The organism is Actinoplanes utahensis (assembly GCF_016862455.1).
Taxonomy (GTDB): Bacteria; Actinomycetota; Actinomycetes; order Mycobacteriales; family Micromonosporaceae; genus Actinoplanes; species Actinoplanes utahensis.
This window is the reverse complement of record NZ_BOMZ01000116.1, coordinates 1-55,839: the sequence shown is the minus strand read 5'-3', so window position 1 is coordinate 55,839 and position 55,839 is coordinate 1. Positions and strand designations below refer to the sequence as shown.

The following is a 55,839-nucleotide window of genomic DNA, read 5'->3' as shown; positions in this document are numbered from 1 at the left end:
CATCCGTGAGCGTTACCCGCTGGGTTACGAGGAGCCGACCGACGGCACCCTCGCCCCGCAGTACGTGATCGAGCGGCTCGGCGAGATCGTCGGCCCGGACGCGATCTACTGCGCGGGCGTCGGCCAGCACCAGATGTGGGCGTCCCAGTTCATCAAGTACGAGAAGCCGGGCACCTGGCTCAACTCGGGTGGCGCCGGCACCATGGGCTATGCGGTCCCGGCCGCGATGGGCGCCAAGGTCGCCGCGCCGGACACCACGGTGTGGGCGATCGACGGCGACGGTTGCTTCCAGATGACCAACCAGGAGCTGGCCACCTGTGCCCTGGAGGGCATCCCGGTCAAGGTCGCCGTGATCAACAACGGCAACCTGGGCATGGTCCGCCAGTGGCAGACCCTGTTCTACGACGGCCGCTACTCCAACACCGAGCTCGGCACGCACAAGCACCGGATCCCGGACTTCGTGAAGCTGGCCGAGGCGCTCGGCTGCGTCGGTCTGCGCTGCGAGTCGAAGGACGACGTCGACAAGGTCATCAAGCAGGCCATGGAGATCAACGACGCCCCGGTGGTCATCGACTTCACGGTGGGCAAGGACGCCATGGTGTGGCCGATGGTCGCTGCCGGCACCAGCAACGACGAGATCATGTTCGCCCGGGACGTGCGCCCGACGTTCGAAGAGGACGACCTGTGACCACCAAACACACGCTGAGCGTGCTAGTCGAGAACAAGCCCGGTGTGCTGGCCCGGGTCAGTGGGCTGTTCTCCCGGCGCAGCTTCAACATCGACTCCCTGGCGGTCGGCGAGACGGAGAACCCGGACGTCAGCCGCATCACGATCGTGGTCGACGCCGAGTCGTCCCCGCTGGAGCAGGTCACCAAACAGCTCAACAAGCTGGTGAACGTCCTGAAGATCGTGGAGCTGGACCCGGCCCAGTCGGTCCAGCGCGAGCTCCTGCTGGTCAAGGTGCGTGCCGATCGGGCGCAGCGCAGCCAGGTGCTCGAGACCGTCGAGCTGTTCCGGGCGCGAGTGATCGACGTCGCTCCGGACACCCTGACGATCGAGGCCACCGGTAATCCCGACAAACTGGATGCGTTGCTGCGCGACCTCGAGCCGTACGGCATCAAGGAGATGGTCCAGTCGGGACTCGTGGCCATCGGCCGTGGTTCCCGCTCCATCACCACGGGCCCCGCGCTCCGCGCCGCCTGAATCCCCATCCCCGTCCGACCGCCCCACCCGCCGCCCTTAAAGCGGACTGAAGGCTCTGCCAGCTAGAGAAGAAGGAAGTCATGACCGCGGAAGTGTTCTACGACGGCGACGCCGACCTGTCGATCATCCAGGGCAAGAAGGTCGCCGTCATCGGCTACGGCAGCCAGGGCCACGCCCACTCGCTGTCGCTGCGCGACTCGGGCGTCGAGGTCGTGGTCGGTCTGCAGGAGGGCTCGAAGAGCCGCCCGAAGGCCGAGGAGCAGGGCCTGACCGTGAAGACCCCGGCCGAGGCCGCCGCCTGGGCCGACGTGATCATGGTGCTGGCGCCGGACACCGCGCAGCGCAAGATCTACACCGAGTCGATCGAGGCGAACCTCACCGCGGGCAAGGCGCTGTTCTTCGGCCACGGCCTGAACATCCGCTTCGACCTGATCAAGCCCCCGGCCGACGTGACCGTCGCGATGGTCGCCCCGAAGGGCCCGGGTCACCTGGTCCGCCGTCAGTACGTGGACGGCAAGGGCGTCCCGGCGCTGGTCGCCGTCGAGCAGGACCCTACCGGCGAGGGTCTGGCGCTGGCGCTCTCCTACGCGAAGGCGATCGGCGGCACCCGGGCCGGCGTCATCAAGACCACCTTCACCGAGGAGACCGAGACCGACCTGTTCGGTGAGCAGGCCGTCCTCTGCGGTGGCGCGTCCGCGCTCGTGCAGACCGGCTTCGAGGTTCTGATCGAGGCGGGCTACGCGCCCGAGATCGCCTACTTCGAGTGCCTGCACGAGCTCAAGCTGATCGTCGACCTGATGTACGAGGGTGGCATCGCCCGCCAGCGCTACAGCGTCTCGGACACCGCCGAGTTCGGTGACTACGTCTCCGGCCCGCGCGTGATCAACGCGTCGGTCAAGGAGGAGATGAAGAAGATCCTCGCCGACATCCAGTCCGGCGAGTTCACCCGCCGCCTGATCGCGGACGACGAGGCCGGCGCGCCGGAGCTCAAGAAGTTCCGCGAGGAGGCTGCCAAGCACCCGATCGAGATCACCGGTGCGAAGCTGCGCGGCATGATGAGCTGGGTCGACCGGCCGATCACCGAGACCGCCTGACATCTCCTGAAATGCCCGAGAAGCCCGGCCGGACAGGCCGGGCTTCTCGTTTCGGCTAGCATCGACGTTCATGAGTCCCGTGGTGCTCGTCGCCGAGGAACTGGCCGTGACCGCGCTCGACCTCCTCGCCGAGGACTACGAGGTCAGACATGTCGACGGCGCTGATCGGGCGGCGCTGTTCGCGGCGCTCCCGGCCGCCGACGCGGTGATCGTCCGGAGCGCGACGACGATCGACGCGGAGGCCCTGGAGTGCGGCGCCCGGCTCAGGGTCGTCGCCCGGGCCGGGGTCGGCCTGGACAACGTCGACGTCCCCGCCGCCACCGCCCGCGGCGTCCTGGTGGTGAACGCGCCCACCAGCAACATCGTCTCCGCCGCCGAGCACGCCGTCGCCCTGCTGCTCACCGTCGCGCGGCACACCGCGGCGGCCAGCACGGCACTCAAGGCGGGCGCCTGGCGGCGCTCGGCGTACACCGGGGTCGAAGTGCACGGCAAGACCGTCGGGGTGGTCGGGCTGGGGCGGATCGGCGTCCTGTTCGCACAGCGCATGGCCGCTTTCGGCGTACGGCTCCTCGCGTACGACCCGTACGTCCAGCCGGCCCGCGCGGCCCAGCTCGGGGTCCACCTGGTGAGCCTGGAGGACCTGCTCCGGGAGAGTGACTTCATCTCGGTGCACCTGCCCCGTACCCCGGAGACCCTGGGCCTGATCGGGGAGAAGGAGCTGAACCTGGTCCGGCCGGGGGTGCGGATCGTCAACGCCGCCCGCGGTGGCCTGGTCGACGAACGCGCGCTCGCCGAGGCCCTCGCCGACGGCCGGGTGGCGGGCGCCGGGCTGGACGTCTTCGAGACCGAGCCGCTCACCGCGTCCCCGCTGTTCACCCTGGACAACGTGGTGGTGACCCCGCACCTCGGCGCGTCGACGGTGGAGGCGCAGGACAAGGCGGGCCTGGCCGTGGCCCGCAGCGTGCGGCTGGCGCTGCGCGGCGAGTTCGTCCCGGACGCGGTGAACGTGCGGGCCGGCGGGCCGGTCGACGAGGACGTGCGCCCGCTGCTGCCGCTGGCCGAGAAACTGGGCCGGGTGCTCACCGCGGTCGCCGGTCATCTCGCCGAACGGGTGACCGTCGAGGTCCACGGCGCGGCCGCCGGTCACGACGTCTCGGTGCTGGAACTGGCCGTGCTGAAAGGCATGTTCGCCGCGGTGGTGAGCGAGCCGGTGACCTACGTGAACGCGCACCGGCTGGCGTCCGAACGGGGGATCACGGTGTCGACGACGTCGGTCGAGGCGCCGGCCGACCTGATCCGGGTGCTCGGCGCCCTGCCGGACGGCCGGCCGATCAGCGTCGCCGCTCTGCTCGGGGCCGGTTCCCGTCTCGTCGAGGTGGACGGTTTCGACCTCGATCTGCCGCCGGACGGGGTGCTCGTCTTCGTCACCTACACCGACCGGCCGGGCGTGGTCGGCGCGATCGGGACGGCGTTCGGCGAGGCCGCGATCAACATCGCCGCGATGCAGGTGGCCCGGCGGGCGGCCGGAGGCGAGGCCCTGATGGCGCTGACCGTCGACTCGGCGGTCGCCCCGGAGCTGCTGACCAGGGTCGGCGAGCTGATCGGCGCCTCCCGTACCGCCACCGCCGACCTGCGCAACGACTAGGCCGGCACACGCGCCGGCCGGTTCTCAGAACGCGCGGTAGACCGAACCGTCCTGCAGGTCGAGAAGGTCCAGCCGGAAGTGGGCGGCGTACTTCTCGATCGTCTCCAGCACCGTGTCGGCGCAGTTCTCGTCGAGTCTCATCTGGATGTGGTCGGCCTCGGCGTGCAGCGGGACGGCCGCCCACGGCGAACCGGCGGCCACCGCACCCGGGCCGCGATCCGGATAACTGCTGGTCAGCGCGTCATAGAAGGCGACGACGCGGGGATCAGCGGGGCGCTGCGGATGCTCCCCGCGGATGCAGCGCGCGTTGGCGGCCCGGACCGAATCCGGCTCGGCGGACTGGTCCATGGCCCACACCACTAGGTCGAAACTCACCGGCGCATGGTGCCACTGCCGTCGCCTCGTACGGGGAACCGGAAGCCCGACACGCGGGGGTGCGCCTTGCGCGTCATAAGTCCGTCTCGCTAGCGTTGTCCCAGCCGCACGTTCCGAACGGGCCCGTCTTCGGGTGACGTCGCCCGTCTCCGGGCGAGCGGTGCGCATCCCGGCGGGACTTCTCGTCGACGCAGCCCCCGGGTCGTTTGCCGCGACCCGGGGGCTGTTCGCATGTCAGACCCCGGGCTGGTCGCCGGCGCCGCCGAGACGGCACCGACAACCAGCCGGCCTTTATCGAGCGTTCAATTGCTGGGACCGCTGTTCCGATGATCGGGATCGGCGGGTAGCCTGGCCAGGGTTCGACATAGGCGTTGTGGGGAGTTGACGTGAGCGTGGCGCGGATCGCGGTTGTCGGCGGCGACGGCATCGGCACTGAGGTGACCGCGCAGGCCCGCAAGGTCGTCGACGCCGTCCTCCCCGGAGTCGACTACAACGAGTACGACCTGGGCGCCCGCCTCTACCACCGCACCGGCGAGGTCCTGCCGCAGTCCGTGCAGGACGAGCTGGCCGGCCACGACGCGATCCTGCTGGGCGCCATCGGCGACCCGAGCGTCCCGCCGGGCGTCCTGGAGCGCGGCCTGCTGCTGAGGCTCCGCTTCGACTTCGACCAGTATGTGAACCTGCGCCCCTCCAAGCTGTGGCCCGGCACGTCCAGCCCGCTGGCCGGCGTCAAGCCCGGCGAGATCGACATGGTCGTGGTCCGCGAGGGCACCGAGGGGCTCTACGTCGGCGCCGGCGGTGTCCTGCACAAGAACACGCCCGCCGAGATCGCCACCGAGGAGAGCCTCAACACCCGGCACGGCGTCGAGCGGGTCGTCCGCGACGCGTTCGCCCGCGCCCAGCGCCGCGACCGCCGCCACGTCACCCTGGTGCACAAGACCAATGTGCTGACCCACGCCGGCAACCTGTGGTCGCGCGCCTTCGCCGCCGTCGCCGCGGAGTTCCCCGAGGTCACCACGGAATATCAGCACATCGACGCCGCCAGCATGTTCATGGTGAGCAACCCGCAGCGTTTCGACGTCGTGGTGACCGACAACCTCTTCGGTGACATCCTCACCGACATCGCGGCCGCCGTGACCGGTGGCATCGGCATGGCCGCCAGCGGTTCCGTCAACCCGGAGCGGCTCTACCCGTCGACGTTCGAGCCCGTGCACGGCTCCGCGCCGGACATCGCCGGCAAGGGCATCGCCGACCCGGCCGCGGCCATCCTCTCCGCGGCCCTGCTGCTGGAGCACCTGGGCAAGCTCGACGAGGCCCGGCGAGTAACCGAGGCGGTCGCGGCCGAGGTCGCGTCCCGGGCTCCGGGCGCGCCGCTGCGTACCGCCGAGGTCGGCGATCGGGTCGCCTCCGCCCTCTGAGCGGATCCCACCCGTCACCTGAGCCCTGCAGGGCTTCGTCACCGTGCGGTCATTGTTTTAACGACCGTTCGGGGTAAATTCATGGGGCACTACGGGTGCCCCCGCATGCTTACATTCTTCTGTAGAAAGCAGGTCAAATCGCCATGAGTGGTGGTGACAACCTCGATTTCGAGATCCGTCCGAACCCGGCACCCGTCAGCGACGCGGACCGCGCCGTCCTGCTGGCCAACCCCGGCTTCGGCCGCATCTTCACCGACCACATGGTCACTGTGCGGTACGCCGACGGTAAGGGGTGGTACGAGCCCCGCGTCGAGGCGCGCGCGCCGATCCCGATGGACCCGGCCAGCGCCGTCCTGCATTACGCCCAGGAGATCTTCGAGGGTCTGAAGGCGTACACGCTGCCCGATGGCGGCGTCGCGATGTTCCGCCCGGACGCGAACGCGGCCCGCTTCAACCTCTCCGCCCAGCGGATGGCCATGCCGTCGCTGCCGGTCGAGACGTTCGTCCAGTCGCTCCACGAGATCATCAAGATCGACCGGAGCTGGATTCCCGAGGACCCCGAGGGCAGCCTCTACCTGCGCCCGTTCGCCTACGCCAGCGAGGTCTTCCTCGGTGTCCGCCCCGCCACCGAGTACCTCTACCTGGTCATCGCGTCGCCGGTCGGGCCGTACTTCTCCGGTGGCGTCAAGCCGGTCAGCATCTGGGTGTCGTCCGACTTCACCCGCGCGGCCCCCGGCGGCACCGGCGCGGCCAAGTGCGGCGGCAACTACGCCGCCGGCCTGTCGGCGCAGGCCGAGGCCGCCGAACACGGCTGCGACCAGGTGGTCTACCTCGACGCGGTGCAGCGGAAGTACATCGACGAGCTCGGCGGCATGAACGTCTTCCTCGTCCTCGACGACGGCACCCTGGTCACCCCGCCGCTGACCGGCACCATCCTCCCCGGCATCACCCGCGACTCGGTGATCAAGCTGGCCCAGCGGGCCGGCCGCACGGTGGAGGAACGCCCGATCAGCCTGGAGGAGTGGCGCGACGGCGCCGCTTCCGGCCGGGTCCGCGAGGCCTTCGCCTGCGGCACCGCCGCCGTGATCACCCCGATCGGCGTGATCAAGAGCGAGGCCGGCGACTTCACCATGGGCGACGGTGGCCCCGGCGACACCACCATGTCGATCCGCAAGAACCTGGTCGACATCCAGCGCGGCCGCGCCGAGGACCCCTTCGGCTGGGTCCACCGCGTCCTTTAAACCATTCACCGGTACGGGTGGGAGCGCCACGAACGCGCCCACCCGTTCCGTGTCTTCTCGCGAGCGCTGCGACCCCCGCTGTCCTCAGCGCCCTTCGTTCACCGGTCGCCGTGCCGACCGGTGACATCGATCCCGCCGTCACACGGCGAGTGGGCCGCCCAGGTCTTCCACCCGCTCGACGGTCGCCACCTGGCGCATCCACCTGTCGAGCTGATCCAGGTCGCTGCACTCGACGATCGTCGTGCGCGCTTCGTCGGAGACCGTCAGGCCGCGACTCTCCAGCACGGTCAGAAGGTCTTGCCCTTTGGCCTCCGCCAAGCCCTTCGCCAGACCTTCCATCTTTCCTTGGGCGAAGTGGTGTTTGGCGAAATCGCTTCGGGGTGTGTAATTCGTGGCGGTCATCAGGTCCTCCAGCATTTTGCGGGTCTGGTTCGGGAGCGCCATGAGTACGAGGTCATGGTATAGAGCTGCGCGATCGACTTCGACGGCTCGGTAGGCCATGAGCAGCGCTTCGAGGAGTGGCGCCGGGTCCGGGTGGGTGGCGTGGGCGATGGCGGACATCACCGTCAGCTCGGGCAGTCGCCGGGCGATCTCGGGATCGGTGATCACCGGAAGTTGGTCCGGTCCGACGGCAACCGGCGAGATGTGCCCCGCGGGAAAGCCGAAGACGATCGGCTTCGCCGCCCAGCCGACGACACTCCGCTGCGGGCAATACACCAGCAGGGTGACGGGACAGTTCAACCGGGCGTAGAGGGTGGCGACGTAAGCGGGCCAGCTGAGCAGCTTCCGCGTGTCGATGCGGCGCTGGACCTCCACCACGACCGCGAGGACGGTGCTGCCCTCGTGGGTCAGGGTGACGACGACGTCGGCACGGTATTCCGTAGGGACGACGTCGGCCAGGTCGGCCGAGGCGAGGTGGACCTCGTCGTAGTCGGGGAGATGGTCATGTAACGGCCCGTCGAGCAGCTCCGCGGCCAGGGAAGGGCGACCGCGGAACATGTCGACGAACACCTCGTGTTCCTGAGAGGGCATGCACTGAGCGTACGGCTAGATGCTCCGTGCACGCTAGTCGCCTATCAAGTTCGTGCGGGTAAAGGCGTACCCCTCAGGCGGTCTTGTCGGTGAGCAGGTGGGACCGCAAACTGGCCAGCTCGCCGTCGGTGAGGCCGATGTCCTTGACGTACGCCTCGATCGAGCCGTGCAGGGCACGCAGATCGTTCAGGAACAGCTGCATGGCCTCGGCGGGGGAGTCGAACATGTGCTCGTTGCCGTTGATCGCCTCGGGCGCGGTGCGCAGGAGGTACTCGGTGAGCGGGCGCATCGCCTCGGTGGTCAGGGCGTAATCGGCGGCGATGTCGTCGTCGGAGACGCCGAGCAGGGAGAGGGTCAGGGCGCAGACCGTGCCGGTGCGGTCCTTGCCGGCCATGCAGTGCACGACGACCGGGGCGGCCTCGGGGCTGGCGATCAGGCGCAGCGACTCGGCGATGCCCTCGTGACCGTCCTCGGCGAAGTTGAGATAGCGGTCGGCCAGCCAGCGCTCGTGCAGCGTGTCCTCGGGGTGCTCGACCTGTTCCCAGTCGACGTGCTTGACGACCAGATTGTGGTACTCGACGCCGTGGTCCTCGGAGACCCGGCCGAACTTCTCCACCTCGTGCGGGCGGCGCAGGTCGATCACCGTGCGGACCCCGAGCGCCGCGAAGGCCTCGGCGTCCTCGGCGTTGAGCCGGTGCAGCGAGTCGGCCCGGAAAAGCCGCCGCCAGCGCACCAGCCGCCCGTCGAGGCCGGTGTAGCCGCCGACGTCACGGAAGTTGTACGCCTTGGCGAAGGGGACATTGCGTGAAAAGGATTCGGCCACCACGCCTCCAACCTAGCCGCTGGACTCATCGGCGAAGCCGGTCGAATTCGTCACTCTTGCCGGTGGATCGTGTCTCAGCTGGTGGATTTCCGGCTTCCCGGGCGGTAACGCGTGGCATGCTTCGGACGTGACCCACTCCGTGCTGATTATTCGCACCGAGCGCGCCGGCTGACGCTGACTCATACAAGCGCAGCGCCGACGCGCAGACCTCCCGCATCCGCGGGGGGTCTTTTTGTTGTCGCTTGTGGGTGACCGACCGAAAGGACCTCCCCGATGGACTACCAGGTGTTCGACACGACGCTGCGCGACGGCGGGCAGCGCGAGGGAATCAGCTACACGGTCGCCGACAAGCTCGCGGTCGCGCGCCTGCTGGACGAATTCGGAGTGGGTTTCATCGAGGGCGGCTGGCCGGGCGCCATGCCCAAGGACACCGAGTTCTTCGAACGGGCGAAGACCGAGCTGGACCTGACGAACGCGGTCCTGGTGGCGTTCGGCGCGACCCGCAAGGCCGGTGTGGACGTCACCGAGGATGCGCAGGTCAAGGCTCTGATCGACGCGGAGACCCCGGTGGTCTGCGTGGTCGCGAAGTCCGACATCCGGCATGTGGAGCGGGCGCTGCGCACCTCCGGCGAGGAGAACCTGGCGATGGTACGGGACACCGTCCGTCACCTGATCGCCAACGGCCGCCGCGCGTTCGTCGACTGCGAGCACTTCTTCGACGGTTTCCGCTACGACCCCGCGTACACGGCGAGTGTCGTCACGACGGCGATCGAGGCGGGCGCCGAACGGGTCGTCATGTGCGACACCAACGGCGGCATGCTCCCGTCGATGGTCACCAGGGCGATCCAGGAGGTCGTGGAACTGACCGGGGTGCCCGCGGACCGCCTCGGCATCCACTGCCAGAACGACACCGCCTGCGCCGTCGCGAACACGGTCGCCGCGGTCGAGGCCGGGGTGAAGCACTTCCAGTGCACCGCCAACGGGTACGGCGAGCGCCCCGGCAACGCCGACCTGTTCGCCACCGTCAGCAACCTGCAACTCAAGCTCGGGCTGAAGGTCCTACCGGACGGATGCCTGGAGAAGGCGACGCGGGTCTCCGCCGCGCTCGCCGAGATCGCCAACATCGCCCCCGACACCCACCAGGCCTACGTCGGGGCTGCCGCATTCGCTCACAAGGCGGGGCTGCACGCGAGCGCGATCAAAGTGGATCCGCTGCTGTACAACCACATCGACCCCTCGGTTGTCGGCAACGACATGCGGATCCTGGTGACCGAGATGGCCGGCCGGGCCAGCATCGAGCTCAAGAGCCGTGAGCTCGGACTGGACCTGGCCGGCCATCCGGACACCCTGACGGCGGTGACCCGGAAGGTCAAGGACCTGGAGGCCACCGGTTACTCGTTCGAGGCCGCGGATGCCTCTTTCGAGTTGCTGGTCCGCAGCGAGCTGCCCGGCGCGGACCTGGCGAAGCCGTTCACCCTGGAGTCGTACCGGGTGCTGGTCGAACACCGGGAGGACGGCACGGTGATCAGCGAGGGCACCGTGAAGGTGCGGGTGCGCGGCGAGCGGGTGATCGCCACGGCCGAGGGGAACGGCCCGGTCAACGCCCTGGACGAGGCGCTGCGCAGCGCCCTCCAGAACCACTACCCGCAGCTGAAGACGTTCGAGCTGTCCGACTTCAAGGTGCGGATCCTGGAGGGCAGCCACGGCACCAACGCGATCACCCGGGTGCTGCTGGGAACCAGCGACCACAACCGCGAGTGGACCACCGTCGGCGTGCACGAGAACATCGTCGAGGCCAGCTGGACGGCCCTGGTCGACGCCCTCACCTTCGGCCTGGCCCGGACCTCCGCTCCCGCCTGATCAGTCCCGGTCCCGGGCGGCGGCGCTGATCAGGTCGATCGCCGCCGCCCGGGGCATCGGGTCCAGCTGTCGGCCGTCCCGGAGCCGGAGCGCGACCAGGTCCGTGGCGGCCTCCCGGGGACCGATCACCGCGACGTACGGGATCTTCCGGCTCTTCCTGATCCGGTTGCCGACCGAACCGTCGTGCAGCACCTCCACCCGCAGATCGGCGGCCTCGGCGGCGAACTCCCGGGCGGCGGCGTCCTGATCCGCGCCGACCGGCAGCACCGCCAGCTGGACCGGCGCGTACCAGAGCGGGAACGCGCCCTCGTGCACCTCGATCAGGTGCCCGAACAGCCGTTCCATCGAGCCGGCCAGGCTGCGGTGCACCATCACCGGCCGTCTCCGGCCGCCGTCGGAGGCCACGTACTCCAGCTCGAACCGGGACGGCTGGTGGTAGTCGATCTGCACGGTGGCGAGGGTCCACTCCCGGCCGGACGGGTCCGCGACCTGTATGTCGATCTTCGGCCCGTAGAACGCCGCCTCTCCGGCGACCGCCGTGAACGGGACCACCGCGTCGGCCAGCGCGCCTCGCAGCAGAGCCTCGGCCCGGGCCCACATCGCGTCGTCCCCGCCGTACTTCCGCCCCGGCCCGCGCAGCGACAGCTGATAGGAGACCGGCCCCATGCCGAGCGCGGCATGCACCTCGCGCATCAGCCGCAGCACCCCGGCCACCTCGGCGGCGGCCTGGTCCTCGGCGCAGAAGATGTGCGCGTCGTTGAGCAGCATCGACCGCACCCGGGAGAGGCCGCCGAGCACCCCGGAACGTTCCGCGCGGTACATCGGCCCCAGCTCGGCGATCCGCAACGGCAGATCGCGGTACGACCGGCCGCGCGACCGGAAGATCAGCGCGTGATGCGGGCAGAGGCTGGGCCGCAGCACCAGATCGTCCTCCCCGACCCGCATCGCCGGGAACATGTCGTCGGCGAAGTTGTCCCAGTGGCCGGACAGCTCGTACATCCGCCGTCTGCCGAGCGCCGGCGAGTTCACATGGCGGTAGCCGTGCCGCCGTTCCCGGTCGTACAGGTACGACTCGACCTCGCGCCGGGCGGCCGCGCCACCGGGCAGCCAGAACGGCAGGCCCGCGCCGATCAACGGGTCGGAGTCGAAGAGGTCCAGCTCGCGGCCGAGCCTGCGGTGATCTACGGACATCGTGGGTCTCCCTGAAAGGTCGGGGACCCCGGACGACACAGCCCCGGGCATGTCGCCCGGGGCCGTCAGCTCAGTGTCGACGGACGCCGGGTGCTCCCGGCGTGGTCGTGATCGAGCTGAGCATCATCATGCCCACGATGCTAGGAAGCGGCGCCGCGCGCGGTCGACCGGTTTTCACGCCGCGGGCACCGTCAACCAGGCGATCACCGCGCGGTGGTCGGAGTCCTTGATGTCGTGAACCGCTACGTCCCGGACGCCGATCCGCTTGTCGGCCAGCACGTGGTCGATGGTGACCGGCGGGATCGGATCCCCGTCGTACGGCCCCCAGGTGCCGATCCCGCCCTTGCCGACCACGTCGGCGGCGTCCCGGTAGCCGGTGGCGATCAGGTCACGCAGCGGCCGGTGATCGAGCGTCGCGTTGAAGTCACCCAGCAGGATTCGGGGGATCCCGCCGTCGGCGGGCGACTGGTCCCGCAGATCGGCCGACCAGCCGGAGACCATGTTCGGATGCGCCGGCGCCAGCGGATGCACCGACTCGACGAACACCGTCGCCGCGCCCGGCACCCGCACCGTCGCGTGCGCCTGCTGGAAACCGCCGTCGTTGCGCCGGGCGGCCTGATCGGCGAACGGATGCCGCGAGTAGAGGCCGGAACCGCTGGCCCCGAACTCCGGGGCGAGCTGCCGGTAGGGCAGCAGCTTCTCCAGGCCCGCGTCCCGCAGCGCCGTCTCGCCGCGCGGCGTGAACTCCTGAACGGCCAGCACGTCCACGTCGTTCTCCCGGACCAGGCGCACGATCTCGCTCGGCTCGGCCCCGCTGAACAGCAGGTTCGCCGTCATCACCTGGAGCTCGACACCGGCGGACGGGCCCCGGTCGGCGTCCGCGGTCAGGCGCGGCGCCACGGCCATCGCGAAACCGAAGGCGATCAGCGCGGCCACCGCGGCGGCCGCCCACCGGCGGGCGAACAGCGACACGATGAGCGGAATCAAGGTCCAGACCGCGACGTACGGCGTGAAAGCGAGGAACTGGACCCAGAGCCCCGCCTCCCACCCGAACGTCCGGCCCAGGAACCAGACTGCCGCCGGCATCAGCGACAACCAGAGCAGCACGGTCCACACGACGCGGCGGCGGCCGGCCGGCCGCGCCTCCGGGGACGCCTCGGTGATCGTCATGGCGCGACGTTATCCGGCTCCCGCCACCCGCCACCGGCCAACGCGTCCCAGCTCACATGCCCACCGGCCGTCTCCCGCGGGGGTGCGCGGCCGCACACCCCCACGGGCCGGCGTGCCTCAGAGGGCCGCTTCGGTGAGCTCGCCGAACTCGGCCAGCTCGTCCCGGATCACCGCGCCGTCACCCTCGACGACCACGGTCAGCTTCTCCACGGCCAGGTGCTCGGCGGCGGCCCGGGACACGTCCTCGACGGTCGCCTCCAGGTAGTCCCGGCGCAGCGTCTCGTAGTAGTCGTCCGGAAGGCCGTGCACCACCAGGGTGGACAGCGCGCCGGCGATCGCGCCCGGCGTCTGCATCTCCACCGACAGCTGCCCGGCCCGCCACGACCGCGCCACCTCCAGCTCCGCCTCGGTGACCCCCTCGGCCTGGGTCCGGGCGATCTCGCCGAGCGTGTCCCGGATCGCCGGGGCGGTCACCGCGGTCTGCACCCCGGCGGCCACCTCGAACCGGCCCGAACGGCGGGTCATCGCGTAGGAGCCGCGGATCCCGTACGTGTACCCCTTGACCTCCCGGATCAGGTGGTTCAGCCGGGACGTGAACGCCCCGCCCAGCACCGTCGCCGCCAGCGTCATCGGCACGTAGTCCGGGGTCGCCCGCTCCGGGGCCCGGTGCCCCAGCCGCAGCGTCGACTGCACCGAGTCCGGCCGGTCCACCAGGATCGTCCGGCGCGCCGGCGGCAGCGTCACCCCGAGCGGCCCGGCCGGCTCCAGCGGCTCCCCGGCGGTGCCCTCGAACGCCGCCTCGGCCAGCGCGCCGAGATCCAGCGCGTCCAGGTCACCGGCGACCAGCAGCACACCCGGGCGCCGCAGCCACGCCTCGTGGAAGGCGAGCACGTCCGCCACGGTCACCGCCGCCACCGAGGTGGGGTCGCCGTGCAGGGGACGGTTGTATCGTCCGTCGGCGCCGAACAGGTCGGCACGCAGCGCGGCGTCGGCGCGGGGACCGGGCTGCGCCCAGTCCATCCGCAGGGCGGTCACCTCGTCGTCGCGGACCCGGGCGACATCCGCCGGGTCCAGCTTCGGCGTGCGGGTAGCCTCCGCGGCCAGGCGGACGGCGTCGATCAGCAGCGGTACCGGCGCCGACACCCCCACCCGGAAGTTGTCCCAGTCGACCGACGGGACCAGCTCGGCGCCGAGTCCCTCCAGCGCCAGCGCGTACGCCGCCGAGTCCCGCTTGCGGGTGCCCTCCTCCAGCGACTTGGCCAGCACCGTGGCGGTGCCCTCCCGGCCGTCGGTCTCCCGGGCCGCGCCCGCGTCCAGCAGGAGCACCGCATTGGCGAGAAGCTGGCCGGGCAGGTGCGCGGCGACCACCGTGCCGCCGTGGGCGCTGACCCGGCGGATCGCCGGGAACGCGTAGGGCCGGGCCGCTCCGGTGCCCGGCCGGGTGGTGACGAGGCTCATGAGGGCTCCCCGGGAACGTAGGTGAGGGTGACACGGGACTCGGGGCGCAGCACATGCTTCGCGGCCTCGGTGACGTCGTCCGCGGTGACGGCCAGCCACTTCGGCAGGCGGTCGGCGGCGGTGGCCGGGTCACCGAACTGGGTGGCGTACCGCCCCAGCAGGTCGGCGCGGCCGCCGACCGTGGAGACGCCCCGCCACCACGCGGTGGTCAGCAGCGCCTTCGCCCGGTTCAGCTCCTCGTCGGTGACCGGCTCGTCGATCAGGCTCTGCACCACCTCGGCCAGCCCGGCCTCCAGGGCCTCCACCGGGACGCCGTCCTTCGCGGTGGCGGTGATGATCAGCGGGGCGGGGGCGTGCGCGAGATCCACCCCGTACGACCCGATGTAGTCCGGCTGGGCGATCCGGGAACCGTCGGCGAGCCGCTGGTAGAGGCGGCTGCCCCGGCCGTTGCCCAGGATCGTGGCCAGCACGGTGACCGCGTCGTACCCCGCCGTGCCGAACGGGTAGGTGCGGTGCGACAGGTAGATGCGGGCGGCCGGGACCTTGGCGGTGACCGTCTCCCGCACCGCCTCGCCGCGCGGGCCGGGCAGCGTGCCGTCCGGAGCCGGCGGGATGTCCGGGACCGTGGCGATCGCCCCGAAGTACTTCTCCGCGAGCTGGAACACCTCGGCCGGCGTGGTGTCCCCGACGACCGTGAGAACCGCGTTGTTCGGCGCGTAATACTGCCGGTGGAAAGCCTGGAACGTCTCCAGGGCGGCCGCGTTCAGATCCTCCATCGACCCGATCGTGGCGTGATGGTACGGGTGGCCCTCCGGATAGAGCAGCGGCAGCAGGCGCAGCCAGGCGTCGCCGTAGGGCACGTTCTCGTACCGCTGGCGCCGCTCGTTCTTCACCACCTCACGCTGGTTGTCCAGCGTCTCCTGGGTGAGCGCGGGAACCAGCCCGCCCATCCGGTCGGCCTCCAGCCAGAGCGCCAGCTCCAGATGCTCCGACGGCATCGTCTCGAAATAGTTCGTCCGGTCCGGGTTGGTCGTCGCGTTCAGCGAACCGCCGTTGCCCTGCACCAGCTTCATGTGCTCGGTCTTCTTCACATGCTGCGACCCCTCGAACATCAGATGCTCGAAGAGATGCGCGAACCCGGTCTGACCCGGCGGCTCGTGCCGGGAACCGACGTCGTACCAGAGGTTGACGCAGACGACCGGAGCCGTCCGATCCTCACTGACGACGACGCGCAGACCGTTCGGAAGCTGCGTGGTTTCGATGGGCCACGGATACCCGGTCGCGGCGACCGGTGCGGTTGGTGACGTCACCCGTGCAATCATGCCCTGTCGAGCGGGATTCCCGCTTTACTCCGTGGCGCATGATCACGGTGGGTGCCATCCTGGGGCACATGCTTGAGGACGTACGGGTGAACGACCGCCTGACCATCCCGGCGGCCGAACTCTCGTGGCGTTTCTCCCGCGCGAGCGGCCCCGGCGGCCAGGGCGTCAACACCACCGATTCGAGGGTCGAGCTCTCCTGGGACCTGCTCGGCTCCGACCTGCTGCCCGCTGCACTGAAGGAACGGGCGGTCGAACGGCTCGGCGCCCGCCTGATCGACGGTGTGTTGACCGTCACCGCCTCCGAACACCGCTCCCAACTGCGCAACCGGGAAGCCGCCGCCGCCCGCCTCGCCATGCGGGTCGGCGAGGCGATCGCCACCCCGCCCCGCCAGCGGCGCCCCACCAAACCGTCCCGCGGCTCCGTCGAACGCCGCATCGGCGAGAAGAAACGCCGCGCCCAGATCAAACGCAACCGCCGCAGCAACGATGACTGAGATCCCGCGACGGGCCTGACCCTGCCGAGGCGGTCGACCACGCGGGCGCGCTGATCGGTTCCGGTCTGCGGCTCTCCCTCTTCGACCACTTTTCCGGTACGGGCCACGCCGGTTCCGTGACTCCCCGCGGCCGCGGCAGGCGTTCCCCCACGACCGTCCCCCGGTGCCACTCATGCATGCCCGCCACGGTCACCCCTCGGCCGGCCGGGCGCGCTGCGGCCAGCCGCGGCTCGGATCGGACCGTAAGTGTCCACGCGGTGTAGCCGCGTCAGGGCTGGCGGAGTTGGCGGGGTGACGCTCACGGCGTACCACGCAAGGGTGTGGAGCGACCGGCGGAGACCGTGGGGCGCGGGATGAGCGGAGGGGGCCGCTGACGGTCAGCGCTGGTTGTAGGGGGCGACCGCCTCGCGGTTCTGGGCGGCGGCGTCCGGGCCGAGCAGGGCCTCGCAGACACGGATCAGGCGGCTGCGCAGGCCGGCGGCGCGGCGGGCCAGCTCGCGCTGGCGGGCCACGTACTCCGCTTTGCCCTCCGGGGTTTCGATCTTGACCGGGGGATGGCCGTAGGAGGTCAGGTCGTAAGGGCTGGCCTGCATGTCCAGCAGGCGGATCTCGCCGGCCAGGGCGAAACAGTCCAGCGCCAGCGCGCCGGGAACGGCGGGACCGAGTTTCTGCGCCCACTTGTGCACGTCCATCGCGGCGTGCAGGCAGCCCGGCTGATCCAGGTCGACCTGGGTGGCGCGGGTGGGCTGCAGGCGGTTGAGCCCGACGGCCTCGGGGGTGAAGAACCGGAACGCGTCGAAGTGGGTGCACCGGATGCTGTGCTGCTCGACCACCTCGTCGGTGCCGGCCTGGCCGAGGCGCAGCGGCAGCTCGTGGCGGTGCTCGGTGTCCCGGTAGACCATCGCCCACTCGTGCAGGCCGAAGCAGCCGGAGAAGACCGGGCGGGACGCGGTCGCGGTGAGCAGACCGTGGATGTAACGCACGCTCTCGGCGCGGGCGTGCATGAACGCGTCCTGGTCGAGGGTGACGACACCGTCGGGAGAGGACATGTAGAACTTCCACCCGGCGTGCTCGGCCAGCCCGTCGGGGGCCGGTGACAGGCCGGTGCCGACGCCGGGGTGCCAGCGGCGCAGCAGCGCGGGGCGGGTGCCGTAGTAGTCGTACAGAAAATCCTCGATGGCGTGTTTCTCGCCCGCCGCGCGGCGGGCACGGTGGCCCGCGGTCATCTGGTCGGCGCGCTCCGAGTGCGCCCGGGCGAGGGGAATCCAGCTGACCGAGGGCAAGGTGGTGGTGAGCGCCCTCACCTGCTTGATCCCCATCGCACCAATGTATCTAGCCGGAGCGATCAACACGATCACCGTTTGGCGCGAATGAGTTCCGCCACGCGATGTGGCACTGAAGATGTACGCCGATGTGTAGTACATCTACTACATCCTTGATAACGTAGGCGACATGACAGGATCGACAGTGGCCGCGCGGAGCGTGGTCGACACGCCGGGGACCGGCCCGGTCATCGAGGTCCGCGATCTCCGCATGCGTTATGGCGACAAGGAAGTGCTCACCGGCGTCGACTTCACCGCCACGGCCGGCGAGGTCGTGGTCCTGCTCGGGCCCAACGGGGCGGGCAAGACGACCACCATCGAGATCCTGGAGGGCTTCCGCCGGCGATCCGGTGGCGACGCCCTGGTGCTCGGAGTGGATCCGGCCGATGGCGACGAGCCCTGGCGGGCCCGGCTCGGTGTGGTGCTCCAGTCGTGGCGTGATCACAGTAAGTGGCGTGTCCGGGAGCTTCTGCAGCATCTCGGGTCCTACTACGCGAATTACTCCACGCCGGGGAAGCCTCGCCCCTGGGCGGTCGACGAGCTGCTGGAGGTGGTCGGTCTCACCGGTGCGGAGAAGACCGCGATCGGCCGACTCTCCGGCGGGCAGCGCCGCCGGCTGGACGTGGCGATCGGCATCGTGGGCCGGCCCGACCTGCTCTTCCTGGACGAGCCGACGGTCGGGTTCGACCCGGAGGCACGGCGCGACTTCCACGACCTGATCCACCGGCTGACCGATGTGGACTCGACGACCGTGCTGCTGACCACGCACGACCTGGACGAGGCGGAGAAACTGGCCGATCGCATCCTGATTCTGGCCCGCGGCCGGATCGTGGCGAGCGGCTCGGCCGACGAGCTGTCCCGGCAGGTGGCCGGCGAGTCGGAGATCCGCTGGACGCGGGACGGGCAACGGTTCGTGCACTCGGCGGCCGACGCCACCGGGTTCGTGCGCGAGCTGTTCCGTCAGCACGGCGAGGCCGTCGGCGACCTGGAGGTCCGCCGGGCCAGCCTGGAGGAGACCTATATGCGGCTGGTCCGCGAGGCGGAGGGTGCGGCGTGAGAAGAGGGCTGATCCGTGCGGGGCTCCAGCGCGGGCTGATCGAGCTGCGGCAGACCGTGACCAATGTGACCGACATCATCGGCTACCTGTTCCCGGTCGCCCTGCTGCTCGGCTGGCTCCGGCTGATCGAGGGCGACGAGCTGCCCGGCTCGTCCGTCTCGCTCGGCGCCTACAGCCTGGTCAGCTCGCTGGCCCTGCTGCTGGTGATCGGCGGGGTGACCTCGATGGCGCAATATCTGACGATGGACCGGGAGGACGGCACCCTGCTGCGGGCCAAGGCCACGCCGAACGGCATGGTCGGCTACCTGATCGGCAAGATCGTGCTGGTGGCCGGGGTCATGCTGATCACCTGTGCGGTGACGCTGCTGCCGGGCGCCCTGATGGTCGAGGGGCTGCGGTTCGACGGCGGCACCTGGCTGACGCTGCTCTGGCTGCTGCCGTTGTCGATGCTGGCGCTGATGCCGGTCGGCGCCATCCTGGGATCGTTCTTCCAGAGCGTCCGTGGCGCCGCGATCCTGATGCTGCCGGTGCTCGCCCTCACCGGCATCTCCGGCATCTTCTCGCCGCTGTCGGCGCTTCCCGGCTGGCTCCAGGGCGTCGCACAGGGCTTCCCGATGTACTGGCTGGGTTCCGGCCTGCGGTCGGCGTTCCTGCCGGGTGAGCCGGAGCAGGCGCTGGCCACCGCCGGTGTGCTGGCTCTCTGGGCCCTGGCCGGGCTGGCTGTCGCGCCGCGTATTCTGCGGCGGATGGCCAGGCGGGAGTCCGGCTCGCTGGTCGCCGCCCGGCGCGAACGGGCGATGACCCGGACCATGTGAGGGAACGCGTGGCCAACGAGATCACCTACAACCGGATCGCGATGCTGCGTGCCGAGCGCGGCATCACGCGGCGGCAGCTCGCCGACGCGCTCGGGGTGCACTACCAGACGGTGGGTTACCTGGAGCGCGGCGAGTTCAGTCCCAGCCTGCACCTGGCGTTGCGGATCTGCGCCTACTTCGAGGTCCCGGTCGAGGTGATCTTCTCGCTGGAGCCGTTCCCGCGGCTCGGTGCGGAAACCCGACCGGCGTAGATTTCGGGTGAAGGTCCAGCCTGCACTAGCCGCTACAGATGGGATTCACCCGTGCGTTTCGCCCGCTTTGTCCACCCTGGTGGAGTCTCGTTCGGCGTCGTCGAAGGCGACGGCACGTCGGGACTGACGGTGGCCGAGATCGACAGCATCCCCTTCAACGAGGTGCGCTTCACCGGCCAGCGATGGGCGCTGGCCGACATCCGGCTGCTCGCCCCGATCTTCTCCAGCAAGGTCATCGGGATCGGCCGCAACTACGCCGACCACGCCGCCGAGATGGGCAACGAGGTGCCCAAGGAGCCGTTGATCTTCATCAAGCCGTCCACCTCGGTGATCGGCCCCAACGACGCGATCCGCATCCCGAGCGTCACCAGCCGGGTCGAGGAGGAAGCCGAGCTCGCCGTCGTGATCGGCGCCAGCGGCGCCCGCCGGGTGGACCGGGCCGGCGCCGAGAAGGCGATCTTCGGCTACACCTGCGGCAACGACGTGACCGCCCGGGACCTGCAGCGCAGCGACCCGCAGTGGACCCGCGCCAAGGGCTTCGACTCGTTCTGCCCGATCGGTCCGTGGATCGTGACCGGCCTGGACGTCAGCGACATCGAGGTGCGCTGCGAGGTCGGCCGCGACCCGGAGAACCTGGAGGTCCGCCAGATCGGCCGGACCAAGGACATGGTCTTCGACATCCCGAGCCTGATCTCGTACGTGTCGCACGTCATGACCCTGCTGCCCGGCGACATCATCCTGACCGGCACGCCGGCCGGCGTCAGCCAGATCACCCCGGGTGACACCGTGTCGGTCAGCATCCAGGGCATCGGCGAACTGCGGAACCCGGTCGTCTCACTCGACTGACCGTTCGATCCTGACGTCTTTCTCGACGGGCCGTTCGATCCCGCTGTCTTTCCCGACGGATCGTTCGATCCCGTCCAGGATCAGGGCCAGGCCGTAGTCGTGCGCGGCCTGGTCCTCGAATCCGCCCGCGTTCCACAGCGCGGTCATCGCCGGGTACGCCTCGACGTCGAACCAGTCCTCCCAGAAGTCACCGCGCTCGTGCCACCACGACTCGGTGGACTGGCCGCTGTCCCGGCTCAGGCGGGCGTCCTCGCCGGCTTCCCGGGCGAAGGCGTAGACGTACGCGGTGACGGTCAGCGCCGCCCGGTTGATCTGCCCCACCGGCACGCCCGCCGCGGTCATCGTGGCGATCAGGAACTCCCGCTCGGCCATCGTGCCCGGCCCGAGCGGTGGCCGTACCAGTGACACCTCGGTCAGCCAGGGGTGCGCCGCGTACATCTCCCGGGTCCGTGCGGAGAACAGCGCCACCCGCTCCCGCCAGCCGTCCCCGAACTCGAGCCGCCGGGCCAGCAGCACGTCGTCGACCATCAGGGCGATCAGATCGGCGCGGGACGGCACGTAGGTGTAGAGCGTCATCGTCGCCGTCCCCAGCGCCCCCGCGACCCGTGCCATCGAGGCCGCAGCCAGCCCGTCCGTGTCGGCGATCCGGATCGCGGCGGCGACCACCTCGTCCACGCTGAGCTTGGGCGGCCGACCGGCGGCCTTCTTCGCCGGCCGGGTCCGGCGCCAGAGCAGTGGGTAGTTCTCCATGATTCCGTATACCCTACGGGAAACAGTTCCCGTAGGGAGTACGAGAATGAGGATCCTGGTAACCGGCGCCACCGGCAGCGTGGGCCGCCTCGTCGTCGACGAACTGCTCGGCAACGGCGCCGACATCCGTGCGCTCACCGTGAACCCGGCGCGGGCCGCCCTCCCGCCCGGCGTCGAAGTCGTCAAGGGCTCCTTCAAACGGCTCGACATCGTCGCCGAGGCACTGCGCGGCGTCGACAAGCTCTACCTCGCCCCACACCCGGAGACGGTCTTCGAGGTCTGCCGGACCGCCGCCCGCGCCGGTGTGCGGCACATCGTCGACATGGCCGGCGCCAAAGGCGACCACTGGCAGGTGATCGAGGACGGGGTGGAGGCCAGCGGCGTGCCGTTCACCCATCTCGAGCCGGGGGAGTTCATGGGCAACGCGGTCGACTGGGCACCGCAGATCCGCGCCGGCGACGAGGTGCGGGACGCGTTCGGCGACGTGGCCAACGCCCCCATCGCCCTGGAGGACATCGCAGCCGTCGCCGCCCGGGTGCTGCTCTCCGACGGCCACGAGGGGCGCTCCTACGAGTTGACCGGCCCCGAGTCGCTGACCCGCCGGCAGAAGCTCGCCGCCATCGGTGAAGCCCTCGGCCGCGACCTGACCTACGTCGAGCTCACCGGCGAGGCGGCCCGGGCGCACTTCGCCGAGCGCATGGGCGAATACGGCGACTGGTACCTGGACGGCCTCGCCCAGCTCGCCTCGCATCCGCAGGCGGCGGTGCCGACCGTCGCCGAGCTGACCGGGCGTCCCGGCATGCGCTACGTGGAGTGGGCACGCCGTCACGCAGATCTATTTGGGTAACCCGATTTGGCGGCCCGGTTGGCCTCAGGTAAAGTTCTCTCCGGCGCGGCAAGCCGGGCCAAATGGGGTATGGGGTAATTGGCAGCCCGGCTGATTCTGGTTCAGCTAGTCTAGGTTCGAGTCCTGGTACCCCAGCGCAGTCCTCCTCTCGGGGAGGGCAGTGCTGGTAGCAAGTAAGACAGCACGTTCTGGTCCCGTCGTCTAGCGGCCTAGGACGCCGCCCTCTCAAGGCGGTAGCGAGGGTTCGAATCCCTTCGGGACTACATCGAGAACGGCCCGCATCTCCGGATGCGGGCCGTTTCGCTTCTCCCAATCCCGATCTTGTACGCCGTGGGCCGCCCCCAAACCGACCACACCTCCCGTGCCAGTCCGACGCGACGTAGGCCGGGGTGACGACCGAAACGCCCCCAACGGGCGAAGCGCCTGGTCGCGGCAACTTCCCCGGCGCCGGCCCGCCGGCCCCGGCCCACCGCCACCGGTCCACCGGTCCACCGGTCCACCGGCGCCGGTCCACCGGCGCCGGCCCACCGCCACCGGTCCACCGGCGCCGGCCCACCGCCACCGGTCCACCGGTCCACCGGTCCACCGCCACCGGTCCACCGGTCCACCGGCGCCGGTCCACCGGCCCCGGCCCACCGCCACCGGTCCAGCCGATCGGCCACACCGCTCTGCCCGCCCGTCTGCCCGCCCGTCGGTGCTCCCGCACCACCCACCCCCGCTCCGCCTACCGCCTGCCCGTTTGCCCGTCTGCCCGTCTGCCCGCTTGCCCGCCTCCCGGGCTTGAGCCTCCGCTCGGGTGTGGAGCGAAGGTGGCGTTACGAACCCGGGCAGCGTCTGAAGGCTGGGCGGGGATGGGCAGTGGCCGTCGTCACCCCGGTTGAGGTGGGTGGATATCCGATTTCGGCTGCAGAGCGGGGACTGCTAGAGTTCTGATCGCCGCCGGAACACGGGCGGTGAAACGAAGTTCTGGTCCCGTCGTCTAGCGGCCTAGGACGCCGCCCTCTCAAGGCGGTAGCGAGGGTTCGAATCCCTTCGGGACTACCAGAAAAGATCGGCCCGCACCGGACTCGGTGTGGGCCGATCTGCTTTCGCCCACGCGCCTCACGAGGGCCCGCCCTCTCCGCCGTGAATCAGCCCGCTCCTTCATCGGGCAGCACTCCCGCTCACCGGGTAGCACGCCCGGCAGGTAGCCGGACCTTCCTGACTGATCGTCCCCGCTCATTCCTCCGCCACGATCTTGTGGGCCTGCGCCAGCGATGCCACCACAACGTCACAAGGTCTTTGCGGGGCAGGTGAGCGATGACGTCTGGCCCGCCGACCATCCCTTCCTAATGTCCCCGAAAGGCCATGTGCATGAGGGGAGAAAGGGACATTGCCTTGCGAGGGGTGCGGAGAGCTGGAAGTGCGAGGTGGAAGGTAGGGGAGCTGCCTTGCGAAGGGGCCGGAGAGCTGGAAGCGCGAGGTAGAGAAACGAAGCCGCCTCGGGGGAGGCGCGGCGGATCGGGAGGGCAGGGGTTGGAGGAAGGGAAGTCGCCTTGCGAGGGGCGTGGAGAGCTGGGAGTGCGAGGGGGAGGTGGGAAGTCGCCTTGCGAGGGGCGTGGGGAGCGGGGAGCGCGAGGGGGAGGCAGGGGAGCTGCCTTGCGAGGGGTGCGGAGAGCTGGAGGCGCGAGGGGGAGAAACGAAGCCGCCTTGGGGGAGGCGGGACGGGCCGGGAGGGCCGGAGGTGGGCTTAAAGAGAGGCCGCCCCGCGGGAGGCGGGGCGGACCGGGAGGACGAGGGGGAGGACGAGGGGAGGGGTCAGAGACCGGAGAGGCGCTGGCCGGCGCGGACGACGGCCATCGCGTGCCGTTCGCCGGGGCGGCGGCCGAGGCGCTCGATCGGACCGCTTATCGAGATGGATGCGATGACCCGGCCGGTGCGGTCGCGGATCGGCGCGGAGACGCTCGCCACACCGGGCTCGCGTTCGGCGACGCTCTGTGCCCAGCCGCGGCGGCGGACCTCGGCCAGGGTGCGGCCGGTGAACTTGCAGCGCGGTAGGAGCGGCATCACCGCCTCGGGCGGTTCCCACGCGAGCAGGATCTGGGCGGCGGAGCCGGCGACCATCGGCAGCACCGAACCGACCGGCACGGTGTCGCGAAGACCACTCGCGCGCTCGGCGGCGGCGACGCAGATCCGCTCATCGGCTCGGCGTAGGTAGAGCTGAGCACTCTCCCCCGTCGCGTCCCGAAGTGCGGACAGCAGGGGCTCCGCGGCGGTCAGCAGAACGTCCGGGGCGGCATTGGCCAACTCGCCCAATCGCGGACCTGGCCGCCATCTTCCTTGAGTGTCGCGCACCAGCATCCGATGGATCTCCAGGGCCTGGGCCAGGCGATGTGCGGTCGCCCGCGGCAGCTTGGTGCGTTCGACCAACTCGGCAAGGCTGGCGCCGTCGACACATGCGGCGAGGATGACAACCGCCTTGTCGAGAACGCCTACACCGCTCATACTGTGTCCCACAAGCCGAAACATACATTCCAGAATTTAGGATGTCCAGATGGTGGGAGTCACTCCCCAGAGCGGGAAACCCAGGACCCTGGCCGAGAAGGTCTGGGATGACCACGTGGTGCGCACGGCCGAGGGTGAGCCCGACCTGCTCTTCATCGACCTGCACCTGCTGCACGAGGTCACCAGCCCGCAGGCGTTCGACGGCCTGCGGATGGCCGGGCGGCCGGTGCGGCGCACCGACCTCACGCTCGCGACCGAGGACCACAACACCCCGACCGGGTATGCGGACCCCGCGTTCAACACCAAGCGCGGCGAGCTCTTCACGATCGCCGACACCACCTCGCGGACGCAGATCGAGACCCTGCGCAAGAACTGCGCCGAGTTCGGTGTGGAGATCCGCCCGCTCGGTGACGTGAACCAGGGCATCGTGCACGTGATCGGCCCGCAGCTGGGTCTCACCCAGCCGGGCATGACGATCGTCTGCGGCGACTCGCACACCGCGACCCACGGCGCGTTCGGCGCGCTGGCCTTCGGCATCGGCACCAGCGAGGTCGAGCACGTGCTCGCCACCCAGACGCTGCCGCAGTCCAAGCCGAAGACGATGGCCGTCACGGTCGTCGGCGAGCTGGGCGAGGGCGTCACCGCGAAGGACCTGATCCTCGCGCTGATCACGCAGACCGGCACCGGCGGCGGCAACGGCCACATCGTGGAGTACCGCGGGGAGGCCATCCGCAAGCTCTCCATGGAGGGCCGGATGACCATCTGCAACATGAGCATCGAGTGGGGCGCCAAGGCCGGCATGATCGCGCCGGACGAGACCACGTTCGCGTACCTCAAGGACCGTAAGCACGCCCCGCAGGGCGAGCAGTGGGACGCCGCGGTGGCGTACTGGAAGACCCTCGCCACCGACGCCGACGCCGAGTACGACACCGAGATCATCCTGGACGCCTCGGCGATCAGCCCGTTCATCACCTGGGGCACCAACCCGGGCCAGGGCGCCGCGCTGAACAGCGTCGTCCCCAGCCCCGAGGACTTCCTCGACGAGGTGGAGCGCGGCGCCGCCCAGCGCGCCCTCGACTACATGGACCTCACCCCCGGCACCCCGTTCCGGGACGTGCCGGTCGACGTGGTCTTCGTCGGCTCCTGCACCAACGGCCGGCTCGAGGACCTGCGTGCCGCCGCCGACGTGATCCGGGGCCGCAAGGTCGCCGACGGCGTCCGCATGATGATCGTGCCCGGCTCCTACCTGGTGCGTGAGCAGGCCGAGGCCGAGGGCCTGGACAAGGTGTTCACCGAGGCGGGCGCCGAGTGGCGGTTCGCCGGCTGTTCGATGTGCCTGGGGATGAACCCGGACACGCTCAGTCCCGGCCAGCGTGCCGCGTCCACCTCCAACCGCAACTTCGAGGGCCGGCAGGGCAAGGGTGGGCGTACCCACCTGGTCTCGCCGCAGGTCGCCGCCGCCACCGCCGTGGTGGGCAGGCTGGCCGCCCCCGCCGACCTCTGAGTAGGGGAAGCTGACATGGACAAGTTCGTCACCCACAGCGGCAAGGTCATGCCGCTGCGCCGTTCCGACGTGGACACCGACCAGATCATCCCGGCGGTCTACCTGAAGCGGGTCACCCGGACCGGCTTCGAGGACGGCCTCTTCAACGCCTGGCGTGAGGACCCTTCGTTCGTTCTGAACAAGCCGGCTCACGCGGGCGCCACCATCCTGGTCGCCGGGCCGAATTTCGGCACCGGCTCGTCCCGGCAGCACGCCGTCTGGGCGCTGCGCGACTGGGGCTTCAAGGCGGTCGTCGCCTCCCGCTTCGGCGACATCTTCCGCGGCAACTCCCTCAAGGAGGGTCTGCTGCCGATCCAGCTCGACCAGAAGATCGTGGAGAGCCTCTGGGACCTCGCCGAGAGCGAGCCGGAGAAGGAGATCACGGTCGACCTGGACGCTCGTGTGGTCCGGGTGGACGACGCCGCCTACGGGTTCCCGATCGACGACTTCAGTCGCTGGCGGCTGATGGAGGGTCTCGACGACATCGGACTGACGCTGCGGCACGCGGACGCGATTACCGCGTACGAGAAGAGCCGCCCCGCTTTCAAACCGGTCGTAACCCTTTAATCCACCGCGTAATTCGCCCCTGCCGGGTCACCCGGCAGGGGCCAATTCGTTAGGACACAACGGTTTTTTCCCCCGAATGTTTCTGTAACCAGGTCACAGGGCATACCGTGCGCGCAGAATGGCCTTCGACGGGCCAGTTCTCACGTCCGGGAGGAAACCGTGAACAAGGCCGAGCTCATCGAGGCGCTCGCAGTCAAGCTGGGGGACAAGAAGACCGCGGCCCTGGCGCTCGACGCGTTCATCAGTGAGGTGCAGAACGCCGTCGCCAAGGGCGACCGGGTTGCCCTCACCGGATTCGGAAGCTGGGAGAAGCGGGCCCGCAATGCGCGTACCGCGCGCAATCCGCGAACCGGCGAACCGGTCAAGGTGAAGAAGACGTCGATCGCAGTCTTCAAGGTCGGCAACACATTCAAGGATCTGGTGGCGAGCGGAAAGCCGGCCAAGGCGGCGTCCGCGGCCAAGAAGTCGGCTGTCACCAAGTCGACGGCCACCAAGTCGACGGCCACCAAGGCCACGACGACGGGGGCCGGGAAGAAGACCGCGGCCACGAAGGCGGCGCCCGCCACCAAGACGACGGCCGCCACCAAGACGGCGCCCGCCACCAAGACGACGGCCGCGAAGAAGACCGCGGCCACCAAGACCGCCGCTCCCGCCACCAAGACGACGGCGGCGGCGACCAAGAAGGCCACCGCGACCAAGGCGGCCGCCACCAAGACGACGGCGGCGGCGAAGACCACGACGGCCAAGGCGGCGCCGGCGGCGAAGAAGAGCACCACCAAGGCCGCCCCGGCGAAGAAGACCGCCACGACGACGAAGGCGGCCCCGGCCGCCAAGCGGACCGCCCGGAAGACGTCTCAGCCGGAGGCCGTGCCGGCCCGCGCCCGGTCCGCCTCCACACGCAAGGCCCGTTAGCCGGGTGCGGATCCCGGGCGCGGACAGCGGCCGGGCTCCACACACGAAGTGACCTGACGAAGGCGTCCACCCGTACGGTGGACGCCTTCGTGGTGTTCCGGCGCGGATCCGCCGGCCGTCCTAGCGTCCGGGCATGAGATCTGCGCCACGAGGGCTGACGACGCGGTCCGGCATCGCGGCCGTGCTGTTCGCGGCCGCGGTGCTGCCCGGGTGGACGCTCGGTGACCTGGCCGAGGACCGTACCGGATGGCCGGTCCTGGACTGGTTGATCACTTGCGGGTGGAACGGTCTCGCGGTGGCCTGGTACGCGCCGCGGTGCTCGTACCGACGGTTGGACGGCTGGGCGGGGGCGATCCCGGTCTACGGCTGGTACCTGACGGGGATCCTCTGCTGGCGGCTGGCGTCGCTGCCGTACCGGGACTGGGATCCCCGCCGGGACGAGCTGTGGCAGGCACGCTGGCTGACCGGCGAGCGGATCGGTTACTGGACGGCCGCTCCGCCGGCCCGCCGTGCCGTCACAGCCGTGCGGCGCCCAGCAACCGCTCGCCGGACCAGGTGAGCAGCCAGCCCTCACCTTTCGGCGTCTTGAACCGCTGATGATCGTCGGTGCCGTGCAGGGACGCCAGCAGGTGCGGCATCAGCTTGCCCTGGCTGCACACCACCACCCGCTCGGCGCTGCGCAGCGAGGCCAGCCGGGCCCGTGCCTCGGCGAGCCGTCCCGGCAGCCGGTCCGGGTCGTCCACCTCGGCGAACGCCCCGTCCGACACGATCGGCTTGTCGCCGAGCGCCGCCGCCAGCGGTTCCAATGTCTGCACGCAGCGCAGCGGGGTCGCCGCGACCAGCCGGCGCGGCCGCAGCGCGGTGAGCAGGCCGGCGATCCGGTCCGCCTGCTTCGCGCCGACCGGATCGATCGGGCGCAGCTCGTCGCGGCCGGCCCACTTGCGGCGTTCCCCGGCCCGGGCGTGCCGGACCAGCGCGATCACCGCGGTGACCGGCGGCAGGTCCGCGACGTGCGCCAGGACGGTTCGCTCATCGGGGTACGTCAACCGCGCGGCCGCCTCCCGCAGCGGCAGCCAGACCAGTTCGTCCACCTCGTCGGTGTCCCGCACCGGGCCGTCGCCGGCGGCCGCCATCAGCCAGAACGCCACGTTCTTGGCGCGTCCATCGGGCAGCGTGTAGTCGACGTCGGGCAGCCGCAGCTGGGGAATCCCGGCGGTGCCGGTCTCCTCGGTGACCTCCCGCAGCGCCGCCGCCAGCGGCTCCTCACCGCCGTGCAGCTTGCCTTTCGGCAGACTCCAGTCGTCGTAGCGGGGGCGGTGCACCAGGCACACCTCGACCTGTTCGCCGGAGCGGCGGTGGAGGACCCCGCCGGCCGCGCGTTCCACATCAGTCATGGGCTGCTTACTTCTTGCCGATGATCCGCCGGAGCATGGCTGCCTGCAGGTGAACCTGCGGGCGGCCCGGAGTCCCCTGGTTGCGGTGCCAGATGCCGTCACCGTCCAGGTCCCAGCCCTCGGTGTGGTCGCTCATCGACAGCTCCAGGACGTGCCGGATCTCCTCGCGGGCCGACGGTGTGACCACCTTGACCAGCGCCTCCACCCGGCGGTCCAGGTTGCGGTGCATCAGGTCGGCGGAGCCCATCCAGTACTCGGAGTCGTGGCCCGGGCCGAACCGGAACACCCGCGAGTGCTCCAGGAACCGGCCGACGATCGAGCGGACCCGGATGTTGTCCGACAGGCCGGGGACGCCGGGCCGCAGCGCGCACATGCCCCGGATGATCAGGTCCACCTTCACCCCATCCCGGGAGGCCCGGTACAGCGCGTCGATGGTCTTCTCGTCGACCAGCGAGTTCACCTTGAACTGCACCAGCGCCTCGCCGCCCTCGCGGGCGATGCGGGCCTGCTCCTCGACCCTCTCCAGGAGACCCTTGCGTACGCCGTGCGGGGCGACCAGCAGACGCCGGTAGGTGGTCTGCCGGCTGTACCCGGTGAGCACGTTGAACAGGTCGGTGACGTCCGCGCCCACCTCGGGGTCGGCGGTGAGCATGCCGAAGTCCTCGTAGAGCCGGGCCGTCTTCGGGTGGTAGTTGCCGGTTCCGATGTGGCAGTAGCGCCGGATCTGGTTGCCCTCCTGCCGTACCACCAGAGAGGTCTTGCAGTGGGTCTTCAGACCGACCAGGCCGTAGACGACGTGGCACCCGGCCCGCTCCAGGGTGCGCGCCCAGGCGATGTTGGCGACCTCGTCGAACCGGGCCTTCACCTCGACCAGGACCACCACCTGCTTGCCCGCGGCCGCGGCGTCGACGAGCGCGTCGACGATCGGCGAGTCACCGGAGGTGCGGTACAGGGTCTGCTTGATCGCCAGCACGTTCGGGTCGGCGGCGGCCTGCTCGATGAACCGCTGCACGCTCGTCGAGAACGAGTGGTACGGGTGGTGCACCAGGATGTCTGATTCGCGCAGCCGGTTGAACACGCTGCGCGGCACCTCGCCGTCGGCCAGGTGCGGGTGGGTGGCCGGAACGAACGGGCGGTCCTTCAGATCGTCACGGTCACACTCGCCGAACACCTGCCACAGCGACGACAGGTCCAGCAGGCCGGGCACCCGCAGCACGTCCTGACTGTCCATGTCGAGCTCGCGGACCAGCAGGTCGAGCACGTGGTCGCTGATCGAGGCGGCCACCTCCAGGCGCACCGGCGGGCCGAACCGGCGCTGCGCGAGCTCCCGCTCCAGGGCTTGCAACAGGTCCTCGTCGCGGTCCTCGTCGACCTCCAGCTCGGCGTTGCGGGTCACCCGAAACAGGTGCCACTCCAGGATCTGCATCCCGGGGAACAGCTGGTCCAGATGGTTGGCGATCAGCTCCTCCACCGGCAGGAAGCGCACGCCGCGATGGTCGTTCTGCACGGTGACGAACCGGGGCACGTTGTTCGGCACCTTGACCCGGGCGAACAGCTCCGGGTTGTCGCCGTCGGGGTAGCGCAGCGCCACCGCCAGGTTCAGCGAACGGCTGGAGATGTACGGGAACGGGTGCGCCGGGTCGACCGCCAGCGGCGTCAGCACCGGGAACACCTTCTCCCGGAAGTAGGTGCGCAGCCGGCCCTGCTCGGGCGCGTCCAGCTCCTTCCACGAGACCAGCTCGATGCTCTCCGACGCCAGTTTCGGCCGGACCTCGTCGGCGAAGCAGGCCGCGTGTCGGGTGACCAGATCAGCGGTCCGCTCGGTGATCATCTCGATCTGGTGCCGCAGCGAGGAACGGTCCCCGCCGCGGACCGGCAGGCCCGCGCTGAGCCGCCGCTTCAGGCCCGCCACCCGGACCATGTAGAACTCGTCCAGGTTGCTCGCGAAGATCGCCAGGAACTTGGCCCGCTCCAGCAGCGGGGTGCCCGGATCCTCGGCCAGGGCCAGCACCCGGGCGTTGAAGTCGAGCCAGGACAGCTCCCGGTTCAGGAACCGGTCCTCGGGGAGGATGAAGCCGGTCTGCTCGTCCTTCTCGTCCTCGTCCTCGTCGTCGTCCTCGGCGGCCAGCTCGGCGACCATGGTGACGGCGGCGAGCTCGGTCGCCTGGCGCTCGATCGCGGGCAGCGGGGCCTCCAGGTCCTCCGGATCTATCCCCTCCGATTGCTCCGGCCGGGGCAGGAAGCGGCCGTTGGGGCCGCGCCGACGGGTCTCGGGGGTCCGGGGCGAGGTCTGCATGGGTCCATCATTGCCGCTTCCGGAGAAACGTGAAACGAACTACCGGATGATCACATCAGGCGACTCCGGGAATCGTCACCCGCCGCACCGCACCGGTCGCATCGGACTCGACCGTCACACGCTGGCCGAGCCGGAGAAGCCGCAGGCCGGAGCGGTCGAAGGCGTCCGCGGCGAAGGTGAGCGGCGTCCCGTCGTCGAGCAGCAGCGAACCGCTGCGGGTCGCTGTGTCGAAAGTCGCGATCGTGCCCTGCATGGAAACGAACGCTACAGGTCTCAGGCGGCGGGCGCGCACTCCGTCGTCATCCCCAGCCCGTGCAGCAGGGCACAGGTGTGGCCGCCGGCGCCGAGCGCCAGAACGGCCGCCAGATCGGCCGCGGTGTCCACGTCCTGACGCAGACCCGGCCAGTCGCCGTGCAGGAGCGCCGCGCCCGAGTCGGCGTGCGCCGCCGCCGACGGACCGCCGAACCGCGGGTCCAGCGGCCGTCCCGGCGGCGCCGCCAGCAGCACCGTCCCGGTGCCGGCCGCATCCGGCACGAAAGCCCGGCCGGACACCCGGGCCAGCGCCTCGTCCAGCTGCTCCGGGCGCAGCGCCGGCAGGTCGCCGGTGAGCACCACCCGGTACGCCGCCAGACCGGCCGCCTCGTCCGCGCCGAACCGCATCGCCGCGTTCAGCCCACCACCGGGATCGGGGGCCACCCGCGCGCCCAGCTCCCGTGCCGCCGCCCGGGCCAGCGGATCGTCGGTGACCACCAGCAGCTCACCCACCGAACCGGCGGCCAGCACCGCGGCCGCGGTGTCCCGCACCATGGCGAGCGCCAGCTCCGGATGACGGTCGGCGGGCACGGCGCCGCGCAGCCGGGTCTTCGCCGCCCCGAGTCGTTTCACCGGGATGACTGCCGTCCAAATACGCACCAGCCCATCCTGCCAGCGATCTCCGCGTACCCCTGCCTGGTCCCATCCGCCGTCAGCGGGCATGATTTCGTCGCAGGTGAACGAGGTGAGGCGGCGCGCGGCGCCGACGATCGAGGGACGGGGGACGCTGTGGCACAGCTCAGGCTCGGCTTCTGGCAGCGTGTCGCGGTGATGCTGGTGGTCCCGGTGATGACGGCCCTCACCCGCAAGACCTGGCTCCGGATGAGTGAGATGCCGGCCACCGGACCGGTGATCCTCGTCCCCAATCACGTCTCGCACTTCGACCCGCTGGTGGTGGCGCACTACATCTTCCGGGCCGGCCGGTGGCCGCGGTTCCTCGGCAAGGCGAGCGTCTGGAAGGTTCCGGTCATCGGGTACCTGCTGGTCAAGACCCGGCAGATCCCCGTCGAACGGGGCAGTGTGGAGGCGGTGAAGTCGTTGGACACCCTGGTCGAGGCGCTGCGTGAGGGCAGCGCCGTGGTGATCTACCCGGAGGGCACCACCACCCGGCACCCCGACCTGTGGCCGATGCGGGGCAAGACCGGCGCGGCCCGGCTGGCGCTGCTCACCGGCGCGCCGGTGGTCCCGATCGCGAACTGGGGCGCCCAGCGCATCTTCGACCCGCGCACCAACCGGCTGAGACTGCGCCGCACGCCGGTCACGGTGACCACCGGGAGACCGGTCGACCTGAGCCGCTGGGCCGGCGCCGAGCCGAGCCGGGCGGTGCTCGAGGAGATGACCGAGAAGATCATGCTGGACGTCCGGGACCTGCTCGGCGAGATCCGCGACGGCGAACCGCCGGCGCTCTACGACCGGCCCGCACGACGGGCCACTACCCCGGAGGAAGCGTCATGAGAGCGGCCGTCATCGGGTCCGGATCCTGGGGCACCGCGTTCGCCAAGGTGCTCGGCGACGCCGGGTCCACGGTGACCATGCTGGCGCGCCGGGAAGCCGTCGCGGCGGAGATCCGGAACAAGAACGGCAACGAGGGATCGCTTCCGGGCGTACGCCTCGCGCCGTCCGTGACCGCGACCACCGACCTCGCCGAAGCCCTCCACGGAGCCGAGCTCATCGCCATCGCCGTGCCGTCGCAGACGCTGCGCGGCAACCTCGCCGACTGGGCCGCGCTGTTCCCCGCCGACGCGACGATCGTCTCCCTGATGAAGGGCATCGAACTCGGCACCCTCAAACGGATGAGCGAGGTGATCGTCGAGACCGCCCGGGTGGCCGCCGACCGGGTCGTGGTCGTCTCCGGGCCCAACGTGGCCCCCGAGATCGCCGCCGAGCAGCCCACCACGACCGTCGTGGCCTGCTCCGACGAGAGCCGGGCCCGGCAGGTCCAGCACGCCCTCGCCACGCCCTACTTCCGGCCCTACACCAGCGACGACGTGATCGGCTGCGAACTCGGCGGCGCCTGCAAGAACGTGATCGCCCTCGCGTACGGCATGGCGGTCGCGCTCGGCCTCGGCGACAACACCCGGGCCTCGCTGATCACCCGCGGGCTCGCCGAGACCGCCCGCCTCGGCGTCGCGCTCGGCGCCGACCCGCTCACCTTCGCCGGCCTGGCCGGCCTCGGCGACCTGGTCGCCTCCTGCTCCTCGCCGCTGGCCCGCAACCGGATGTTCGGTGAGCACCTGGGCCGCGGCGAAAGCCTGGAACAGGCGCAGATCGCCACCCGGCAGACCGCCGAGGGCGTCAAGAGCTGCCTGTCCATCCGCGACCTGGCCCGCGCGAACGGCGTCGAGATGCCGATCGTCGAACAGGTCGAGCGGGTGTGCCACGAAGGCGTGGACCCCCGGGTCGCGGTCAAGCTGCTGATGACACGAGAAATGAAACCCGAATGAGCTCCTCTTCCGACGGCACCCGTCCGGTGCCCGCCTTCCCCGCCTTCTCCGACGGCACCCGGTCGGTGCACGCCGGCCTGCCCACCCCCGAGGTCGGCGAGCCCTTCCTGCCCGGCCCGGTGTTCGCCGCCCCCTACCACCTCGATCCGGTCACCGGGCCCGGAGTGAACGGGTACGCGCGCACCGAACACCCCACCCGGCTCGCGCTGGAGAAGGCGATCGGCGCCCTGGAAGGCGCGCCCACGCTGGTCTTCTCCAGCGGCCAGGCGGCGATCACGGCGCTGCTGCTCGCGGTGCTGCGGACCGGCGACACCGTCGCGATTCCCGCGGACGGCTATTTCACGGTACGGGCGTTCGCCGACGGTTTCCTGGCCGACCTCGGGGTGAAGACCCTCCTGGTGCCGACGGCCGGCCCCTACCCGGACTTCGCCGGGGTCCGGCTGGTGCTGCTGGAGACGCCGGCCAACCCGGGACTCGACGTCTGTGACGTACGGGCGCTGTCCGCGGCCGCCCACGCGGCCGGCGCCCTCGTCGCCGTCGACAACACCACGGCGACGCCGCTCGGGCAGAACCCGCTCGCCCTCGGCGCCGACCTGGTCGTCGCGTCCGGCACCAAGGCGCTGACCGGCCACTCCGACGTGCTGCTCGGCTACGTCTCGACCACCGACCCGGCGCTGCTCACCCGGGTCGAGACCTGGCGCAAGCAGACCGGGGCGGTGCCCGGCGCGTTCGACGCGTGGCTGGCACACCGGTCCATCGCCACCCTCGACCTGCGCCTGCGGCAGCAGACCGCCAACGCCGCGGCCGTCGCCGAGCTGCTGCTCGCCCGTACCGATGTGACCGGGGTGCGGTGGCCGGGACTGCCGTCCGACCCGTCGTACGCGGTCGCCTCCACCCAGATGCGTCGGATCCCCGGGATCGTGTCGTTCGACCTGGGCAGCGCCGAGCGGGTCGGCCGTTTCCTGTCGGCGGCCGAGCTGGTGTTCGCGGCCACCTCGTTCGGCGGCGTGCACACCACCGCCGACCGGCGGGCCCAGTGGGGGGACGACACGTCGCCCGGTTTCCTGCGCTTCTCCTGCGGCATCGAGGACACCGCCGACCTGCTCGCCGACATCACGGCGGCCCTGGACGCCTCCGCGCTCCCGTGACCGCCGCTGTTCGCCTCGCGGAGACGGGGAGGAGGCGCTCATGACCGCCTGGAGCAGCTTCGACGGTGACCAGGTGGCGGCGCTCACCCAGGGCGAGAGCTTCTTCGCCGATCCGGGGGAGCGGGACTGCCCGGCGTGCGGACAGCGGCGGCTGCGGGCCTATTTCACGGCTCCGGAGAACGCCAAACGGCCGACGCTGATCAGTTACGTGTGGTGCGGGGCCTGCGACAAGTTCGTGGGCACCCGCGCCCGGCACCCGGAAGGGCTGATCTTCTCCGACCCGCTGGCGATGCTGTCCACCGCCGAGCGGCGGGAGTTGGAGCGCAGCCTCAACGGCTTCCTCGCCCACCTCGACTCGCTGTGGGACGCGGGCGTGCTGCCCCAGACGTTCACGGCGTGAGACCCCGGCTGGTCGTCACGGCTGTCTCAAGTCCGCCGAGACAGCCGTGACGACCGGCCGGGACCACCGCCTCGCCCGGAAGGGGCGTTTCGGTGGTAAGCCCCGCCTACGTCGCCCGGAGATGGCGGGACGGGCGGATTCGGCGGGGGCGGCCCACGGCGTACCTCCGCAGGGGTCGATCCTGGGTCTCAGCCGTGCGTGGCGACGAACTCGTGCAGCCAGTCCGGGGCGACGACCGGGGTGGGGTCGCCGGTGCGGCGCAGGGCCTCGCCGGGGCGGATGCCGAGCAGGGCCAGGGTCATCGTGGCCAGCAGGGTGGAGCGGCCGTTGTCGGCGGCGGACTGGGTGACCACGAAACGGCCCGCGCGGACCTCACGGGCCAGCCGGATGGCGAGCGAGACCACCTGGTTCGCCTCCTGCCGGGTCTCCCGCGGGGACCCGGCGCCGGCGGGGAACGGCACCACCTCGATGCCGGCGGTGTCCGGACCGGGATCGGAGACGGACACCAGCACCTGTACACCGGCTCTGGCGAGAGCGCCGAGCTCCTGCGGCGACCACGGCTCGTCCAGCGGGCGAGCCATCGTCGCCAACTGCCCCGGGCCCGGACCGGCGATCACGTGGAGTGCTGATGCCATGGACGCTTCGTCCTCCCTGCCTTGCACATGCTTCATCGACGCTGCCGGGAATCCCATAGTTGGCTTACGCAGAGTAGGGTCACCCCCGGCATGCCCGCTAGCTGGAAGGCGCAGAGAAGAGTGACGTCCCCCCGCAAGACCCGCGTCGCGATCGTGTTCGGCGGTCGCAGCACTGAGCACGCCATTTCCTGCGTCAGCGCCGGTGCGATCCTGGGTGCCCTGGACCCCGATCAGTACGAGGTGGTGCCGGTCGGAATCACCCGTGAGGGTCGCTGGGTACTCGCCTCGGGTGACGCCTCCCAGCTGTCGATCAACGACCGGAAGCTGCCCGAGATCACCGCCGCGTCCGGTGACGCTCTGGTGCTGGCGGCCGACCCGACGGCGACCGGGCTGATCGTCCGGGACGCGGCCGAAGGCGTCTCCGAACTGGCCGGTGTGGACGTGGTGTTCCCGGTGCTGCACGGCGCCTACGGCGAGGACGGCACCATCCAGGGCATGCTGGAGATGGCCGGTATCCCGTACGTGGGCGCCAACGTGTTCGCGTCGGCCGCGGCCATGGACAAGGAGTTCACCAAGAAGCTGGCCGCCGCCGAGGGCATCCCGGTCGGGCCGTACGCGGTGCTCCGCGCCGGCACGTCGCTGTCCGAAGCGGACAAGGAGCGGCTCGGCCTGCCGGTCTTCGTGAAGCCGTCACGGGCCGGCTCGTCCACCGGCATCACCAAGGTCAGCGACTGGGCCGACCTCGACGCGGCCATCGCCACCGCCCGGGAGATCGACCCGAAGGTGCTGGTCGAGGCCGCCATCGTGGGGCGGGAGATCGAGTGCGGCGTGCTGGAGGGTGAGTCCGGCGGTGCGCCCGAGGCGTCGATGCTGGCCGAGATCCACGTGGACGACGCGGACTGGTACGACTTCGAGACGAAGTACCTGGTCGGCAGCCGCTACACGATCCCGGCGGGTGTGCCGGACACTCTCGCCCGGCAGGTGCGGGAGTACGCGCTCCGCACCTTCACCGCGCTCGACTGCGCCGGCCTGGCCCGGGTCGACTTCTTCGTCACCGCGGCCGGGGAGATCTTCCTCAACGAGATCAACACGATGCCGGGGATGACGCCGACCTCGATGTTCCCGCAGATGTGGGCGGCCACCGGCCTGGAATACCCGAAAGTGGTGGACCGGCTGATCCGGACCGCGCTGCACCGCGGCACCGGACTGCACTGATCTTCACTTGCAGCCGTACGGCGTGGTCGCCGGGTCCTTCGACTTGACCGTCGCGACCACCGTGTCGGAGAACTCGTTGGCCCACTGGGCGGAACTCGTGAACGACGACGGCACGGACACCCGCACCGGGACCTCGCGGTCCATCGTGGTGAAGGTGTCCGTCCCGTCGGCGGACGCGGCGTACCAGCAGACCTTGTTCATCACGAGCAGCTCGGTGTCCATCGGGACACAGCCGGGCGTCGTGTCGCCGGGAACCTTGCAGGTCTCCGGCTGCGGGACGCCGCACGCCACCGTGACCGGCGGTTCGCCGTAGGCGGCGTTCTGCTCGGGGCCGGCGCTCACCGGCCGGGCGGGCAGATCACGGATCTTGTCCGGTAGCTGGGAGGTGACGGCCAGGCAGGCCCGGGCCGACTTCTCGTCCAGCTGGGGCGCGTCCATGACCACGGGCGTGTCAGGGATTGGCTTATGGGGCGATTTGTCGTTTTTTTCCGGTTGAATGGTGAAGAAAGCGATGACGCCCACGAGGATCGTCACGGGGACGGCCACCGCCGTCGCCCACAGGGCGGCAACGCGCTTGGTCCGGTCGATCGTCGGGATGTCGGTGTCCACCATGTCAGAGGTTTACCACGGAGCATGTGAGCGTCCGCGTGATGCCCGGAACGTACTGGACCTTGCTCACAATCAGAGTGCCCAGCTCGTCGACCGTGTGCGCCTCCGTCAGCACGACCACGTCATACGGCCCGGTCACCGCGTCCACCCGGACCACGCCGGGAATCTTCTCGATCGCGGCGGCCACGTCACGGGCCTTACCGACCTCGGTTTGAATGAGGATGTATGCCTGGACCACGATCGACTCCTATCCGCCACCGTCGGTGATCCCCGGTGGTGAAACTACCGTACGAAGCGATCCGGCAGCGGGTCGCCACCATCGAAGGACTTAGACGTGAGCATCGCAGAGGCCGGTGAGTTCGGCTTGATCAGCCGGATCGTCGCCCGGCTCGGGTCAGGAGAAGCCACCCTGCTCGGCCCCGGCGACGACGCCGCCATCATCAGCGCCCCCGACCGGCGAGTCGTCGCCTCCACCGACGTCCTCGTCGAAGGACGGCACTTCCGCCGCGACTGGTGCGGCCCCGAAGACATCGGCCACCGCGCCGCCGCCGCCAACCTCGCCGACATCGCCGCCATGGGCGCCGTACCGACCGCCCTGCTCGTCGCCCTCTGCATACCCACCGGACTCGACATCGCCTGGGCCGAAGGCCTCGCCGACGGCCTCACCGCCGAATCCGCCCTGGTCGGCGCCACCGTCGTCGGCGGCGACACCTCCTCCAGCCCCACCCTCACCATCGCCGTCACCGCCCTCGGCGACCTGCGCGGCGCGGCACCGGTCCGCCGCGACGGCGCACAACCCGGAGACGTCCTGGCCCTATGTGGGCGAATCGGTCACGCCGCGGCGGGACTCACGGTTCTCTCCCGAGGTTTCCGTACGCCCAAACTGCTCGTCGAGGCGTACCGGCGGCCGGCCGTCCCGTACTCGGCCGGACCCGCGGCCGCCCGCCTCGGCGCCACCTCGATGATCGACGTGTCCGACGGCCTGCTCCAGGACCTCGGGCACATCGCGGCGGCCAGCGTCGTCGGCATCGACATCCGCAGTGACGCGTTCGACCTGCCCGTCCAGATGCGGGACACGGCGAAAGCCCTCGGCATCGACCCTTATCTGTGGCTGCTGGCCGGCGGCGACGACCACCCGCTGGCGGCGACCTTCCCGCCCGGGGTGGACCTGCCGCCGGAGTGGCGCGTGATCGGCTCCGTCCACGACGGCTCCGGCGTCACCGTCGACCGCAAACCCTGGACCGGCGGCCTCGGCTGGGACCACTTCCGCTGACCCTCCACCCCACCTGCCCGCCCGATCCCGGTCCCGGTCCCGTCGCTTCGCCTTGGCCGGCGCGGTCCCGGTCCCGTCGCTTCGCCTTGGCCGGCCCGGTTTCGTCGTCTTGCCTTGGCGGGCGCGGTTCCGTCGCTTTGCCTCGGTCGGCCTGGTCCCGCCAGCTCGCTCTTGGCCGGCGCGGTTTCGTCGCTCCGCCTTGGCCGACCCGGTCCCGGCGCTCCGGCCGGCTCTGTTCCGGCGTCTTGGCCGGTCCAGCCCCGGTGTCTTGGGTTGCCTTGGCTGGCATTGCCGCCTGTCCGGCGCAAATCCCGGCCCGTTCAGGCAGCTCGTTCAGGCAGCTCGTTCAGGCGGCTCGTTGCTTCGGCTCAGCCGATTTGGTCTCCGTGTCTCGCCGCGGACAGCCGGTTCTCCGGCTGGTCTCGGTCGAGCTGGTCTGCACCCCGGCCGTCCTGCTCATCCGGTCGTCGTGGTGAGGGCTTTGCCGCGCTGGCTGAGTATCCGAGGCGATGGCTAGGCTGGCCCGGTGCAGGACATCAAGATCAAGTCGGTGGGTTTCGACGAACCCGCCGTCCAGCTGCTCGTCGCCGAGAATCTGCAGGACCTCTCCGAGCGGTACGGCGGCACCGGCGACGACACCCCGATCAGCGCGGCCGACTTCACCCCGCCGAACGGCGCCTTCCTGGTCGCGGCCCTCGGCGATGAACTGATCGCCAGCGCGGGCTGGCGCCGCCACGGCGACGACGCCGAACTGAAGCGCATGTTCACCACCAAAGCCGCCCGTGGCCGCGGAGTGGCCCGCCGGATGCTGGCCGCCATCGAGGAGTCCGCCGCTGCCGCCGGCTGCAAACGCGTGATCCTGGAAACCGGCGACCAGCAGCCTGAGGCCGTCGCCCTCTACGAATCCGCCGGCTACCACCGCATCCCCGACTTCGGTTACTACGCCGGCCACGACAGCGTCCTCTCCTACGCCAAAGCCCTCTGACCCCGCATTCCCGGACTTCGCGGAGAGTCTTCGTCCAGGTGCCGCCCGCGCACGCCTCCGCTGTGCGCGGTCCACAAATCGCGATCTTGAACGATTTCCCACCGGATTCGCCGGAGAATCGTCCAAGATCCGTACCTGTGGCCGTCTTACGTCCGCCTCGGGCCTCGGGCCTCGCGTCTGCACGCCACGGGCCTCGCGCGCGTCTCGAGCCTCGCGTCTCGCGGGTCTTGCGCGGTTCGCGGGCTTTGCGCTTCGCGGCCCGCGCCTTGCTCAGTTCGTGCGGCTACGCCTTGCGGCTTGCGCCTTGCCCGCCTTGCGGGCCTCGCCTGCCTCGCGGCTTGCGCCTTGCCCGCCTTGCGCCTTGCGCCTCGCGTTTCGCGGTTCGCGCGGCTTACGTCTTGCGGGCCTTGCGATTCGCGCGGCTCACCGTGCGGTGATCTTGGTCGATAGTCCGTCGGAATCGCTGGGAAATCGTTCAAGATCGCGCCGAGTGGGATGGTGAGCAAATCGGTCCGCCGAGCGGTCGAGTGGTCAGGCGGCGTCAAGAGCGTTGGGGATGGGCGAGGGCGGCTCGTAGTTGGGTGAGAATGTCGGCGGGATGGTGTCGTAGCGCCCACGCGGGGAAGCGCAGGACGCGGTCGCCGGGGATCCACAGTTCGTTCTGGCGGCGCATGTCCGCCCACCACTGCCGGACATCGGTGTGCTGGCCGCCGTCGATTTCGATGTGCAGGCCGTGACCCTCGAAGTAGGCGTCCAGATAATTCTGCCGGCCACGGGAATCTCGGCGGACTACCTGGAGTCGGGGCTCGGGAAGCCCGGCCCGCCGGCAGAGGCGGAGGAAGTCGGCCTCCGCCGAGGAGTGAACGCCACCGGCCGACCAGGTGATCGCCTCCGCGATCAGGGCATGGCGACGGGCCCTCGGCAGTCTGGCCAGAACGGGCCGGATGTCGTCCGCGCAGACGAGCCGTTGCTGGAATCCGGCCGCGATGACCGCCCATGCCTGCCTGTCGGAGGAGGACCACTGGGCCGCATCGATGAGTGATCGGGCCGGCATGGTGCCGGGTGGGCGCCCCTGCCAGTGAACGTCCCGGCTGGGAAGGATCGTGGTGCGATGGACGCGGACGCCGGTCGGCAGACTTGCGGGGGTCATTCTCGCCGGCACCAGCACATCGATCCGGTCGGTGCGGAAACCCCGAAAACCGAGAGTCTCGAGTGCGGAGAGCCCACCGAGGATCGCAATCCGGCCGGCGCCGGTGCTGAGGACGGCCACCCATCGGTACGCCTGACGCCCGACCGGCCCGGAATGGGCGACGTAGACGCCCCGGTGGGCCACCTGCCATCGTCCGGAACTCAGCCGGCGCTCCACCATCGGGGCAGTCAGGTACCGCAATGCCTGAGACCTTCTCACGACCCCGCTCTGCCGTGCGAGCAGATCCGTCAGTCGGGGGTCGTCTACGGCTCGCACACCGGCAATCCTGGTGAGCCGATCGTCACTCGGCGAGCCGATCGCGCTCCCTGTGGACAACCTCGGGTGGCTGTGGATCGCCGGCGCGCCACGGTCGAACAGCGCCAGCGGATGTGACCGCGGGTGGGGACCAGCGGATCACCGCCTTACGCGGCCGGCTCCGCTCCACCAGAGTTCCACTTCCGGGATTCGCTGCACTCCGTGGCGGTAGGGCGGAGCGATCACGACGATGAGCTGCTCGGATGGCGGGTCTGGTCGGCCATCGGCCCGCGATGCCGAGCGGGAACGGTGATGAGCTGCCGGATAGCGGGTGTACCCGGCCACCGGATGGGAGCGGCGACGAGGCGCGGGATGGTGGGTTCGGTCAGAGACCGGCCTGCGATGCCGGATGGGAGCGGTGATGAGGCGCGGGATGGTGGGTCTGGCCGGTCACCGGTGCGGGAGGACGAGCGGGAACGGCGAAGAGCCGCCGGACCTGGGAGGTTCGGCGGCTCTTCGGAAAGCCGGTAATGCGGCTCAGGTCAGGCGCGGACGACCTTGCCGGCCTTGATGCACGAGGTGCAGACCTTGAGCTTCTTGGTGGTCCCGCCACCGGCCGGGGTGCGCACCGACTGGATGTTCGGGTTCCAGCGGCGGTTGGTCCGCCGGTGCGAGTGGGACACGTTGTGGCCGAAGCCCGGTCCCTTGCCACAGACGTCGCACACGCTAGCCACGGGATACTCCTGGGTTTGATACGAAAACTGAAGGCGCCCAGGGAAAGAGCCTCGCCCAGGCAACCCGGCAAGGTTACCCGATCCCCTGGGCAGACAGCCAATCGCCCCCGGTCAGGGTGCGTGGCCAGCGATTGTCACAGGTCGCAAGTACGATTTTCGCGTGCTGGAGACCCTCGATGCCGCCGCGGTACGCCGCTGGTGTGATGGTGGGCTCGAGGCGCTTCGGGCACATCAGCGTGAGATCGACGAGCTGAACGTCTACCCGGTGCCGGACGGTGACACCGGCACGAATCTGGTCCTCACCCTCACCGCCGCGCATGAGGCGCTGACCGCCGCGCACGAGGCGTTGGCCGCCGCGCAGGAGGCCGCCGGGCCGGCGGAGAGAGGCGCGCTGGCCGGGGTCATGCGGCGGATGGCCCGTGGGGCGCTGCTCGGGGCGCGCGGCAATTCGGGCGTGATCGTCTCCCAGATCCTGCGGGGCATGGCGGACACCTTCGCCGGCGCGGTGGCGGTGCGGGGCAGCGAGTTGGCGCGGGCGTTGCGCACGGCCACCGACGCGGCCTATGCGGCGGTGGCCCGGCCGGTGGAGGGCACGGTGCTCTCGGTCGTCGCGGCCGCCGCCGAGGGCGCCGGCCGGATCAAGTCGGACAACCTGGTCACGGTGGCCCGGGCGGCGGCGAGGGCCGCTTCCGAAGCCTTGGCGCGTACGCCTCAGCAGCTTCCCGTCCTCGCTCAGGCCGGAGTGGTCGACGCGGGCGGCCGCGGCCTCTGCCTCCTCCTGGACGCACTGGTCGACGCCATCGCCACCGACGGCTCCCCGGACATCCCGGCGGTTCCGGGCATCCGGCCCGAGTCGGTCACGCCCGAGGTCTCGGCGGTTCCGGGCATCCGGCCCGAGTCGGTCACGCCCGAGGTCCCGGCGGTTCCGGGTACCCGGCTCGAGTCGGTCACGCCCGAGGTCTCGGCGGTTCCGGGCATCCGGCCCGAGCCAGCCGCCCACGACGCCCTGACGGTTCCCGGTGTCCGGCCCGAGCCGGTCGCCACCGAGGTTATGGCGGTCCCGGGTGTCGGGTCCGAGCCCATCGCCCCCGAGGCCCTGGCGGCTCCGGGTGTCCGGCCTGAGGGCGTGGCGCCGGCCGGGCAGGGCACTCCCGCGAGCCCGGGCATGCCGGCCGGGGAGGGTGTCTCTGACGAGCCGTGCGCGCCGGCCGGGCAGGAGCCCTGGGGCGGTGGCGCGGGTGCGGGTGAGCCGGTGAGCGGGGGCGCGATGGGTACGGGTGGGGAGCCGCACGGTTGTGCCGGCTTCGGGTACGAGGTGCAGTTCCTGATCGATGCCGAGGAAGTGGCTGTTCGGCGGCTGCGGGAGACGCTCGGTGGGCTGGGCGACTCGCTGGTGATCGTCGGGACGGGGGACGGGGAGCCACCTACGTGGAACGTGCACGTCCATGTCACGGAGATCGGGCCGGCGATCGAGGCCGGCATCGCCGCCGGTAAGCCGTACCGGATAAATGTCACCCCGTTGGAGGACCGGCGTGCCGGAGGTGACCGCCGGGGCGCCGTGGTGGTCGCTGCCGGCGACGGCCTGACGGCGCTGTTCGAGGCGGAGGGCGCCGTCGTGGTGGACCGGAACCCGTCGACCGCCGAGATGCTGGCCGCTGTCGCCGCGACCGGGGCCGCCTCGGTGGTGCTGCTGCCGAACGACGCCAACACCCACGCGGTGGCGGTGTCGGCGGCGCGTGAGGCGGAGACCACGGGGGTACGGGTGAGCGTCGTCCCGACCCGGTCTCCGGTGCAGGCGCTGGCCGCGCTGGCGGTGCGCGACGGTCAGCGCCCGTTCGCCGAGGACGTGATCGCGATGGCCGAGGCTGCCGGCGCGTGCCGGTCGGGGGAGGTCTGCACCGCTCAGCGGGACGCTCTGACGGTGGCCGGCCAGTGCCGTGCCGGTGATCTGCTGGGTCTGGTCGACGGTGAGGTGCACGTGATCGGCGAGGATCTGGCGGAGGTGAGCCGCCGCCTGCTGGACCGGATGCTGGGCGGCGGCGGTGAGCTGGTGACCCTGGTCCTGGGCGCGGATACCCCGCCGGGTTTCGAGGAGGAGTTGCGCGGTCACGTGCACCGGACCTGGCCGTTCATCGAGTTGCAGTGCTTCGCGGGCGGACAGCCCCATTACCACCTGCTGGCAGGAGTCGAATGACCACGACCGACACCCCGTTGACCAAGGTGCTGGGGGCGAAGACCGCCAAGGCCCTGGCCGAGCACCTCGACCTGCACACGGCCGGTGACCTGGTCTATCACTTCCCACGGCGGTACGACCAGCGGGGCGAGCACACCGACCTGCGCAGCCTGCAGGTGGACGAGCAGGTCACCGTGCTGGCCCAGGTGCAGGGGATGAGTGTGAAGCCGATGCGCCAGCGCCGCGGCAACATGCTCGAGGTGACCATCGGTGACGGTTCGGGTGCGACGTTGACGTGCACGTTCTTCAATCAGGCGTGGCGGGAGCGGGAGCTGCGCAAGGGTGTGTGGGGGCTGTTCGCCGGCAAGGTGACCGAGTTCCGGGGCAAGCGCCAGCTCAACGGCCCGGCCTATCAGCTGCTCAGCGCGGACGCGTCGAAGGATGACGCGGCGGCGGAGATCGAGGAGTTCGCGGGCGCGCTGATCCCGGTCTATCCGGCGGCGCAGGCGGTGCCGACGTGGACGATCGCGAAGTGTGTGCGGACGCTGCTCGACACGTTCGAGCCGCCGGCGGATCCGATGCCGGCGGAGGTGCGGGCGAAACGGAACCTGGTCGGCATCGGCACGGCCCTGCGGGAGATCCACCGGCCGAGTTCCGACGCCGCCCTTTATTCGGCGAAGCACCGGCTGAAATGGGACGAGGCTTTCGCCGTACAGCTGACGCTGGTGCAACGCCGGGCGAGAGCGGCCGCGGCGCCCGGCACCGCCCGTCCCCGCGCCGAGGCCGGGTTGCTCGTGAAGTTCGACGCCGCGCTGCCCTATGAGCTGACCGAGGGGCAGCGCGAGGTGGGTGAGGAGATCGCGGCGGACCTGGCCCGGCCGCATCCGATGCACCGGCTGTTGCAGGGTGAGGTGGGTTCGGGGAAGACGCTGGTCTCGGTGCGGGCGATGTTGCAGGTGGTGGACGCCGGTGGGCAGGCCGCTCTGCTGGCGCCGACCGAGGTGCTGGCCACCCAGCATTTCCGTGGCATCAGCGCCCAGTTGGGTGCGCTGGGCCGGGCGGGTGAACTGGACGGCGACCCGGAGGGCACCCAGTTGACCCTGGTGACCGGTTCGCTGGGGGCGAAGGCCCGGCGTGCGGCGCTGGCCAAGGTCGCCGACGGGACCGCCGGCATCGTGGTGGGCACGCACGCCCTGCTGTACGAGGGTGTCGACTTCAAGGATCTGGGTCTGGTCGTCGTGGACGAGCAGCACCGGTTCGGGGTGGAGCAGCGGGACGCGTTGCGGGCCAAAGCGGCCCGCCCACCGCACGTGCTGGTGATGACGGCGACGCCGATCCCGCGAACGGTGGCGATGACCGTCTACGGCGACCTGGAGACGTCGGTGTTGTCGCAGTTGCCGCGCGGCCGGTCGCCGATCGCCTCGCACGTGATCCCGGCTCTGGACAAGCCGGCCTACCTGGACCGCGCCTGGGTGCGGATCAAGGAGGAGGTCAAGGCCGGCCACCAGGCGTACGTGGTGTGCCCGCGGATCGGCGAGGGACCGGAGGACGAGGAGACCCCGCCGAAGGAGGGCGAGCCGGAGCGGCGGCCCCCGCTGGCGGTCACCGAGGTGCTGCCGCTGCTGGAGCACGAATATCTGAAGGGTCTGCGGATCGGCATGCTGCACGGCAAGCTGCCGCCGGAGGAGAAGGACGCGGTGATGCGCCGGTTCGCCGCCGGTGATCTGGACGTGCTGGTCGCGACCACGGTCATCGAGGTGGGCGTGGACGTGCCGAACTCGACGGTGATGCTGATCCTGGACGCGGACCGGTTCGGGGTGTCCCAGTTGCACCAGTTGCGCGGACGGGTGGGCCGGGGTTCCGCGCCGGGCATCTGCCTGCTGCACACCGAGGCGGCGGAGGGTTCGGCGGCGCGGGAGCGGCTGGACGCGGTGGCCTCCACGACCGACGGGTTCAAACTGTCCGAGATCGACCTGGAACAGCGCCGGGAGGGCGACGTGCTGGGCGCGTCGCAGTCCGGCAAGCACTCGCATCTGCGGCTGCTGTCGCTGCTGCGCGACGAGAAGCTGATCAAGGAGGCGCGGGCGGAGGCGTCCGAGCTGATCGGGGACGACCCGGATCTGTCCCGGCATCCGGCGCTGGCGGCCTCGGTGGCGGCCTTGGTCGACGAGGACCGCGCGGAGTACCTGGAGAAGGGGTGACGCAAAAGGGCGCGCCGTCCGGCGCGCCCTTCCGTTACTGCGTTACCGCGATCAGGCCTTGAAGTTCAGCTTGCGGCGGCGGGCCATGAAGAACAGGCCGACACCGGCGAGCAGCAGAACCGCGGCGCCACCCGCGATGGAACCGGCGGCGGCGCCGGTCAGCGGGAGCTCACCGTCGTCGTCGTTGCCCGCGACCGGGGTGGTGTCGACCGGGGCGGAGGTGGTGGTGGCCGTCTCCGACGGGGTCGCGCCTGGGGTCTCGGTCGCCGGGGCGGTGGTCGGCGCCGTGGTGGCCGGGGTGGTGGTGCTCGGCGTGGTGGTCGCCGGCGTGGTCGGGGCCGGGCACTCCGACTTGGTGATCGTCACGGTCTCCGGCTCGGTGCCGGTGATCTCCGGGTAGGCGACGGTGGCCGTGGTCGGCTCGCCGGCCGGGAAGGTGACCAGCTCGGAGGTGTTCGGGGCGACGACGACCGACTTGGTCTCCGTACCGTAGGTCACGTCGGCCTTGGCCGGCTTGTTGCCCTTCGGGTTGGTGACCGTGATGGTGACGGTCTTGCAGTCGTTGGCGCCACCGGCCGACGGCACGCAGGTCGCCGGGCGGGACCAGGTGTAGGTGTAGTCCTTCAAACCGGGGGCGGTCACCGTGATGGTGCCGGCGCCGGCCGGAACGGTGACGGTCTCACCCTTGCCGGCAGCGACCTTGACCTTCTTGTCGAAGCCGGTCGCGGTGACCCGGAACTCGACGTCGTACTTGCTCAGCTTGCCGTTGTTGCTCAGCTGGATGTCGACGGCGCCGTCGCACTGGGGCACCTCCTGCACGGCAGGCTGCACACAGGCCTTGTTGCCACTGTTGTCCCACCCCTGCGGGCCCTCGGAGAGGTTGCCGGGGAAGCCGTCCTCGCCGAGCTTCTTGTCACCGTAGAGCCGGCTGCCGTCCAGCGGGTCGATGACGTCCTTCTGGCCGCCGAAGAAGAGGTCGACCTGCGTGTTGCAGTCCGGCACCTCGATGCTGAGCTCGATGACGGTGTTGCTCTGCGACAGGGCAGCGGTCTTGCTCTGGTAGACGTACTGCGGAACCGAGTAGCTCGGCTTCGGCGCGAAGTAGGAGACCAGGGTGACCTCGACGGGCCGGTCGAGTGTCTTGTGCGCGGTGACCGTAGCCACCGCAACGCCCTTCTCGACCTTGAAGGTGTGACTGAAGGACTTCTCCGCGGCGGGGGTGGCGCCGGCGGGGTTCGCGAGGGCCGTCAGGCCCAGCAGCGCGCCGGCCAGAACGGCCATGACGCGACGCACGCGAGGGGTGTGCTTCATCTGTTCTCCGTGAAAGGGGGAATGGGCGGGGGCGCGCCGATACTCGATCGACGCGCCCCCGGTCATTGCTGGTTTTCTGTGGTTCTGAACCGCTGTCAGGCGGTGAACTTCACCTTGCGGCGGCGGGCGACGAAGAACATGCCCGCGCCGACGGCGAGCAGGACCGCGGCGCCGCCGGCGACGCCACCCGCGGCCGCACCGGTGACGGGCAGGCCGCCGCCGTTGCCACCGTCGTCACAGCCCTCCGCGGGCTTCTCGAACGGGATGGTGCCGGACTCGGTGTAGGTCTTGCCCTTGTACTCGACCGTGAAGGTCACGTTGACCGAGAAGCCCTCGGTGGCGCTGAAGAGCTCGGAGCCCTTCTTGCCGGCCGGGATGGTCAGCGAGCGCTTCTCGCCCTTGCTGGTCTCGTAGTCCACCTTGAACGGGGTGGTGTTCTTGGTGTTGTCGACACCGATCTCGATGGTGTCGCAGGTGACGTTGAAGATCGGCTCCGCGGGAACGTCCTCGGGGATGCTCACCGGGGTCGACGGCTCGTCGGTCGGGGTGCTCGGCTGCTCGGCGGGGGTGCTCGGCTGCTCCGCGGGGGTGCTCGGCTGCTCCGCGGGGGTGCTGGGCTGCTCGGCGGGGGTGCTCGGGTTCTCCGCGGGCGTCTCGGGCTTCTTGCAGTCGCCGCCGAGCGGGACCGTCTTGGAGACGTCCGACTGGTCGCCGGCGTTCTCGCCCCACCACGCCTTGACCGTGAGGGTGGCGCTCTTCGCGTCACCGGGCACCAGCTGCTTGCCGGTGTAGCGGCCGTTGTCGAGGTCCTTGCCCTCGACGATCGTCACCGGCTCCTCGAACTTGGTTCCGGCCGGGAGCAGTTCCACCTTGGTGAACTGGAACGTCAGCTTCTGAGGGCTACCGATGCCGTTGACGGTCCAGTCCACGACGTACTTGCCGGAAACGGTGTCGCAGTTGGCGGTGCCGACGACGGTGCTGTGGTGGGCCTGGGCGGGCGAGGCGAACGCCACGACGCCGGCCATGCCGATCAGCGATCCGGCGACGAGGGCCGTCGCGCGGCTGAGCGGGGACTTGGACACGTTCACGCCAACTCCTGTGTAAGGGGGGATCAAGTGGCTGCACGGGAAGAACGCGGAGACTCGCAGGTGGACGGAGGCTCCGCCGGACGCCTTCCGGTGTAGGTCGCGGAAACGGACGATAGAACGCACCCGCAACGTCGCCCGACGATAGTCACTTCGGATGGTCAAAGAAACGTCTCAGCAGCCGCTAATGCTCTTGTGGCCGATCTGTGATCTTCGCTCTACGGAACGGAGGCGTATCGTCGCGCGTAGTTCTCATCTCGGGGTAAAAGTTCACGCGCACGTGGGCGAACGCGGGTGGTGAAGTAGCGTCGCCTCTGATGACCAGGATTATCGCGGGCGCACACGGCGGGCGCCGTCTCGCTGCCCCGGCCGGCGCGCACACCAGGCCCACATCGGACCGGGTCCGCGAGGCCTTCTTCAGCTCACTGGAAACGATGACCGACCTCTCCGGGGCGCGGGTCGCCGATCTGTACGCCGGATCCGGCGCCATCGGCCTGGAGGCGCTCTCCCGGGGCGCGGCGCACGCGCTGCTCGTCGAGGCGGACGCGAAAGCCGCCCGGGTGATCCGGGACAACATCGTCGCCCTGAAGGTCGGCGCGGCCGCCAGATTGGTGACCGGCAAGGTGGTCCAGGTGCTGGGCGACCCGCCCGCCGGGGGGCCGTACGACGTGGTGTTCGCCGATCCGCCCTATGCGCTCGGCGACGACGAGATCGACACCGTGCAGGAGGAACTGGTGGCCAACGGTTGGCTGGCGCCGGACGCCGTGGTGATTTTCGAGCGATCGAAGCGCAGTGGGCCGCTGAGCTGGGTGGACGGTCTGGTCGGGGACCGTACCCGGCGTTACGGGGAGACCACTCTTTGGTACGGTCGCCGATCATGAGACGAGCGGTGTGTCCAGGCTCCTTCGACCCGGTCACCAACGGGCATCTCGACATCGTCGGACGGGCCAGCCGGCTGTTCGACGAGGTCATCATCGGAGTCCTCATCAACCAGTCGAAGTCCGGGCTGTTCACCATCGAGGAGCGCCTGGAGATGCTGGGCGAGGCGACCGCCCAGTACCCGAACGTGCGCGTCGCCTCCTTCCACGGCCTGCTCGTCGACTTCTGCCGTGACCAGGGCGCGGCCGTGGTGGTCAAGGGCCTCCGCGCGGTGAGCGACTTCGACTACGAGTTGCAGATGGCGCAGATGAACATCGGGCTCTCCGGTGTGGAGACCCTGTTCATGCCGACGAATCCGCTTTACTCGTTCCTGTCGTCCAGCCTTGTCAAGGACGTCGTGAAGTGGGGTGGGGACGCCTCGGCGTACCTGCCGGACAATGTGCTGGCCCGGCTGGTGGGCCGGCTGAAGCAGAATTAGTCGACGGGAGTGAGGCGCCGGTGGATCCGCTCGACCGTATAGACGAGCTCATCGAGCTGGTTCAGGACGCACGATCGGTGCCGATGTCCCGGACGAATTTCATGTTCGACCGTCACGAGATGGTCGAGCGTCTCGAGGAGCTGCGCGCCGAGCTTCCCTCCGAACTGCGCAAGGCCGCCGCCGTGCTGGACGAGCGGGACCGGATCGTGGAGGCCGGCCGTCGTGAGGCGGACCGGATCGTCAGCGAGGGTGAGAGTGAGCACGCCCGTCTGGTCTCGGTCAATGAGATCACCGTCTCGGCGGAGCACGAGGGCGCGCGGATCATCGCCGAGGCGCGGACCGAGGCGCAGCGGCTCCGGGAGGAGGTCGACGACTACGTCGACACCGCCCTGGCCAACTTCGAGCAGTTCCTGACCCGGGCGCTGGCCTCGATCGAGCGCGGGCGTGACAAGATGCACGCTCTCCGCGAGATCGGCACCTTCCAGGGTGAGGACGCGGAGCGCCCCCTACCGTTCTAGGTACGCCCGATTCGACGACGTCCTACAAGCTCAGGTAATGTTTTCGGTCGGCCTACCCATGGCTGAGGAATCACGATGCCCAAGTCACCGCAGAGCCACCTTGACCCCAGGAAGCCGCTGGTCGTCGACACGACGAAGCTCCCACGGCAGCCTGGTGCGACGCGTGCCCTGAAACGGGTGGTGCCGGCCCCGGCGGACCTCGGTCTGGAAATGATCTCGGTTCCCGAGGGTTCCGACCTCACGCTCGATCTGAGCATGACGTCGGTGTCGGAGGGGGTCTACATCAGCGGCACCGTCAGCGGCTCGCTCCACGGCGAGTGCGGGCGTTGCCTCAACGAGATCGACAAGTCGTTCGAGGTGTCCCTCGCGGAGCTGTTCGCCTATGCGGACAGCACCACCGAGGAGACCACCGAGGAGGACGAGGTGGGGCGGATGCAGGGCGACCTGCTAGACCTGGAGCTGGCGGTCCGGGATGCGGTCGTGCTGACGCTGCCGACCACCCCGCTCTGCCGCCCGGACTGCCCAGGACTGTGCTCCGAGTGTGGAGTGCACTTCGACGACCTCCCGGCTGACCACAGCCATGAGGAGATCGATGCTCGCTGGGCCGCTTTGCGCAACCTGACACAAAACGAGGAGTAGGAACCGTGGCCGTCCCCAAGCGCAAGATGTCGCGCAGCAACACCCGCTCGCGCCGGGCCAACTGGAAGGCGACCGCGGTGGTTACCGCGGCCTGCTCCCAGTGCAAGTCGCCGAAGCTGCCGCACGCCGCCTGTGGTGTCTGCGGCACCTACAACGGCCGTCAGGTCCTCGAGGTCTGACGTCGCCGCGTGACGCGCCCGATCTTCGGGCGGGTCGTGCCCGAGCGGTGGCGAACCACCGGTGCCACGGCTCCCGGACAGAGAACTGTCGGGGAGCCGGGCATCGCGAGGATCGCCGTCGACCTCCTCGGCGGGGACCAGGCTCCCGCCGTCGTGGTTGACGGCGCTCTTCGCGCTTGCAGGGCAGACCCGTTCCTTCATCTGACTCTCGTCGGCCCGGCCGAAGCCGCCGACGCGGTGGTCGCCGCCCTGAAACCGGCCGAACGTCGCCGGGTCACCACGGAGATCACCCCCACCGCCACGGTGCCCGGTGCGATGCGCCTGGTCGCCGAGGGCCGAGCCGACGCCGTCGTCTCCGCCGGGGACACCCGGGTCGCCGTCGTCTCCGCCGCCCGCGAGCTGGGCCGCTGGCCCGGTGTCCGTCGTCCCGCGCTCACCGCCGTGCTGCCCACCGCCGCCGGCCGGGTGATCCTGCTGGACGTGGGTTCGGCCGTCGACTCCGACGCGGAGACCCTGGCCTGGCACGCCCGCCTGGGGGCCGCCTACGCCTCGGTCGTGCACCGCATCCCCGCCCCGCGTGTGGGCCTGCTCACCATCGGCACCGAGCCCGGCAAGGGTGACCGCCTGCGCCGAACGCTACCCGCTCTGCTCTACGACCTGCCGCTGCCCGGCGGCGCCCGCTACGCCGGACTGGTCGAGGGCGGCGACGTCGTGCTCGGCCGAGCCGCCGACGTCGTGGTGACCGACGGTTTCACGGGAAACGTACTGCTCAAGGGCCTGGAGACGGCGTACGCGCTGACCGGCCCACCTGCCCCGGAGAAGGACTTGCCGCCCCGAGCCGCGCTGCTGCTCGGGGTTTCCGGCACGGTCGTCGTCTGCCATGGTGCGGCGGCCGGCCCGGATCTCGCCGCGGGCATCGCGCTCGCGGCCGACCTGCATCGCCGCGCCTCGGTCGCGGTGATCGCCGATCTGCTGAGAGCCCAGCGAGGTATCGCCAATGATTGACAAGCGCCGTCGTCCGTCCACCGAGCCGCTCGAGGAGGCCTTCGGTGTCCCGTTCAAGCCGGAGCTGCTGGAACGGGCCCTGACCCACCGCTCGTACGCCTACGAGAACGGTGGCCTGCCGACCAACGAGCGCCTGGAGTTCCTCGGCGACTCGGTGCTCGGCGTGGTCATCACCTCCGCGCTCTTCCACAACCACCCGGACCTGCCGGAGGGCCAGCTGGCGAAGCTGCGGGCCAGCGTGGTGAACATGCACGCGCTGGCCGACGTGGCCCGTGGTCTGGGCCCGGCCGGGCTCGGCCCGCACCTGCTGCTCGGCAAGGGCGAGGAGACCACCGGTGGCCGGGACAAGGCGAGCATCCTGGCCGACACCCTGGAGGCCCTGCTCGGCGCGATCTACCTGGAGCACGGCCTGGAGATCGCCGACGAGGTGATCCACCGGCTGTTCGACCCGCTGATGGCCGAGTCGGCCGGCCGGGGCGCGGCCCTGGACTGGAAGACCAGCCTCCAGGAGCTGACCGCGGCACTCGGGCTGGGTGTTCCGGACTACGAGATCGAGGACTCCGGCCCGGATCACGCGAAGACCTTCACCGCCTGGGTCGTGGTGGCCGGGGAGAAGTACGGCGGCTCCGAGGGCCGCAGCAAGAAGCAGGCGGAGCAGCGGGCCGCCGCGGCCGCGTGGCGGACTCTGACCGAGCAGTCCGAAGAACAATGACCACCACCGTGGAGCAACCCACGAAGGAACGTCTGTGGGAGAGAGCGGGCAGCTGGGACGGTGTCCTGACCGCGGTCGGCATCCTGGCTCTGACCAGGGCGGTCCAGCTCCTCCTGATCGCCTGGCTGGGGAGCGCCACCGCGCAGCCGAAATCGGTGTGGGATCGGCTGCTGATCTGGGACGGCGGCTGGTTCCTGCGGGTCGCCATGGACGGCTACCCGGACGGTTACACGTACGACGCCCAGGGCGCCCTGGAAGGCAACGAGCTCGCCTTCTTCCCCGCCTACCCGATCCTGATCCGGGCCGGCGCGGCGCTCGGCCTCGAGCCGGGCACGGCCGCGATCGCCGTCGCCTGGCTCGCCTCGATCGGCGCCGGCGTCGCCCTGCACCTGCTCGGCTCGTCGCTGTACGGCAAACGGGCCGGCTGGGCGCTGGTGGCGATCTGCTGCTCGGCCCCGGCTTCCGTGGTGCTGTCCATGGCGTACTCGGAGAGTCTCTTCATCGCTCTGGTCGCCGGCATGTTCGTGGCCGCCCACCGCCGGGTGTGGTGGGCCGCCGGCCTGCTCGGCCTGGCCACCGCGCTGAGCCGCCCGACCGGCGCCGCCGCCGCGCTCGGTCTCGCGGTCGCCGCGCTGATGGCGCTGCGCGATGAGGAGCACAAGATCAAGCCGCTGGCCGCGGCGGCGGCCGCGCTCGCCGGGGTCCCGCTCTACCTGGGCTGGGTCGCCTACCGAGTCGGTGACCTGAGCGCCTGGTTCAAGATCCAGACCGCCGGGTGGGGCACCTCGTTCGACTACGGCCGCAGCACCGTCGAGTTCCTCGGGAAGACCCTGCGCACCGGGGACGGCTGGATTCCGCTCAGCGTCGCGTTCATCCTGCTCGTGGCTCTGGCCGCGGCCGGGGTGGCGCTGACGCAGAAGCACTGGCCGCCGCTCGTCGTCTACGGCGTGGTGGCGATGATCCTGGTCTACGGCCAGGCCGGTTTCTACCACTCCAAGCCACGGCTGCTGCTGCCCGTACTGTTGACGCTGCTGCCCGCCGTCGTGGCGGCGGCCCGTGCCCGCCCCCGGGTCGCGGTCCTGTCGATCACCGCCTGGGCGCTGTTCGGTCTGTGGTACGGCGCCTACCTGGTAACCGTCTGGCCATACACCCTGTAAAGGACCCCTGAAGTGCCCGAGCTTCCCGAGGTCGAGACCGTCCGCATGGGCCTGGCGAAGTGGGTGACCGGCCGCACCATCGCCGGCGCCGAGGTGCTGCACCCGCGCGCGATCCGCCGCCACCTGCCCGGCGACGCCCACTTCTCCGCGGTGCTCGCCGGCCGGACCGTCCTGGACGTCTCCCGCCGCGGCAAATACCTGTGGCTGCCGCTCGACTCCGGCGACGCGATCATCGGCCACCTGGGGATGAGCGGCCAGCTGCTGATGCAGCCGGCCGACGCCCCCGACGAGAAACACCTGCGGATCCGGTTCACCTTCACCGACGGCGGGCCGCAACTGCGCTTCGTCGACCAGCGCACCTTCGGCGGCCTGTCGGTGTCCGAGGGTGGCGCCGAGCTGCCGGACGAGATCTCGCACATCGCCCGTGACCCGATGGACCCGCTCTTCGACGACGCGGCGTTCACCGCCCGGATCCGCGGCCGGCACACCGAGGTCAAACGCGCCCTGCTGGACCAGACCCTGATCTCCGGGGTCGGCAACATCTACGCCGACGAGGCATTGTGGCGGGCCGGACTGCACGGCACCCGCCCCACCGACCAGCTCACCGGCCCGGCCGTGCAGCGCCTGCTCGGTCACGTGCGCGACGTGCTCGGCGAAGCCATCGTGGCCGGTGGCACCAGCTTCGACGAGCTCTACGTCAACGTGAACGGGGAGAGCGGCTACTTCGACCGGTCGCTGAACGCCTACGGCCGGGAGAACGAGCCCTGCTCCCGATGCGGGGCGATCATCCGCCGGGAGCAGTTCATGAACCGGTCCAGTTTCAGCTGCCCCAAGTGCCAGCCCAAACCCCGGCCGGGTGTACGGGGTTAGCGTTCACCCCGGCTGGTTCTCAT

At 70.4% G+C, this 55,839-nt stretch carries 56 protein-coding genes and 3 tRNA genes (1 of these 59 only partly in view); 38 read left to right on the top strand and 21 right to left on the bottom strand.

All coding sequences use genetic code 11. The features are described 5' to 3' along the window. From Aut01nite_RS41400 to serA, 4 genes are all read left to right on the top strand, one after another. Window positions 1–688: the final stretch of an acetolactate synthase large subunit gene (locus tag Aut01nite_RS41400; protein WP_043527421.1), read on the top strand. 1,142 nt of this gene lie to the left of the window's left edge; only the last 688 of its 1,830 coding nucleotides appear in the window; its start codon lies off the left edge, out of view; its stop codon occupies window positions 686–688. Next, entirely contained in the window at window positions 685–1,203 is a 519-nt protein-coding gene (ilvN, locus tag Aut01nite_RS41395; RefSeq protein ID WP_043527422.1) for an acetolactate synthase small subunit, read from the top strand. Before Aut01nite_RS41400 ends, ilvN begins: the two co-directional genes overlap by 4 nt. A gap of 80 nt (window positions 1,204–1,283) precedes the next feature. Continuing rightward, the gene (gene ilvC, locus Aut01nite_RS41390; protein ID WP_043527424.1) at window positions 1,284–2,297 is read left to right on the top strand and encodes a ketol-acid reductoisomerase; all 1,014 of its coding nucleotides are present in this window, start codon (window positions 1,284–1,286) and stop codon (window positions 2,295–2,297) included. Between the two features lie 70 nt (window positions 2,298–2,367). Beyond that, entirely contained in the window at window positions 2,368–3,942 is a 1,575-nt protein-coding gene (gene serA, locus Aut01nite_RS41385; protein WP_043527426.1) for a phosphoglycerate dehydrogenase, read from the top strand. Between the two features lie 24 nt (window positions 3,943–3,966). On the opposite strand, the gene Aut01nite_RS41380 is transcribed toward serA, so the two are convergent. Continuing rightward, window positions 3,967–4,317, bottom strand: coding sequence for a hypothetical protein (locus Aut01nite_RS41380; protein WP_052163998.1), 351 nt, complete (start codon window positions 4,315–4,317; stop codon window positions 3,967–3,969). 392 nt (window positions 4,318–4,709) lie between these two features. On the opposite strand from Aut01nite_RS41380, the gene Aut01nite_RS41375 reads away from it, so the two are divergent. Beyond that, a complete protein-coding gene (locus tag Aut01nite_RS41375; RefSeq protein WP_173476706.1) occupies window positions 4,710–5,735 on the top strand; it encodes a 3-isopropylmalate dehydrogenase in 1,026 nt (341 codons plus the stop codon). A gap of 143 nt (window positions 5,736–5,878) precedes the next feature. Then, on the top strand, window positions 5,879–6,976 hold the full coding sequence (locus Aut01nite_RS41370) for a branched-chain amino acid aminotransferase (RefSeq protein WP_043527431.1): 1,098 nt from the start codon (window positions 5,879–5,881) through the stop codon (window positions 6,974–6,976). Window positions 6,977–7,114: 138 nt separating this feature from the next. On the opposite strand, the gene Aut01nite_RS41365 is transcribed toward Aut01nite_RS41370, so the two are convergent. Together Aut01nite_RS41365 and Aut01nite_RS41360 are read right to left on the bottom strand one after the other, a co-directional pair. Further along, window positions 7,115–8,008, bottom strand: a complete 894-nt coding sequence (locus tag Aut01nite_RS41365) for a hypothetical protein (RefSeq protein WP_043527433.1) — start codon at window positions 8,006–8,008, stop codon at window positions 7,115–7,117. 73 nt (window positions 8,009–8,081) lie between these two features. Next, a complete protein-coding gene (locus Aut01nite_RS41360; protein ID WP_052163999.1) occupies window positions 8,082–8,834 on the bottom strand; it encodes a tyrosine-protein phosphatase in 753 nt (250 codons plus the stop codon). A gap of 270 nt (window positions 8,835–9,104) precedes the next feature. Here Aut01nite_RS41360 and cimA point away from each other — a divergent pair, with 270 nt between their 5' ends. Beyond that, the gene (gene cimA / locus Aut01nite_RS41355; RefSeq protein ID WP_043527434.1) at window positions 9,105–10,691 is read left to right on the top strand and encodes a citramalate synthase; all 1,587 of its coding nucleotides are present in this window, start codon (window positions 9,105–9,107) and stop codon (window positions 10,689–10,691) included. On the opposite strand, the gene thrS is transcribed toward cimA, so the two are convergent. The 4 genes from thrS to Aut01nite_RS41335 all read right to left on the bottom strand — a co-directional run bounded on the left by thrS (window position 10,692) and on the right by Aut01nite_RS41335 (window position 15,832). After that, on the bottom strand, window positions 10,692–11,882 hold the full coding sequence (gene thrS, locus Aut01nite_RS41350) for a threonine--tRNA ligase (RefSeq protein ID WP_043527436.1): 1,191 nt from the start codon (window positions 11,880–11,882) through the stop codon (window positions 10,692–10,694). 174 nt (window positions 11,883–12,056) lie between these two features. Further along, a complete protein-coding gene (locus Aut01nite_RS41345) occupies window positions 12,057–13,052 on the bottom strand; it encodes an endonuclease/exonuclease/phosphatase family protein (protein ID WP_043527438.1) in 996 nt (331 codons plus the stop codon). A gap of 117 nt (window positions 13,053–13,169) precedes the next feature. After that, a complete protein-coding gene (locus Aut01nite_RS41340; protein ID WP_043527440.1) occupies window positions 13,170–14,510 on the bottom strand; it encodes a M16 family metallopeptidase in 1,341 nt (446 codons plus the stop codon). Next, entirely contained in the window at window positions 14,507–15,832 is a 1,326-nt protein-coding gene (locus tag Aut01nite_RS41335; protein WP_052164000.1) for a M16 family metallopeptidase, read from the bottom strand. The genes Aut01nite_RS41340 and Aut01nite_RS41335 overlap by 4 nt, the downstream gene beginning before the upstream one ends. Window positions 15,833–15,900: 68 nt before the next feature. Here Aut01nite_RS41335 and arfB point away from each other — a divergent pair, with 68 nt between their 5' ends. Next, on the top strand, window positions 15,901–16,326 hold the full coding sequence (gene arfB, locus Aut01nite_RS41330; protein ID WP_043527524.1) for an alternative ribosome rescue aminoacyl-tRNA hydrolase ArfB: 426 nt from the start codon (window positions 15,901–15,903) through the stop codon (window positions 16,324–16,326). Window positions 16,327–16,703: 377 nt separating this feature from the next. On the opposite strand, the gene Aut01nite_RS41325 is transcribed toward arfB, so the two are convergent. Then, window positions 16,704–17,645: a hypothetical protein gene (locus Aut01nite_RS41325; RefSeq protein WP_043527444.1), complete on the bottom strand. Its 942-nt coding sequence runs from the start codon at window positions 17,643–17,645 to the stop codon at window positions 16,704–16,706. A gap of 133 nt (window positions 17,646–17,778) precedes the next feature. On the opposite strand from Aut01nite_RS41325, the gene Aut01nite_RS41320 reads away from it, so the two are divergent. The 4 genes from Aut01nite_RS41320 to Aut01nite_RS41305 are packed head-to-tail and all read left to right on the top strand — an operon-like array spanning window position 17,779 to window position 20,617. Continuing rightward, entirely contained in the window at window positions 17,779–18,705 is a 927-nt protein-coding gene (locus Aut01nite_RS41320) for an ABC transporter ATP-binding protein (protein WP_052164001.1), read from the top strand. Continuing rightward, window positions 18,702–19,520, top strand: a complete 819-nt coding sequence (locus Aut01nite_RS41315; protein WP_043527446.1) for an ABC transporter permease — start codon at window positions 18,702–18,704, stop codon at window positions 19,518–19,520. The genes Aut01nite_RS41320 and Aut01nite_RS41315 overlap by 4 nt, the downstream gene beginning before the upstream one ends. A gap of 41 nt (window positions 19,521–19,561) precedes the next feature. Continuing rightward, window positions 19,562–19,771, top strand: a complete 210-nt coding sequence (locus Aut01nite_RS41310; protein ID WP_043527528.1) for a helix-turn-helix transcriptional regulator — start codon at window positions 19,562–19,564, stop codon at window positions 19,769–19,771. Window positions 19,772–19,822: 51 nt separating this feature from the next. Beyond that, complete coding sequence (locus Aut01nite_RS41305; RefSeq protein WP_043527448.1) at window positions 19,823–20,617, top strand: fumarylacetoacetate hydrolase family protein; 795 nt, start codon at window positions 19,823–19,825, stop codon at window positions 20,615–20,617. Here Aut01nite_RS41305 and Aut01nite_RS41300 read toward each other — a convergent pair. Then, on the bottom strand, window positions 20,606–21,367 hold the full coding sequence (locus Aut01nite_RS41300; protein ID WP_063958804.1) for a TetR/AcrR family transcriptional regulator: 762 nt from the start codon (window positions 21,365–21,367) through the stop codon (window positions 20,606–20,608). The two genes, Aut01nite_RS41305 and Aut01nite_RS41300, sit on opposite strands and share 12 nt — an antisense overlap. Before the next feature lie 46 nt (window positions 21,368–21,413). Here Aut01nite_RS41300 and Aut01nite_RS41295 point away from each other — a divergent pair, with 46 nt between their 5' ends. The 4 genes from Aut01nite_RS41295 (at window position 21,414) to Aut01nite_RS41280 (ending at window position 23,258) form a co-directional block, all read left to right on the top strand. Then, entirely contained in the window at window positions 21,414–22,214 is an 801-nt protein-coding gene (locus Aut01nite_RS41295; protein WP_043527450.1) for an NAD(P)H-binding protein, read from the top strand. A 63-nt stretch (window positions 22,215–22,277) separates the two neighbouring features. Continuing rightward, window positions 22,278–22,349: transfer RNA gene (locus Aut01nite_RS41290), tRNA-Gln, on the top strand. A 55-nt stretch (window positions 22,350–22,404) separates the two neighbouring features. After that, a tRNA-Glu gene (locus Aut01nite_RS41285) sits at window positions 22,405–22,477 on the top strand. A gap of 705 nt (window positions 22,478–23,182) precedes the next feature. Then, window positions 23,183–23,258: transfer RNA gene (locus Aut01nite_RS41280), tRNA-Glu, on the top strand. 753 nt (window positions 23,259–24,011) lie between these two features. Here the strand turns inward: Aut01nite_RS41280 and Aut01nite_RS41275 are convergent. Beyond that, complete coding sequence (locus tag Aut01nite_RS41275) at window positions 24,012–24,698, bottom strand: IclR family transcriptional regulator (RefSeq protein ID WP_014447202.1); 687 nt, start codon at window positions 24,696–24,698, stop codon at window positions 24,012–24,014. 49 nt (window positions 24,699–24,747) lie between these two features. Between Aut01nite_RS41275 and leuC the strand changes: the two genes are divergently transcribed. The 4 genes from leuC (at window position 24,748) to Aut01nite_RS41255 (ending at window position 28,279) form a co-directional block, all read left to right on the top strand. Further along, window positions 24,748–26,202, top strand: a complete 1,455-nt coding sequence (leuC, locus tag Aut01nite_RS41270) for a 3-isopropylmalate dehydratase large subunit (protein ID WP_043527452.1) — start codon at window positions 24,748–24,750, stop codon at window positions 26,200–26,202. A gap of 15 nt (window positions 26,203–26,217) precedes the next feature. Continuing rightward, entirely contained in the window at window positions 26,218–26,808 is a 591-nt protein-coding gene (gene leuD / locus Aut01nite_RS41265; RefSeq protein WP_043527454.1) for a 3-isopropylmalate dehydratase small subunit, read from the top strand. A gap of 159 nt (window positions 26,809–26,967) precedes the next feature. Next, window positions 26,968–27,720: an HU family DNA-binding protein gene (locus tag Aut01nite_RS41260; RefSeq protein WP_043527456.1), complete on the top strand. Its 753-nt coding sequence runs from the start codon at window positions 26,968–26,970 to the stop codon at window positions 27,718–27,720. A gap of 133 nt (window positions 27,721–27,853) precedes the next feature. Beyond that, on the top strand, window positions 27,854–28,279 hold the full coding sequence (locus Aut01nite_RS41255; RefSeq protein WP_043527457.1) for a hypothetical protein: 426 nt from the start codon (window positions 27,854–27,856) through the stop codon (window positions 28,277–28,279). On the opposite strand, the gene Aut01nite_RS41250 is transcribed toward Aut01nite_RS41255, so the two are convergent. Genes Aut01nite_RS41250 through cofC form a run of 4 tightly spaced genes read right to left on the bottom strand, consistent with a single transcriptional unit; the run spans window position 28,236 to window position 32,325 of the window. Beyond that, entirely contained in the window at window positions 28,236–29,114 is an 879-nt protein-coding gene (locus tag Aut01nite_RS41250; RefSeq protein ID WP_043527459.1) for an NUDIX hydrolase, read from the bottom strand. The two genes, Aut01nite_RS41255 and Aut01nite_RS41250, sit on opposite strands and share 44 nt — an antisense overlap. 7 nt (window positions 29,115–29,121) lie before the next feature. Beyond that, a complete protein-coding gene (locus Aut01nite_RS41245) occupies window positions 29,122–31,410 on the bottom strand; it encodes an RNA degradosome polyphosphate kinase (RefSeq protein ID WP_043527460.1) in 2,289 nt (762 codons plus the stop codon). 55 nt (window positions 31,411–31,465) lie between these two features. After that, window positions 31,466–31,663 carry a cold-shock protein gene (locus Aut01nite_RS41240; protein WP_043527462.1) on the bottom strand — a complete coding sequence of 66 codons (198 nt, stop codon included), beginning with the start codon at window positions 31,661–31,663 and terminating at the stop codon, window positions 31,466–31,468. Between the two features lie 20 nt (window positions 31,664–31,683). Then, window positions 31,684–32,325: a 2-phospho-L-lactate guanylyltransferase gene (gene cofC, locus Aut01nite_RS41235; protein ID WP_043527531.1), complete on the bottom strand. Its 642-nt coding sequence runs from the start codon at window positions 32,323–32,325 to the stop codon at window positions 31,684–31,686. 126 nt (window positions 32,326–32,451) lie between these two features. On the opposite strand from cofC, the gene Aut01nite_RS41230 reads away from it, so the two are divergent. Genes Aut01nite_RS41230 through Aut01nite_RS41215 form a run of 4 tightly spaced genes read left to right on the top strand, consistent with a single transcriptional unit; the run spans window position 32,452 to window position 35,714 of the window. After that, window positions 32,452–33,177 carry a lysophospholipid acyltransferase family protein gene (locus Aut01nite_RS41230; protein ID WP_043527463.1) on the top strand — a complete coding sequence of 242 codons (726 nt, stop codon included), beginning with the start codon at window positions 32,452–32,454 and terminating at the stop codon, window positions 33,175–33,177. After that, entirely contained in the window at window positions 33,174–34,166 is a 993-nt protein-coding gene (locus Aut01nite_RS41225; protein WP_043527465.1) for an NAD(P)H-dependent glycerol-3-phosphate dehydrogenase, read from the top strand. Before Aut01nite_RS41230 ends, Aut01nite_RS41225 begins: the two co-directional genes overlap by 4 nt. Further along, window positions 34,163–35,314: a cystathionine gamma-lyase gene (locus Aut01nite_RS41220; RefSeq protein ID WP_052164003.1), complete on the top strand. Its 1,152-nt coding sequence runs from the start codon at window positions 34,163–34,165 to the stop codon at window positions 35,312–35,314. The genes Aut01nite_RS41225 and Aut01nite_RS41220 overlap by 4 nt, the downstream gene beginning before the upstream one ends. A 40-nt stretch (window positions 35,315–35,354) precedes the next feature. Beyond that, window positions 35,355–35,714, top strand: coding sequence for a hypothetical protein (locus tag Aut01nite_RS41215; RefSeq protein WP_043527466.1), 360 nt, complete (start codon window positions 35,355–35,357; stop codon window positions 35,712–35,714). 188 nt (window positions 35,715–35,902) lie between these two features. On the opposite strand, the gene Aut01nite_RS41210 is transcribed toward Aut01nite_RS41215, so the two are convergent. Then, window positions 35,903–36,349, bottom strand: a complete 447-nt coding sequence (locus tag Aut01nite_RS41210) for a hypothetical protein (RefSeq protein ID WP_043527468.1) — start codon at window positions 36,347–36,349, stop codon at window positions 35,903–35,905. A 120-nt stretch (window positions 36,350–36,469) separates the two neighbouring features. On the opposite strand from Aut01nite_RS41210, the gene Aut01nite_RS41205 reads away from it, so the two are divergent. Continuing rightward, window positions 36,470–37,564 carry a D-alanine--D-alanine ligase family protein gene (locus Aut01nite_RS41205; protein WP_043527469.1) on the top strand — a complete coding sequence of 365 codons (1,095 nt, stop codon included), beginning with the start codon at window positions 36,470–36,472 and terminating at the stop codon, window positions 37,562–37,564. A 3-nt stretch (window positions 37,565–37,567) separates the two neighbouring features. Here Aut01nite_RS41205 and Aut01nite_RS41200 read toward each other — a convergent pair whose 3' ends face one another. Both Aut01nite_RS41200 and Aut01nite_RS41195 read right to left on the bottom strand, forming a co-directional pair. After that, window positions 37,568–38,176 (bottom strand): DUF3515 domain-containing protein, encoded by a 609-nt coding sequence (locus tag Aut01nite_RS41200; protein ID WP_043527471.1) that lies wholly within the window; start codon window positions 38,174–38,176, stop codon window positions 37,568–37,570. A 1-nt stretch (window position 38,177) separates the two neighbouring features. Further along, window positions 38,178–38,411, bottom strand: a complete 234-nt coding sequence (locus Aut01nite_RS41195) for an Lrp/AsnC family transcriptional regulator (protein ID WP_043527473.1) — start codon at window positions 38,409–38,411, stop codon at window positions 38,178–38,180. Window positions 38,412–38,507: 96 nt separating this feature from the next. Between Aut01nite_RS41195 and Aut01nite_RS41190 the strand changes: the two genes are divergently transcribed. Together Aut01nite_RS41190 and Aut01nite_RS41185 are read left to right on the top strand one after the other, a co-directional pair. Continuing rightward, complete coding sequence (locus tag Aut01nite_RS41190) at window positions 38,508–39,446, top strand: thiamine-phosphate kinase (RefSeq protein ID WP_043527475.1); 939 nt, start codon at window positions 38,508–38,510, stop codon at window positions 39,444–39,446. 526 nt (window positions 39,447–39,972) lie between these two features. Next, complete coding sequence (locus Aut01nite_RS41185) at window positions 39,973–40,431, top strand: GNAT family N-acetyltransferase (protein ID WP_043527476.1); 459 nt, start codon at window positions 39,973–39,975, stop codon at window positions 40,429–40,431. 541 nt (window positions 40,432–40,972) lie between these two features. Here the strand turns inward: Aut01nite_RS41185 and Aut01nite_RS41180 are convergent. Together Aut01nite_RS41180 and rpmB are read right to left on the bottom strand one after the other, a co-directional pair. Further along, entirely contained in the window at window positions 40,973–41,821 is an 849-nt protein-coding gene (locus Aut01nite_RS41180) for a putative endonuclease domain-containing protein (RefSeq protein ID WP_236642845.1), read from the bottom strand. Window positions 41,822–42,417: 596 nt separating this feature from the next. Further along, window positions 42,418–42,609 (bottom strand): 50S ribosomal protein L28, encoded by a 192-nt coding sequence (rpmB, locus tag Aut01nite_RS41175; RefSeq protein WP_026207002.1) that lies wholly within the window; start codon window positions 42,607–42,609, stop codon window positions 42,418–42,420. Between the two features lie 160 nt (window positions 42,610–42,769). On the opposite strand from rpmB, the gene Aut01nite_RS44105 reads away from it, so the two are divergent. Next, on the top strand, window positions 42,770–44,803 hold the full coding sequence (locus Aut01nite_RS44105) for a DAK2 domain-containing protein (RefSeq protein WP_043527482.1): 2,034 nt from the start codon (window positions 42,770–42,772) through the stop codon (window positions 44,801–44,803). Then, window positions 44,800–46,983, top strand: a complete 2,184-nt coding sequence (recG, locus tag Aut01nite_RS41160) for an ATP-dependent DNA helicase RecG (RefSeq protein ID WP_043527484.1) — start codon at window positions 44,800–44,802, stop codon at window positions 46,981–46,983. The genes Aut01nite_RS44105 and recG overlap by 4 nt, the downstream gene beginning before the upstream one ends. 51 nt (window positions 46,984–47,034) lie before the next feature. On the opposite strand, the gene Aut01nite_RS44100 is transcribed toward recG, so the two are convergent. Together Aut01nite_RS44100 and Aut01nite_RS41150 are read right to left on the bottom strand one after the other, a co-directional pair. Continuing rightward, window positions 47,035–48,294 (bottom strand): LPXTG cell wall anchor domain-containing protein, encoded by a 1,260-nt coding sequence (locus Aut01nite_RS44100; RefSeq protein WP_236642847.1) that lies wholly within the window; start codon window positions 48,292–48,294, stop codon window positions 47,035–47,037. Window positions 48,295–48,389: 95 nt separating this feature from the next. Further along, window positions 48,390–49,382, bottom strand: a complete 993-nt coding sequence (locus Aut01nite_RS41150) for a prolipoprotein diacylglyceryl transferase (RefSeq protein ID WP_043527486.1) — start codon at window positions 49,380–49,382, stop codon at window positions 48,390–48,392. Between the two features lie 314 nt (window positions 49,383–49,696). Here Aut01nite_RS41150 and rsmD point away from each other — a divergent pair, with 314 nt between their 5' ends. The 9 genes from rsmD (at window position 49,697) to mutM (ending at window position 55,816) form a co-directional block, all read left to right on the top strand. Continuing rightward, a complete protein-coding gene (gene rsmD / locus Aut01nite_RS41145) occupies window positions 49,697–50,260 on the top strand; it encodes a 16S rRNA (guanine(966)-N(2))-methyltransferase RsmD (RefSeq protein ID WP_043527488.1) in 564 nt (187 codons plus the stop codon). Beyond that, window positions 50,257–50,736: a pantetheine-phosphate adenylyltransferase gene (coaD, locus tag Aut01nite_RS41140; RefSeq protein WP_043527490.1), complete on the top strand. Its 480-nt coding sequence runs from the start codon at window positions 50,257–50,259 to the stop codon at window positions 50,734–50,736. Before rsmD ends, coaD begins: the two co-directional genes overlap by 4 nt. Window positions 50,737–50,756: 20 nt before the next feature. After that, a complete protein-coding gene (locus tag Aut01nite_RS41135) occupies window positions 50,757–51,254 on the top strand; it encodes an SPFH domain-containing protein (protein ID WP_043527491.1) in 498 nt (165 codons plus the stop codon). A gap of 75 nt (window positions 51,255–51,329) precedes the next feature. Next, complete coding sequence (locus Aut01nite_RS41130; protein ID WP_043527493.1) at window positions 51,330–51,893, top strand: YceD family protein; 564 nt, start codon at window positions 51,330–51,332, stop codon at window positions 51,891–51,893. A 5-nt stretch (window positions 51,894–51,898) separates the two neighbouring features. Next, a complete protein-coding gene (gene rpmF / locus Aut01nite_RS41125) occupies window positions 51,899–52,072 on the top strand; it encodes a 50S ribosomal protein L32 (RefSeq protein ID WP_043527495.1) in 174 nt (57 codons plus the stop codon). A gap of 36 nt (window positions 52,073–52,108) precedes the next feature. Beyond that, a complete protein-coding gene (locus tag Aut01nite_RS41120; RefSeq protein ID WP_052164007.1) occupies window positions 52,109–53,077 on the top strand; it encodes a fatty acid synthesis plsX protein in 969 nt (322 codons plus the stop codon). Further along, on the top strand, window positions 53,070–53,789 hold the full coding sequence (rnc, locus tag Aut01nite_RS41115; protein WP_043527497.1) for a ribonuclease III: 720 nt from the start codon (window positions 53,070–53,072) through the stop codon (window positions 53,787–53,789). Before Aut01nite_RS41120 ends, rnc begins: the two co-directional genes overlap by 8 nt. After that, entirely contained in the window at window positions 53,786–54,946 is a 1,161-nt protein-coding gene (locus Aut01nite_RS41110; RefSeq protein ID WP_043527499.1) for a glycosyltransferase family protein, read from the top strand. The genes rnc and Aut01nite_RS41110 overlap by 4 nt, the downstream gene beginning before the upstream one ends. Window positions 54,947–54,958: 12 nt before the next feature. Further along, window positions 54,959–55,816 carry a bifunctional DNA-formamidopyrimidine glycosylase/DNA-(apurinic or apyrimidinic site) lyase gene (gene mutM, locus Aut01nite_RS41105; RefSeq protein ID WP_043527501.1) on the top strand — a complete coding sequence of 286 codons (858 nt, stop codon included), beginning with the start codon at window positions 54,959–54,961 and terminating at the stop codon, window positions 55,814–55,816. The last annotated feature ends 23 nt before the right edge of the window (window positions 55,817–55,839 follow it).

Coding starts and splice junctions, on each gene's coding strand:
- arfB (WP_043527524.1), top strand. CDS start 15,901: ATGCTTGAGGACGTACGGGTGAACGACCGCCTGACCATCCCGGCGGCC.
- cimA (WP_043527434.1), top strand. CDS start 9,105: ATGGACTACCAGGTGTTCGACACGACGCTGCGCGACGGCGGGCAGCGC.
- Aut01nite_RS41245 (WP_043527460.1), bottom strand. CDS start 31,410: ATGCAGACCTCGCCCCGGACCCCCGAGACCCGTCGGCGCGGCCCCAAC.
- Aut01nite_RS41365 (WP_043527433.1), bottom strand. CDS start 8,008: ATGCCCTCTCAGGAACACGAGGTGTTCGTCGACATGTTCCGCGGTCGC.
- Aut01nite_RS41250 (WP_043527459.1), bottom strand. CDS start 29,114: ATGACTGATGTGGAACGCGCGGCCGGCGGGGTCCTCCACCGCCGCTCC.
- Aut01nite_RS41130 (WP_043527493.1), top strand. CDS start 51,330: ATGCCCAAGTCACCGCAGAGCCACCTTGACCCCAGGAAGCCGCTGGTC.
- Aut01nite_RS41275 (WP_014447202.1), bottom strand. CDS start 24,698: ATGAGCGGTGTAGGCGTTCTCGACAAGGCGGTTGTCATCCTCGCCGCA.
- rnc (WP_043527497.1), top strand. CDS start 53,070: ATGATTGACAAGCGCCGTCGTCCGTCCACCGAGCCGCTCGAGGAGGCC.
- Aut01nite_RS44100 (WP_236642847.1), bottom strand. CDS start 48,294: ATGAAGCACACCCCTCGCGTGCGTCGCGTCATGGCCGTTCTGGCCGGC.
- Aut01nite_RS41320 (WP_052164001.1), top strand. CDS start 17,779: ATGACAGGATCGACAGTGGCCGCGCGGAGCGTGGTCGACACGCCGGGG.
- Aut01nite_RS41300 (WP_063958804.1), bottom strand. CDS start 21,367: ATGGAGAACTACCCACTGCTCTGGCGCCGGACCCGGCCGGCGAAGAAG.
- Aut01nite_RS41340 (WP_043527440.1), bottom strand. CDS start 14,510: ATGAGCCTCGTCACCACCCGGCCGGGCACCGGAGCGGCCCGGCCCTAC.
- Aut01nite_RS41240 (WP_043527462.1), bottom strand. CDS start 31,663: ATGCAGGGCACGATCGCGACTTTCGACACAGCGACCCGCAGCGGTTCG.
- leuD (WP_043527454.1), top strand. CDS start 26,218: ATGGACAAGTTCGTCACCCACAGCGGCAAGGTCATGCCGCTGCGCCGT.
- Aut01nite_RS41220 (WP_052164003.1), top strand. CDS start 34,163: ATGAGCTCCTCTTCCGACGGCACCCGTCCGGTGCCCGCCTTCCCCGCC.
- recG (WP_043527484.1), top strand. CDS start 44,800: ATGACCACGACCGACACCCCGTTGACCAAGGTGCTGGGGGCGAAGACC.
- Aut01nite_RS41200 (WP_043527471.1), bottom strand. CDS start 38,176: ATGGTGGACACCGACATCCCGACGATCGACCGGACCAAGCGCGTTGCC.
- Aut01nite_RS41325 (WP_043527444.1), bottom strand. CDS start 17,645: ATGGGGATCAAGCAGGTGAGGGCGCTCACCACCACCTTGCCCTCGGTC.
- thrS (WP_043527436.1), bottom strand. CDS start 11,882: ATGTCCGTAGATCACCGCAGGCTCGGCCGCGAGCTGGACCTCTTCGAC.
- leuC (WP_043527452.1), top strand. CDS start 24,748: ATGGTGGGAGTCACTCCCCAGAGCGGGAAACCCAGGACCCTGGCCGAG.
- coaD (WP_043527490.1), top strand. CDS start 50,257: ATGAGACGAGCGGTGTGTCCAGGCTCCTTCGACCCGGTCACCAACGGG.
- rsmD (WP_043527488.1), top strand. CDS start 49,697: ATGACCAGGATTATCGCGGGCGCACACGGCGGGCGCCGTCTCGCTGCC.
- Aut01nite_RS41370 (WP_043527431.1), top strand. CDS start 5,879: ATGAGTGGTGGTGACAACCTCGATTTCGAGATCCGTCCGAACCCGGCA.
- Aut01nite_RS41295 (WP_043527450.1), top strand. CDS start 21,414: ATGAGGATCCTGGTAACCGGCGCCACCGGCAGCGTGGGCCGCCTCGTC.
- Aut01nite_RS41210 (WP_043527468.1), bottom strand. CDS start 36,349: ATGGCATCAGCACTCCACGTGATCGCCGGTCCGGGCCCGGGGCAGTTG.
- Aut01nite_RS41345 (WP_043527438.1), bottom strand. CDS start 13,052: ATGACGATCACCGAGGCGTCCCCGGAGGCGCGGCCGGCCGGCCGCCGC.
- Aut01nite_RS41225 (WP_043527465.1), top strand. CDS start 33,174: ATGAGAGCGGCCGTCATCGGGTCCGGATCCTGGGGCACCGCGTTCGCC.
- Aut01nite_RS41215 (WP_043527466.1), top strand. CDS start 35,355: ATGACCGCCTGGAGCAGCTTCGACGGTGACCAGGTGGCGGCGCTCACC.
- Aut01nite_RS41310 (WP_043527528.1), top strand. CDS start 19,562: ATGCTGCGTGCCGAGCGCGGCATCACGCGGCGGCAGCTCGCCGACGCG.
- Aut01nite_RS41335 (WP_052164000.1), bottom strand. CDS start 15,832: ATGATTGCACGGGTGACGTCACCAACCGCACCGGTCGCCGCGACCGGG.
- ilvC (WP_043527424.1), top strand. CDS start 1,284: ATGACCGCGGAAGTGTTCTACGACGGCGACGCCGACCTGTCGATCATC.
- Aut01nite_RS41110 (WP_043527499.1), top strand. CDS start 53,786: ATGACCACCACCGTGGAGCAACCCACGAAGGAACGTCTGTGGGAGAGA.
- serA (WP_043527426.1), top strand. CDS start 2,368: ATGAGTCCCGTGGTGCTCGTCGCCGAGGAACTGGCCGTGACCGCGCTC.
- Aut01nite_RS41255 (WP_043527457.1), top strand. CDS start 27,854: ATGAGATCTGCGCCACGAGGGCTGACGACGCGGTCCGGCATCGCGGCC.